We start from the raw sequence: 57,671 nt of genomic DNA on the forward strand, positions 1-57,671 counted from the left end.
AGAAAGAAATCCTTTTGCTCCTTTGGAAGCCGCTAGCAGCTTACATCTTATTCTTGCTTCGTATGGTACATTGCTTTCAAGCGAGCAGGCTGCTGAGCAACCAGCCCCGCCTCCTGGTACAGACGTCGTCCGTCAGGCACTTCGATACTTATCCACCCAGTATGCAGAAGAGATTACCATCGAGACGATGGCAGAAGGGCTTGGTTATAACCGCGCCTATCTCTCCCGCCTATTTAAAGAGCAGACAGGTGTAACCCCCGTCACTTTCCTACTTCACTTGCGACTCGATCATGCACGCCGGTTACTTCGAGAGCGTAAGCAATTAACGGTTGAGCAGATTGCATTTTCCGTTGGTTTTCGTGATGGCCTTTACTTCTCCAAACAATTCAGACGTATGTATAATCAATCACCAACTGAGTATCGTCAATAAAAAAACCTTTTCCCATCTAGCGGAAAAGGTTTGTAACTTCTCTTACATCAAGATTTTCATCAAAAGACTGAGCACAATTCCATACAAAGCAATCGTTAACGTAATAAAAGAAATTCTACGATCTTCTGAAATTTCATACATTTGATTCGCACCCATGACAGTCCACAGTAGAGTGGACAATAACAAGATCAACATTAGAGACATTCCGATACTCACATTGATCAGGGTAAAGAGGCCGACGACTACGAACCCTGCACCCGTTGTCAGCTGCATCCCGCCTAGCCGTACAACAACTTCTGTCACACTTAGCTTCTTACTTCCAATCCAATTTCCGATTATGTAGATCGCACCCAAGAAAGCAATAATAGAAAGCAGACCCATTAAGAACAACTTCCAAGCGATTCCACTACCAAATGATGGTGCCCTACCACCACCCATTAACATCATGAGATTACCAAAAGTTTTTCCGAAAAACTCCTCGATTTTATTTTGCATGATGAATGCCCAGATCAAGAATCCGATTAAGGAAGCTGCTATCCCTAGCAATCCATACATCAAATCTTTGGATGGCTGGAGCTTCAGCCCCTGTTGTGGATTTTTCAAAAGTGTGAGAACCACATTCCCATCAATCTGCTTAACCGCACGTGTCAGATCTTCCATAATCGGATTGGCCTGTGTCGAAGCAGCCGGTCCAGTATGTGATGCCGACGCCGCTACTTCATTACATACGTGAACCTCCCCTTCTGCTAATTTTTGACCACATTTTGCACAAAAAGCCAAATCAAACAACCTCCCATGATTTTATACCACCTGACTTCATAGGCCTTCATGGACTAACATTTTTTCCATGATTCCCCTAAATAGTGAGGTTTTTATTATTATCCATGAGTCTGCTTCATGCGTCAATTCTATTATTTTATTATTTAAAATATTTTTGCACTAAAACAAAAACCTCTGTCCTCGCCGAAGCGAAAAACAGAGGTTCAATTATTTACTGCATAGCTGAATGCCTAACGTTTACCTGGATCATAAGGTTCCCCGAGTGCAGACGGCGCATTCGCGCGTCCTACTGCTCCAGCAAGTACCAAGATCGTAAGAATATACGGCAGCATGTAGATCAATTCAGCCGGAATGCTTTCAGATAATCCGTAGTTCTGCACAAGGTCTTTAATCGCTTGTGAGAAGCCGAAGAAGCAGGCAGCACCGAATGCACCAATTGGATGCCATTTACCAAAGATTAACGCGGCAAGCGCGATAAAACCTTGGCCTGAAATCGTATTGTGCGAGAACGCACTTGTTGTTGTCAGCGTAATTGTCGCGCCACCTAATCCAGCAAGAGCACCTGAGAGCAATACGCCGATATAACGCATGCGAAGTACCTTAACACCTACTGTATCGGCAGCACTCGGATGTTCTCCGACTGCACGAAGACGTAGACCAAATGGCGTTTTGTATAGCACGTAGAACGTAACTGCCACAAGAATGACAGCTAAGTAAGTTGTCGGATAAGCATTAAAGAATACTTGACCGATAAACGGAATATCCGATAGTCCTGGGATGTACAGTTTACTGAAAACATGCTCAATCGTATCTGTTTGACCAGCACCATTAAATAGAAGTTTTACCAAGTAAAGTGTAACACCGACAGCAAGGAAGTTAATAACGACACCGCTGACAACCTGATTGGCTTTAAACCGAATGGACGCAACAGCATGTATCCAAGAGAAAGCCACACCAAGCACAATAGCTGCGATGAGTCCAATATAAGGGGACATCATACCCAGACCACTATGTTCAGCATAAAGTGTAGCAATAGCAGAACCAAATGCCCCTGCCACCATTAAACCTTCAAGTCCAATATTAACGACACCAGAACGCTCTGAAAAAATACCACCTAACGCAGCAAGAATCAAAGCAGTGGAGAACACGAGTGTCGTATTGATCGTCTGACCTAGCAGATCAAGCACTTGCATCTATACCACCCTCTCATCTTTTTTGCGCTTGAAATAAATTGGTGCAACAACCCACTTTACAATACCTTGTGCAGCTACGAAGAAAATAACCGCACCAATAACAACACGAATAATTTCTGGCGGCACATCTGCAGCAAAGTGCATACCTGCCGAACCGTAACTTAAAGCACCGAACAATACCGCGGCTAAAATAACACCAATTGGGTTATTCGCGCCAAGAAGAGAAACGGCAATACCATCTAAGCCATAGCCAGGGAATGCGGCAGAGATCGATTGGGATTGGAATACACCAAGCGTCTCGAACGTTCCTGCAAGACCGGCAAAAATACCTGCGATAAACATGGCTTTGATGACGTTACGGTTTACGTTCATACCCGCATACTCAGCCGCATTGCGGTTTAAACCTACCGCACGAAGTTCATACCCTTGCTTTGTTTTCCATAAAATAATATAGAATACAAGTGCAGCTAGCAGCGCGATAAAGATCCCCCAGTGAATACGAGCGTTACCGAACATCTCCGATAACCAGTCAATGCGAATGCTAGCCGTTGCTTGAATATCGCTGGAACGCTGTTGTCCCGGCTCAAGCAAGAAACGACCTACGATATAGTTAGCTAAATATAGCGCAACCCAGTTTAACATGATGGAGCTAATAACCTCATTCACGCCACGCTTCGCTTTTAACCAACCCACTAGAGCTCCCCACAAACCTCCAAGAAGCGCACCAACAAGAATTGCAAGTGGTGCATGGACGTACCATGGCAAACCAAATTTAATACCAATAAACGTAGCACCAGTCATACCCAAGATGAATTGACCTTCAGCACCAATGTTGAATAGTCCTGTCCGAAATGCGAACGCAACCGATAACCCAGTGAGGATTAAAGGTGCAATTTGACGCAATGTTTCACCAAAGTCATACATATTCCCGAATACACGCGAGAATAGCGCTCCATAAGCAGTAATTGGGTTATATCCGCCAATTAGCATAACAACTGCACCCGTTAAGAGCCCCATTACGATGGCAACTAAAGGAATAACCAGGGAATCTTTCGCAATAAATCTAATCAGTCGATCCAACTGTTTCCCCTCCTTCGCTGCGGCGGCTGCCCGCCATCATTAAGCCTAATTCTTGATCTGTCGTTTCTTGCGGCAGCACTTCACCTACGATTTTACCTTCGTAAATAACAGCAATTCGGTCCGATACATTCAAAATTTCATCCAATTCAAATGAAATTAACAATACGGCTTTACCCTGGTCACGCTGCTCAATAAGTTGTTTATGCACAAATTCAATCGCACCCACATCCAGACCACGTGTAGGCTGGGCTGCTATGACTAGATCAGGGTTACGTTCAATCTCACGTGCAATAATCGCCTTCTGCTGATTTCCCCCAGACAGAGAACGAGCTTCGTTGTATATACTCGGTGTACGTACATCATATTGCTTTACAAGCTTCTCCGCATTCTTATCGATGGCCTTGTAATCCAACATGCCGTTCTTAGTAAACTGCGGGTAGAAGTACGTATCAAGCACCATGTTCTCACTTACGGTGAAGTCAAGAACAAGCCCGTGCTTGTGTCGATCCTCAGGAATATGAGAAATACCCGATTCCGAGATATGACGCGGTGTGCGGTTTGTAATATTTTTACCGTTTAGCGATATTTCACCACTATTTACTTTGCGAAGTCCAGTTAAAGCTTCAATCAATTGACTTTGGCCATTGCCATCTACCCCTGCAATACCCAAAATTTCTCCTGCTTTTACCTCAAACGATAAGCCATTTAGGACATTAACACCTTGATGATTTTTATAGGATAGATCATGGACCTGCAGCACCGTATGCTTCGGTGATGGCGGTTTTTTCTCAGTACGGAACGATACATGACGACCAACCATTTTCTCAGCCAGCTCTTGCGGGTTTGTCTCTAATTTCTTAACGGAATCAATCACCTTACCACGGCGAATAATGGTCACCGTATCTGCGATTGTCATAATTTCTTTCAGTTTGTGTGTAATTAAGATGATGGACTTTCCTTCACTCACCAGCTGCTTCATAATTTCCATCAATTTTATGATCTCTTGAGGAGTCAGTACTGCTGTCGGCTCATCAAAAATTAAGACGTCCGCACCTCGATACAGCGTTTTCACAATTTCAACACGTTGTTGCATTCCAACAGAAATATCTTCAATCTTTGCATGCGGATCGATATCAAGGCCATACTGCTCAGAGAGTTTACGAACTTTCTCAGCTGCCGTACGATAATCGATTTTGATACCTTTCTTCGGTTCCATCCCAAGCACAATATTCTCCGTTACCGTAAACGGTTGAACGAGCTTAAAGTGTTGGTGCACCATTCCGATTCCAAGCTCAATTGCTTTATTCGGAGAGTCAATGAGAACCTTCTTGCCATCCATCTCGATGTGTCCTTCATCTGGCTGATACAGCCCGAACACAACATTCATGAGCGTCGACTTTCCTGCACCATTTTCTCCAAGTAGGGCATGAATTTCCCCTTTACGTAACTTTAGAGAAATCGAATCATTGGCCACAATCCCTGGAAAACGCTTCGTAATGCCTACTAACTCAACTACTGGGTTTTCAACACTCATTTTTTTCACCTGCCATACATTTACTTGAACTCTTAGGTTGATACTTAGAATTTACGAGTAATGCAAATAAATTCTACATCATGAACCGAAGAAAGGGCTAGTTCATGTTAAACTAGCCCTTTCTCCATGTACTCTATTATCTTACCAGATTTCGAGATGAATTACTTCACTTCAGTTGGTACTTTAATTTCGCCGCTAACAATTTTAGCTGCATACTCATCTACTAATTTAACAACATCAGCAGGAAGAGTTTTTCTGGAAGTCTCAGAAATGCCTACGCCTTTGTCTTTCAAGCCTAGAACTGTATTCGTACCGCCTTGGAATTTACCATCCATTGTATCTTTTGTAATTTTGTGTACAGCTTCGTCTACGCGCTTAATCATGGATGTAAGAGTTACATCAGCACCGAATTCGATGGATTGGTCTTTATCTACACCGATAACCCATACTTTTTTACCAGCTTTCAAACGGTCTTTAGCTTCGTTAAATACGCCGTTACCTGTACCACCAGCTGCGTGGAAGATAATATCAGCACCGCTGTTGTACATACTTGCTGCTGCTGCTTTACCTACGTCCGGCTTACCGAAGTCACCCGCATAGTTAACAAGAACTTCAACGCTAGGGTCAACTGCTTTAACACCAGCTACGAAACCAGCGTGGAAACGGGAGATAACTGGAATTTTCATACCGCCAACGAAACCAACTTTTTTAGTTTTAGTTGTTTTAGCAGCAACTACACCAACCAAGAAAGATCCTTCTTGCTCAGCAAAGTTAACAGACTGTACGTTTGGTAAGTTTACAACATTATCAACAATTGCAAGTTTAGCATTAGGATCTTGTTTAGCTGCAGCTTCAACAGCTTTATCAAGCAACATGCCAATACCCCAAGTTAAGTTGTAGCTACCTTTTACGAATTGATTCATGTTTGTCGCAAAATCAGCTTCGGATTTACTTTCCAAATATTTAGCGGAAGCGCCAGTTTCTTTTTGAACTAATTGAAGAGCTTCCCATGCGCTTTGGTTAAAGGACTTATCGTTAACCCCACCAACGTCAGTCACCATACCAACTTTGAAATCTTTTCCTTTGTTGTCGCTTTTCGGCGCTTCAGTTGCTGCCGGTTTCTCTGTGCTTGGAGCAGCAGTCTTTCCGCCACAACCCATAAGTGCTAATGAAAAGACAAGCACTAATAAAACGGATACATTAAAAAACTTTTTCATGAACTTCGACCTCCAAAAATGATATGGATGTTTTGCACGCTACCACTATGATTTCACAATAGTGTTAAAATTATGTAGCTCACAAAACATTTCCTCTATACAAACACATTATAGTATAACCAACGGTCAGTAGGAAGCGCTTTAATCGATAATCTTAAAAAAAACTTATTATTTCTACACAATGAAGGGAGTGCTAACCAGTAATTGGTAACACTCCCTTTATTTAAGATGAATCTATTATTCTAATGCACTAGTACATGATGTTATCTTGGATAATCGGGCGTGTCTGGAGGAATCGATAGAATGCGCTTGCTGCTTGTGCACGAGATACCTCATCATGTGGATTGAATTTATTGTCATTAAGCGTCATTATTCCAAGACCTACAATGATCGCAGCCCCACCAGGTGCCTTGACTTCGGCACGATCTGTAAAGTCTTTGTTAAACATCGATTCATACTGAGACAGCTTCTTAAGTCCAAGACCTCGCGTAATGAGCTGCGCCATTTCTTCACGAGTCATCTTCTGATCGGGGTTGAAATTTTCATCTTTATCGATGAGACGACGGTCCAATGCAGTTTCAACATAAGCAAAGTAGCGGTTACCATTGGAGACGTCTTTGAAGGATGCCTGACGAGTCATCATCTCTGAACCGAAGTACATATTACCACCGTTCATCGCTGTAACTAGCATCTTCACCATCTCGCCCTTCGTAATGGAAGCATCCGGATTTACTTTGCCATCCTTTACGTCGAGTGCTTGATAATCAAGCATGAGCTGGAGCGCATTTTTTGCCCAATGACTCTCAATATCGGTTACTTTTACTTTCTCTAGTGTCACGAGTTCACCTGTAGAGCTATTCTTCCAAGTTCCATTGACGGCATCCAGGTAATAAGATTCACGTTGGTATTTATTCGTAAGCTGGTACACAAGCTTTGCTTCTTTAGCCTCTGATTTCTGATTAACTGGCATCCTCTCACCAGCAGCCAACATCATTTTATACTTTTCATAAGGCATGCCAGGGATATTTTCCCAAGGTTGTACATACACAAGTTCTACATCATATTGGGAGAACAAGATATCCTTTGCTTTGTCTACCGAAATCACCGTCGGCTTCTTATTAGGGAAATTCGTCATGTTCATGTTGTTGTAGTAATTTACGATATCGCCAGTTTCCTTATCAATGGACACATGTACGTTATTGTGACCAACATTCACACCATCGCTCACATGTTTGAAATCTAGCTCATACATACGCTGATCTGTCACAGGTTTAGGGGAACCTTCCGATTGAATCGTTACGATTTCTTCATTTAGCGTGGAAAGGATCAATTCATGGGTGTAATAAGGGACTTGTTTTTTGACCAAATCAATGGCTTTACTCTTCGCTTCCTCAATCGTCACTTTCGTATCATAAGGCAATGGTTTTCCAGTTACTGGGTCATAACTTTGCACATTGAGATTGTAATTGATGATCTCGCCTGTCTTTGCATTGATTTGCGCCCAAATCCCATTACCGCCTGGAAAACGAATTTTATCGGATTTATCGACAGGCACACCCCAACTTAAATTCCAGCTGCCCACCATTTCACCGGTTTGATCATTCAAGTTCTCATTGTAAGACCCATTTTGCAGCACCATACCATCCGGCATTTTGAAAGCAGCCTTTATTTTCGCTGCCGCTTCTTCCTTGCTTAGGCTCAGTTTACCTGCAGGTTTGTCCCCTAGCGGCTTATCTGTAATCGGCTTTTTATTGGGTTCAGGAATGTTAACCGATCCGTTATTCCACACTTCACCCGTATTCGCATCTAGTATAACGGGATTAATGTTGTAACCAATGTAGGGTTTCTTCACTTGTGCTTGAAAAGGAATCTGATAGAACAACTCCGGCGTCATCTTGTCTCTGAACGCTTTTTTAGCTGCTTCAACGGAAATTAATGTGCCTTTATTCTCAAACTTCGCTTTATCGTTCCAGTTGAATGAGTAATTGACGACTTGACCATCACCATTGACCGAAATTTGAACGAAATCCTGTGGGAACTTTACCCCATTAATGGTACGAACAAACGTATAACCGTAATGTGCATCGCCATTAAGCGGTGAACGTTGGTCGTCGTCGGATTGTGCATTGTATTGTAATTGACTCTGCTCTTTTGCATTCATTTTCGCAATCCATTTAGCAGCAATCTCTTTTCCCGCTTTGAAGTCAACCTTAGGAGGGAAAGTTGGCTTACGGTCTGGATCATTCTCATATTGCCCCAAATTCAGTACACGGCCCGTGTTAGCGTCAACGGAATAATTGACACTTCCAAAATACCTCGAGCCTACCCGTTTGCTGTAGTTCACATGCCATACACTGCGCTCATATGAGCCATTCCATCCTTCATTTAGATTGACGGACTCCAGGGTATAACCTTCCGGGATTTCAATGACTTTCTTCGCGATAGCGATTGCCTCTTCTTTAGAAATCTTCGTCTTTATGTTGGAATCGTCATTAGAAGAAACTTTCGCTGACGAAGTATTCGTTATCTGTACGGTGTTAATAGGCGCAGAGGGTGATGCTGCGAGTACCCCTGATACAGAAGTAAACAATAACGTTGATGCAATTGCCGTAGTGCCAACCATTTTTAATAACTTCAACAAAATCGGCCTCCTCATTCAATCATCCAATTTTAACTTCAGATCTATAGACGAAGGGTTCTTGGTAAAAGTTACTATGCTTACGCAAAGATTTCAAAATTATTTTTTAATTCATTACTGCTTATAATTCAGGTCACGAAAAAGCTCGTCCAATTCAGAAGCAGTCAAATCTCGCCACTGACCTGTGCGCAGGTTGCCTAAGTTAATATTCATAATCCGTACACGCCGTAATTTACGAACAGAAAATCCAAATGCACTGCACATGCGGCGAATCTGACGATTTAGTCCTTGTGTCAATACAATTCGAAAGGTGTAATCATCCACAGGAATGACTTTGCAAGGCTTTGTCATTTGCCCCAGTACACGCACCCCTGAAGACATCCCACGTACAAAGCTTGGGGAGTAGGCACGATCTAACGTGACGACGTATTCTTTTTCATGATTATTCTCTGCACGCAATAACTCATTGACGATATCCCCATCATTCGTGAGCAGAATTAAACCGTCTGAATCTTTATCCAGTCGTCCAATTGGGAAGATTCGTTCAGGATGATTCACAAAATCAATGATGTTACCCCGAATATGACGCTCTGTTGTCGATGTAATGCCCGTTGGTTTGTTCAAGGCAATATACACGTAATCGGGACGCTCACCGATTCGCTTGCCTTTTACCTTCACAACATCACCTGGTTCAATAACGGATCCTAACTGTGCCACTTCTCCGTTAATCGTCACGCTGTGGGATTCGATCAAGCGGTCTGCCTCACGGCGCGAGCATATGCCTGTTTCCGCAATATATTTGTTAATTCGCATAGTAAACTCCTTTACGTGTTGCAAAAATAGATGACTTTTTTTCGATTATGCTCGATTTGCTAGATGACTTCAAGTTTAGCCCTTAAGAGGATTTATTTTCATGCTCAAATCGGCCCTTAAGTCAAGTATTGTTTCCTTTCCGTATTATAGTTAATATACATTTATTCTTACATATAAACTTACACACATTTAATGACAATATCGACTTAAACTGTTAGAAAAAGGGGGATATTTTATATAAAATCAGTCACAACACGTCAGCTTACACGAGTTTTTGTCAGAATTTATTAAGGAGAATGTAAAATGAGAATAATGAATCTTTTAAAGAATCTAAAAGTATCAGTCAAAATTTACTTACTGCTCGGATTATCTCTTGTTTTCATGGCGATCATTAGTATTGCTAGTTATATCTCGATACAATCTATCGGAAATAACTCCAAAGCGATGTATTTAGAAAAGTTAGTACCGAATGATCTTATCTCTAAAATTTTATATAACAATGCCAAGATTGATTATTTTGAATTAGAGCTTAGATCGTTAACAGAAACGGCGAAAAAACAAGCAAGCTTACAAAAGATTGATGCTCATATTGCGGACAGCCAAGAAGCGCAGAAGCAATTCGAAGCCCTTCCGATGACAGATCGTGTAAAAGAACAAATGGATATTTACAAAGCCAAGCTGGAAGCCAGTCAAGTTCAAATCAAGAAGTATAATGATATGTCTCTACAAAATAAAGAAGACATTGCTTATGCACTCTTCTCTACAAATGTACAGCCCCTTCGCAATGAGATGATCAAGGCATTAACAACGATCACACAATACAACCAAGAGGATGCAAAAGCTTTCTATGAGAGCAACAAGGATGACTTACAACGCTCATCCATTTGGAGTGTTATCATTTGGTGTCTATGCTTAGCTATCTGTATTGTAACAGGTTACTTTATTATTCAAATCATCAAAAAGCCGATTCATGAAATTGAAGCCTTGATGAAAAAAGCACAACAAGGTGATCTAACCATACGAGGCACTTATGTATCTGACGATGAGCTTGGTAAGCTTACAAATGACTTCAACCTAATGATTGACGCACAAAGGGAGATTATTACTAATATTAGCACGAATGCGGAAACATTATCGGCAAGTACAGAAGAAATGCTTGCAGGTGCTCAGCAATCCGCCGTTGTATATAAGCAGGTCGCGTCCGATGTTCACCAAGTTTCGGAAGGTGCTAACTTACAATTATTGAATGCACAAGAAAGCGTACGCTCCATGGAAGAAGTTGCAATCGGGATTCAACGGATTGCTGAATTTTCCTCGAACGTGCTAGAATCATCAGTCGATGCTGCTCATAAAGCAAACGAAGGCAACACATCCATTCAGCAAGCGATTGAGCAAATGGCTGCCATCCGTGCAGCCGTTTATGAATCATCGACAGTTGTAAAACAATTAGGTAATCGCACTAACGAAATTGGAAAAATCGTGCAGGTGATTTCCAACATTGCGACACAAACCAATTTACTTGCACTCAACGCAGCTATTGAAGCCGCAAGAGCTGGGGAACACGGTAAAGGCTTCGCGGTTGTTGCGAACGAAGTGAGACAGCTCGCAGAGCAATCCAGTCAATCTGCTAAGGAAATTGTCTCCTTGATCCAATCCATACAAAAGGATAGTAATCAAGCTGCCGTCACTATGACAAGAGGCAATCAAGTGGTAGACGCCGGCACATCCATTATGGAAGAAGTTGGACATGCTTTCGAGGACATTCTTCAACGTGTCGAACATGTTGCCAATCAGATGCAAGAAGTGTCTGCCGCTTCGGAAGAGATGTCCGCAAGCAGTGAACAAATCACAGCCTCCCTTCATCAGATGGAGAGCATTTCTGTACAGTCCAATTCGAGTATCAAAAATGTAGCAGAAGCATCCGAATCGCAGCTTGCTATGCTAGATGAAGTCAATTCTGCTTTAACAGAAATGGCACAGATGGCGCAAAATTTGCAAGAAATGACGACTCGATTTAAGACAAATAAATAACAATAAAAGCAACGAACGTTGGCACAAACGCCAATGATCGTTGCTTTTTCCTTGTTTATTCCGATATACGAGAGCTCACTTTATTCAACCGGTACAGCCACATTGGATGAAGCAGGCACTTGAACTCCTTGCCCTTGCTGCAGTTGATACATGTTGAAATAACGTCCACGTTGTGCCATTAATTCCTCATGGTTACCACGTTCTACAATTTCCCCACGGTGCAAGACGAGAATTTGATCTGCACTTCGAATGGTGGAGAGACGATGTGCGATAATAAACGTCGTTCTTCCCTTTTTCAATACTTCTAGCGCATCTTGAATGACGGCTTCTGTCTCTGTATCTATGCTCGCTGTTGCTTCATCCAGGATCAGAATCGCAGGATCGAAAGCAAGTGCGCGAGCGAATGAAATAATCTGACGCTGTCCAGCGGAAAGCGTGCTTCCTTTTTCAATAACAGGTTCATCAAATCCTTTCGGTAAGTTATTCAGCACACGCTGTGCACCAACGGCTGTCAGCGCCGCGTCTACTCTCTCTCGCGTAATCGAAGGATCATTCAAGCTAACATTGTTCGCAATCGTTCCTGTGAACAGGAACGGGTCCTGCAGTACAATTCCCATATGTTGTCGCAGCAATTGTTTTGGAATGTCTTTAACATCCATCCCATCAATCGTTACAGTACCCTTGTTTACATCATAGAAGCGGAACAACAAGTTCATAATCGAGCTTTTCCCTGAACCTGTATGCCCAACAAGTGCAACCGTCTGTCCTTGTCTCGCCTCAAAAGAAATATTCTTCAGCACGTAATCCTCTTCGATGTAAGCAAAGGATACCTGATCGAAGGCAACATTACCTTTATAACGAGGAAGCTTCCCTTCTGCCACATCCGTACCTTCTTGATCCATCAACTCAAATACACGTTCAGCTGAAACCAAGGATGATTCCAGTGTTGCAAGTTGGTTTACCATACCCACAATCGGTTGGAACAAGCGGTTCAAGTAATCGATAAATGCATATAAGACACCCACTGAAATAATAGTGCCTACACCTAATGAGGCGCCGCCAAAATACCAAATTAACAATACAAATGCACCGTTACGCAGTACCCCGACTAAGTTATGTGAAGTCAAGGAATTGAGCTTTTGCATTTTTCTCTGATGCTTGTAGTAGTCCTCGTTCAATTCCTCAAACTCTTGCTTCGTCTCTTTGTTGCGACGGAAAGCACGAATAATCGGCATCCCTTGAATAGATTCGTTAAGCATTCCATTCATATCACTAAGACGCGAACGAATCACACGGTTATACTTACTCGCAAATTTACGATATACCACAATCCACACGAACAAAATTGGAATTAACACCATACTAGCAAGCCCCAGCTTGTAATCTAATACGAATAACGCTCCGATAATCCCAATCATGTAGATCGATCCTGAGAAGAACTGTGCCAATACGGTTACGAACAAGTCTTTGACCGCTTCGGTATCATTCGTCACACGCGATACCACTTTACCTGCCGGCAAGTTATCAAAGTAATTGATCGGCATCCGGTGAATTTGCTTGTAAACATCGCCGCGCATGCGCTGAATCACTCGATTTGCAGACGTTTGCATCACATATTTTTCACCAAATTGAAACACAGAAGCAACGACCAGTAATCCCAGATAGATGAGAATTAATTGTATCATTCCTCGAATCTCAGGTTGATAGAAACGAAACAACTCCGACCCTGTCAGTATTTTTGCCGGGTACTGGGTTTGTTGATCCCCTTTCGTTACTACCAAAGTATCTCCACTAATCGTACGTGCACCATCACTTGCAAGTGCACTTTCAATGAGTACGAACTGACGCCCTACTTGGAGTACGCGTGCTTCTTGACCACGAGGTTCGTTTACCGCAAAGTAATCCTCCTTCTTATACTCCTTGCCATCTCTGAAACTCACATCATAGGAGGCCGAGCTGCTGCTTGGATTCGTCACTTCATACCATTTTTTCTCGATACCTAGAATATGTGTATCAATCATCGTTTTTGCAATAAACGGTCCGGTTAGCTCAGCAGCTACTGTGATCGCTAGCATAACCAAGGACAGAATAAAGCTCTTTTTATACAATAAGGCATATCGCCATAACCTACGTCCTACTCCCATATTCTCGTTCACCTTCTCCCCTAGCCTAAATCGGCTTCCGCCTGTTGGCGTTCATATTGTTCTTTGTACCATCCGCCCAGCTTAATCAGCTCTTCATGCGTACCCTCTTCGATAATCCGTCCTTCATCAATCACCACAATACGGCTAGCATGCTGCACAGCCGACAAACGGTGCGTCACGATCATCGTTGTCTTGCCTGTGCGTTCGCGGCGAATGTTCGTAATAATCTTCGCCTCTGTTCGTGCATCAACCGCAGACATAGCATCATCGAGAAGTAAAATCTCTGGATCGGCAATGAATGCCCGAGCAAGGGATACCCGCTGCTTTTGTCCACCTGAGAGAGCAACACCCTTTTCTCCAACAAGTGTTTCGATGCCCTGCGGCAGTACATGGATATCTTGAGCAAATGAAGCAAGCTCCAGTGCATGCATGACTTCATCTTCTGTCGCATCTTTCTTACCAAAAAGAATATTCTCACGCATCGTCTTCGAGAACAATGTACTGTCTTGCGGGACGTATCCAACCCAGCCTAACAATTGGTCCATGGCAAGCTGGTCAATTGATTTACCCGCTAAAGTAATCTGACCATTGGGCATCGGGTATTCACGTAAGATTTGCTTGATCAAGGTTGTTTTCCCCGATCCTGTCCGTCCGACAATCCCCAATGTTTCTCCGCGTTCCAACTTAAAGTTAATCTGCTGCAAATTATCCACTTCCGAAGTTGGATAACGGAACGTCACATTGTTAAATGCAAGCTGTCCCGGTTCATCCAGTTTCTCTGTATGATCACGATCTGCCACATCTGGTTTGTAAGCAAGCGTCTCATTCACCCGATCTAGTGAAGCTCCACCGCGCTGCATGACGTTCATAAGTTCACCCATTGCGAACATCGGCCAGATAAGCATCCCGAGGTATACGTTGAACGATACAAGCTCTCCCAGTGTAATTTCATTGTGGAAGACCAGATAGGCTCCATAACCTAAACCAATCAAATATGAGCAACCTACGAGAATCTTAATCGTCGGATCAAATAATGAATCGATCTTTGCAACAGCTGTATTTTTCCGGTATACATCTTGTGTCAGTTCTTCAAATCGGGCTTCATCTGCCTTCTCTTGCACATAAGCGCGCACGACGCGAACACCCGCTACGGATTCTAGTACCGCATCATTCATCGTACCGAAGGAATCTTGTGCAACCATAAAACGTGAATGCAGAATCGAACCGAATTTTTGCATCGCAATTGCCATAAGTGGCAGAGGCAGAAGCGCTGCCAACGTTAATTTCCATGAAATCATATAAGCCATCGTCACCAGAATGACGAGCAAAAATGCGGATGAATCAACCAAAGTGAGAATACCAAAACCTGCTGTAATCGACACTGCACGAAGGTCATTCGTCGCTCTTGCCATCAAATCCCCTGTCCGGTTACGTTCATAGAAAGTCGGTGTCATTCGTAACAGGTGTGACATAAAGCGCGAACGGAGCGTCCGTTCCACGAGAAATGCACCACCGAACAGCTTCATAAACCAGACAAACGTTACGACATATATCGAGATAATGAGCAGCGCACCCACTCCCATGTAGACCGCAAGCTTCTCGCCCGTCATCGTGCCGAACTGAATATCATCAATTGCAAGCCCGACTAATTTCGGAGGTATGACCTCAAGCACACCTGCCAAGATCAGAAATGTGATCGCAATCGTGTACCTTTTCCATTCTTGTTTAAAATACCAACTTAACTTCCCTAACACGTCAAACAATATATTCACTCCCCCGTGCTTCATTCTCTCATTACCCGCCATCAGGCAGCCTACGTTTCTAACTTCGCATATGGATTCTTAACTACAAAAAAAGACGTATCGCATGGTTACGATACGTCTTTATCCATATGTATCCTCCAAGTTTTCGAGAAATTACCATAATTTGGAATTTCACTTCACTTCAAGCGATCCATATAAATATAAAAAACGCAGCGTCCCCTATTACAAGCAACACTGCGTCCGATATGTGAGTTCAGTTAGAAGCCGATTGGCTGCTCCGAAGGACGGGTTGCTTTTTCGATGAATTTTTTTTGAAGTTTATCTGCTTTGTTGATGATGATTAACATCGAATACCCACCTTTCGTTTTTGGATTAAACCAGCTATGTTCCGAATTCTAGCATTGGTCGAAATATTTTGTCAATCTAATTTTTGGATAACTTGTCCATTTTTATAAAACTTTATTATCCTTCATCCTGCCTGATGTAACGCTTGTCCTTGAGGAATAGGCGCCAAAATATAACAAAAACAGGAAACAAAATAAGCGAAGATACGATGTAACTGATGAACAAGGCATGCAGCATCGTCGTATTCGTCAACCCCTGCTCAAACGTTAAATACGGGTATATGAGATACGGCATATGTGCCTTGCCATACGCAAGACTCGCAAGCCCGTACTGCAAGATAACAAGCAAAATCGCGATTCTCGGACGACCCAACCGACCTTTTCGATCCTTCCATTGCATCATCGTATAGCCCAGAGCAAAGGCTAGGATCGATAACGAGAACCAAAGCCATTGATCCGCGAATGCTTTCACTACCCAATCAGCAGCTGGTACCATCGTAAATACAGTTAAAACAGCTGTCACTAGATTAATCGGCCCTAGCTTCAGCGCAAGCTTGCGATACACCAAATACGTCTGTTCATCCTCGCCCTCACGCGCATAATCCGCTAGAAACATTGCCGATAAAAACAGCTCTGTCGATAACCCAAATGCTAAATGGGCATACAGCGTCGGATTCGTTAACAGTGCACCGTAATCCAAAACTGGATGCCCGTCCACCATGTGAATAAAACCACCTAAAGTCGCTGGCAATACGCTGACGAGTAGTCCCGGAATCAAGAGACCCGTAATCCCCGATACTTGTCTGAGTAAGCCACTATACTCTTTGACCGAATACGCATAGACCAGCAAAGAACTTCGTATCGTCAGCAGAATTAATACGAGCCCGACTGGCAGTACGAGAACCGAAGCCACTGTATAGATCGCCATTGGGAAAAAGCCAGCTAATGCGACAACGAGCAGCACAAGGAACACATTCGTTATTTTCCAAGCGGGAGACAAGTAGCGATTCGCAATCCCTGCTGCCCGCGTGTCGCCCTTCTTCCCATACACCATCGCCCAGAAACCTGTTCCGAAATCAATCGAGCCTAGAATCGAATAGGCGAACAAGAACACCCATACGATCGTGATTGCAATCTCCGTATCGGTAAACTGAAGTCCCAACATGACATCTCCCTACCCTTACCCTTGAATTTCCTTGCTTACCGGATGCCTGCGGAAGTAAAAGCGCATCACAAAAATCGTCAGCAGTAGTAAAAATACGTACAAACCGACAAACAACGCGAACAACACACCCAGCGAATTCGAATGTACAGCTGCATCTTTCGTACGCTGCACATGATAAATAATCCAAGGCTGGCGACCCGTGCACGCAAAAATCCATCCCGTCTCAATTCCAAGCATCGCCAGTGGCCCCGTAACCACGAATATTTGCAGTACCCACTTTGGAAAATGCTGCTTGCGCAGCCACAGATGCAGGATGCCCGCAGCACCCAAGACAAGCAACAAACTACCGATCCCAACCATCCCATTAAAGAGTGTATGAATCATTAAAGGCGGCCAATTCTCACGCGGAAAATCGTTGAGTCCTTTCACTTCCGTATCAAATCGATTGCCTGCCAAAAAAGATAACATGCCCGGCAGCTCAATGCCCCATTTGACTGACTGCGTCTTCTCATCCGTAAATCCACCAATTGTAAGCGGTGCATGCGTTGTCGTCTCAAACAACCCTTCAGCTGCAGCAAGTTTTTCAGGTAAATAATGATGCAGCATCTGTGCCGTCTCATGGCCATTTACCATCGTAAGTACCGCCATTACAGTACCCATTACAAGCCCCATTCGCAGCGCTTTACGATGATAGACCTGCTCTCGCTCACTGATTCCTTTCCGCAGCAGCTTGAACGCCGCCATCGCCACAATAGCGAACGCCCCGGTCATATAAGCTGTTACCACGACATGCATCGCTGTAATTCGAAAACTTGGGTTAAATACAGCTTCCCATGGATGAATGTCGAACAACTTCCCATTTTCCAAGCGGAATCCGGTCGGCGTGTTCATGAATGCGTGCGCGTCTGTAATCAAGATTGCAGAAGCCGTCGCCCCAATCGCCACAAAAATAACGGACATAATCCGCAGCACCGCTGGCAGACGGTCCGCTGCGTACAAATAAATCGCCATAAATAACGATTCCAAGAAGAACGCCCAAATTTCAATTTGAAAAGGCAGTGCAATGACCTGTCCCACAACTTCCATAAAACCTGGCCATAGCAAAGAGAGCATCGCGCCTACAATCGTACCGGAAGGTATCGCCACCCCCAAAATAATGCCAAACGCCTTCGTCCATCGCTTCGCAAGCAGGGCGTAGTCACTGTCTTTGCGAAAATGATACAAAATCTCCGCCATAATGATCATTAGCGGAATGCCTACCCCAAGTGTTGCAAAAATAATATGAAAAGCAAGCGATGTACCCATCAAAGATCTTGCCATCATGACGGAATCCAACTTGAACAACCTCCTCATCAGTTACATGAATACTTTTTCCACAGAAACCATTCATTGGTAATATGAGCAGGCAGATCAGAATCTATTCAAAAAAAAGACGTACGCAGGATATCATCCATCCATACGCACGTCTTCGAATCCTTATTAAATTGTAAAGTTGCCTACTTAACCGTTAATCTGATTCAAATCTTCATGCTCCGCGCTTAGCGCTTCTTCCAGTCGATCAAGGACCTCAGTATTGGCATTCCCCTGTGCTTGTTCAACCGCATGTTCGGCTTTAGTAAGCGAGTTGCGAGCCTGCTCAATCGTCTGTGGTGTCGGGTGGCTCATCGCCTGCGAAATCGCATTATACGCATGATCTACCGCGTTCTGAGCATCTGAAATCGGATTTTGTGCCTGTAAGCTTGTGTCGTTATCCGGCATATGCTTTTCCCTCCTATCAGCTAGTAGGATGCGGCAAAATAACGAGTGCTATGCACATTTCCATTGCCTTAATGCATGATCCCTGTTGAATACAAGAATATAAGTAAAATTAAGATCGGCGATACATAACGCAGCAGTATCATCCAAATCTTGAACCAAAAACCAGTTAAACCTGCTTCATCGCCAGCCTTTTTCCATACATAACCCACAAAGATCGTGCTCACAAGTCCAGCAATGGGTAAGAGAATATTCGATGCTACATAGTCGATCATATCAAAGATATTTTTACCAAAAATATGGATATCGCTCCATACACCCCCGACAGATAAGGCAGCTGGTACACCAAGCACAAAACAAGCAATTGTCGTATAAATTGCTGCCTTCTGCCTGCTTAGGGACCATCTGCTTTTCACATAGGCAGTTGGCACTTCAAGCAATGACACTGCAGAAGTAAGTGCCCCCATAGCAAGGAGGACGAAGAATAAACCGCCGAACAACGATCCAAACGGCATAGCAGAGAATGCCGCAGGGAGTACGATAAATACGAGCCCAGGTCCCTGTGCAGGTTCAATCCCAAATGCGAATGTTGTCGGGAAAATAATCAGACCGGCAATTAAGGCATAAATCAGATTACCCCCGCCCACAGCAAGGGATGCAGCACCTAATGACTGCCCTTTTTGCACATATGACCCGAATGTTATCATCGCCCCCATCCCAAGTGACATCGAGAAGAATGCAAGCCCCATCGCTTCAAGCATAGATCGCGCCGTTATTTTAGAAAAGTCAGGCTTTAGAAAAAATTCCACTCCTGCCCCTGCACCAGGCAGTCGAAGTGCCTGCACCATGAGGAGAATAAGAACGATCACAAGTCCTGGAATGAGAATTTTGTTGAACTTCTCGATCCCGCTGGAAACCCCTTTTAGAATAACGAACAAGCAGATTGCAAGCGTGACAAACTGCCAAAAGACTGGCGCTGCACTACTTGTAAAAGCATTAAATTGATCATTGTAATCTCCACCGGAAAATAAAGAACCGCTGAAAGATTGCACCGCATAATATAGCGTCCACCCTGCGACTACACTATAGAACGTTAGGATCAAAAATGCGGCAAGAACCCCAATAAAACCAGACCGTTCCCAAAACTTCGATCCTGATAATTTAAAAAAAGATGATGATGCATTTCCTCTGCCCCCACGACCAATTGCAAGCTCCGCGATGAAAACTGGCAAGGCAATTACAATCAAACACAAGATAAACATCACGAAGAAGGCTCCGCCCCCGAATTTACCTGTAATATACGGAAATTTCCACAGGTTCCCAAGTCCTACTGCACTGCCAATCGCAGCAAAAATAAATCCTAATTTACTGAATTGTTCACCCGATTCAGTAAATTCCGATTTCGAATCTTGCCCTTTTTGTTTGTTCATATAAACTCCCCAGTCTCTCAAAGATGTAAGAACTAATATTACAACTTTACAGTTCCAGCATCAAGCGATGGAATGATTAGCTAACTAGGCGAATGACCAGCGCCATTCACCTAGCTCCTTCATATATTGCCTAGAAGTGTAACTCTTTATTTGGAAAGGAGCTTGTGTATGTCAACTTATGTCGTACAATCCGGCGATTCTCTTTACTCGATTGCCTCTGGATTTGGCGTATCCGTCGAGGATATTTTACGGGGTAACCAACTGAATGGAACAACACTCTATGTGGGTCAGACACTAAATATCCCAGAACCCGCCCTATTTCCAATTCATCCATTTCCACCAGGAGGAAGTTTGGACCAGCGGATAATCAGGCTGGAGCGTGAGCAGATTCGCATGGCGCAGGAGATCAATCGGTTGGAGCAACGAGTCAATCGGTTAGATGTAAGGGTGAGGAGGTTGGAGGGACACTAAAAAGGTGAGACGACGAGTTACCCATCCCCTTCCATCGCTGTTGAAAATGAGTTCCTATTATTAGGTTAGTAGGTGGAAACTCATTTTCAAAGGCGAACGCTTCGCTCTCCATGGGATGGGTAACTCTCTGTCTCTTCTTCGAAGTGTTTCTCACAACTGTGCTTCATCCCCCCGCGCGAATTTAGTGTAGGGAATGTAAAAATCCAGAGCGCGATTTGAGGCTCTGGATTTTTGTTTGCCGCTCTACCCGCCTTGCAGTGATTTCACTGGCAAGAGCGAGTAAGCGGCTATTTTTTTATTGCTAATCTTGTGTCCAATTGGTACGGCGCCTACAACATCGGTGACAACAACCGTGCAGCAGATTCCAAGAATCGCTTCGGATAAGATTTTTTCTTCACCCAATCCATCTCGATGATCGTTGACTCCGTTAAATCCTCCTTGAAGTCAGAAACCAGCGTCTGCGTGCTTTCTGTACCATATAAGAATGCGTTCACTTCAAAATTCAGGTGATAGCTCCGCATGTCCATATTCGCTGTTCCAATCGTCGCCATATTACCATCGACAATCAGAATCTTAGAATGCATAAAGCCCTTCTGGTATTCATAAACTTCAACCCCTGCTTCCATCAGCGTCGGAAAATAGGAATGTGACGCGAAGAATGGAATCCATCTATCCGGTTTTGCAGGAAACAAGATCTTCACATCTACACCTGAAAGTGCAGCCACTTTCAGCGCTGTTACAATGTCCTCATCCGGAATGAAATAGGGTGATGTAATCCAGATGGATTTTTTGGCAGAAGTCATCATTGCAAAAATTAGGTTTTTAATCGTCCGAAACTCATTATCGGGACCACTTGCGATAATTTGTACAGCCCCGTCATCTGGCACATCCAGTAACTGCGGTGACCAATAGTCTGGATTAGCCAAGCGCTGCTTGGTCGTATGGAACCAATCCTGCAAAAAAATAAACTGCAGCATCCGTACGGCATCACCTTTAAGCATCATATGTGTGTCTCGCCAGAATCCGAAGGTTTTGCTGCGGCTTAAATACTCGTCCCCAACATTCAATCCTCCTGTGAAACCCACTTTACCGTCGATAACGATAATTTTGCGATGATTTCTATAATTCACGGTACTGGAGAAGAACGGCAGCTTCACATCATTAAAGGCGTACGTCTCAATCCCAACCTGACGCATTTCTTGTAGAAAAGACTCCGCAAGCTGATACGAACCCACTGCATCATAGAGGAATCGTACCTCGACACCAAGCTTTGCTTTCTCAATTAAAATTTGTTGAATTTCTTTACCAATACAATCATTGCGGTAAATGTAATACTCCATATGGATGTGATGCTCCGCTTTATGCAGTTCTTCGATAATGGTATCGAACGTTTCATCCCCATTGGATAGAATGCGCGTGTACGTATGCAGGGAAATCGGACTATGAGCCACATTTTGTGCTAATCGAAAGATAAGCTGTTGATCCTCATTGAACTGCTCCCATGCGTGGTCATTACGATGGGCATGAATGCCTAGGAAAGCTCTCGCATCCTGCTCTCCTTTTCGCCCATAGACACGACGCTTATAGTAATTCTGACCAAATAGGACATAGAAAATAAATCCAGTAACCGGAAATAAGGCCAAGATCATAATCCAAGCCATTGTGCTTGAGGGATGTCGGTTTTCCATGAAAATAACAAGACCCACGAAAATAACCATCAAAGTCGTGACGATGCTGGTGTAGAAGGTGATCTTGTCTGACCAAAACCGATTTAAGAAAAACAACAAGCTCGTCATAATGAGGAACACAATAATCATTTGAATCGAACGTTTCATGCCAAGCTCCTTGATGTTTTTAATTGTATTATATAGCGAATTCTAATCGAATAGCCATTGACTTGTGAAATGGAGTTTGATATATTTCACCTAACGAACGTTAGGTAGGTGAGAAGGATGACTGCAACTCGGTTAAAAGAAGTTGCTTTGAAGCATTTTGCCAGTCATGGTTATGAAGGGGCATCCCTTGCGAATATCGCAGAAGAAGTTGGGATAAAGAAGCCCTCGATATACGCTCATTTTAAAGGTAAAGAAGATCTGTTCCTTTGTCTGATCGAAGAAGTATTTGCTGCAGAATTGCAAGTAATCGATGACTATCTGAAGCGAAATCATGAAGCATCTCTGCATGATACCTTATATGGACTGCTTCTTTGTACTAAAGATCGATACGAGCAGAATGAACAAATGAAATTCATGCTACGCATCTCTTTTTTCCCGCCTCAATCCATGATTGGGCAAGTGAATACGCAGACTTACATCTATCTAGACGGAATAGAAGAACGACTAGTTAACCTCATCTCAGAAGCAGTGAAGCAGGGCGAGATTCCACCTGTTGATGCAGACAAGGCAGCAGCTGCCTTTTTATGCGTAATCGATGGATCTTGGGTAGAACTGATTTATGGAGGGCCTGAACGTTTTGCTAAGCGATTTGACGCGGCTTGGCACATATTCTGGCTCGGAATGACCCATGAGCGCTGCTGAACATAAGTAAGAAAGGAAGATTTACAATGAATAAAAGCTGGACACTTGTTTTTTTAGCCGGAATATTGGAAGTCGTATGGGTGACCGGATTAAAACATTCCACACATTGGTGGCAATGGGGTTTAACCGCTGTTACAATTGCGATTTCATTTGATACGATTATTCGCGCTTCACGTGTATTGCCCCTTGGGACGGTATACGCCGTGTTTGCAGGTCTTGGAACCGCAGGAACTGTTCTTGCCGAGATGCTGCTGTTCAATGAACCCTTTCATTGGCTCAAGATCACATTAATACTCATCTTATTGGCCGGTGTAATCGGGCTTAAGATGATTACAACCGAGAAAGCATCACCAGCAAGTCCCTCACAGAAGGGAGCTGAGCAATAATGGCATGGCTCGCACTCGCTCTTGCAGGTTGCTGTGAAGTACTTGGCGTCATTGCGATTAACCGCGTGAACCAAAAAAGAAACATAACCTCGTATCTCTTATTAATCATCGCATTCGGTATGAGCTTTTCGCTGTTATCTTATGCGATGAACAGCATTTCAATGGGAACCGCTTATGCGGTATGGACTGGAATTGGTACTGTTGGTGGAGCACTCGTCGGCATGTTCTTATGGGGTGAATCCCGTCAATGGCAGCGATTCCTCTTCATCGCAATGATCTTATTCTCTGCTGTTGGTCTTAAACTTATTGCATAAGCACGTCTAATATAGAAGCAGCCGTTATTCCACTTTGGGATAACGGCTGTCTTAAATTCTATGCTTGCTTTCTACACCGGCTTGATTTGTGTGACCATTTCTTCCAGCTGTTGCGAACATTTTGCCAGTAAATCTTGAGCCTCTTGCCCTTTCGTGGTAAGCCCGAATAACATCATCTCTGCTTCACATTTCTTTAGTGCCGCTAATAAGGCTGCCTTTTGCACCGGCCGAGCATGCCAAGGTACTGAAACGGGCTGTGGAGATGGCGATGAAACAAGTGGCTTCGCCACTTCCACTTGAACCTTATCCTCATACACATCAATATAGAGCTGTCCGTCAGATTGAACTTGTCCGACTAGAATCTCTTCTACTTTTAAATCTAAAAGTTGCAATTGTTGATTCAACCACTCTCGGGTAAACCCACTTGCGATTAGCCCCTTATCTTGCAGCTTGCCATCCATAATAATGACCTGCGGCACTTGCTCAGGTGCGACTTGAAGTCCAATATCTTTCGGGGTCAATGGCTGATTTTCCCGCGTCAATAGCACGTTAATATCACCACTTGGTTCAATGATTGCAAACTCAACATCCGCGATCTTGAATGCACGTTTTTTACGTAATGACTCCATCAGTTCGTCAATTGTAAGCTTTTCCTTACGTAAATTACTCTCCATTATTTTTCCAGATCGAATAATTACGGTTCCTGTACTATCAATAAAATCTCGCATTTTTTTACTTTTAAGCTGCACGATTTCAATACCAAATGAAATCATCGTCCAGAGCGCCAAGGCAACAACACCTAAGTACCAATCCGTATCCAAATCTAATGTGATGGAGCCGGCTAAGTTACCAATTGTTATCCCGGTGATATATTCGAACAGCGAGAGCTGTGTCACCTGTCTTTTACCGAGAACTTTCGTTAACAAGAACAACACGACGACCGCTAATAGAGTCCGTATACTAATTTCCAATACATCCGACACGCCCATAACCTCCTTAAAGTACAACATCACTACTTCTAAATGAGATTATTTGCCTAAACCACCACAATTATGTGCTTGAGAGACGCAACCAAAAAAGCCTATCCCATTCTTATTTTCCAGCAGGGATAAAGGAGCTAATATCTACCCCTAGACCTTCGGCTAGGCGCATGCCGTATTCACGATCTGCACGGAAGAAGTTGCAGATGGCTAGCAGCTTCGTTTGTTCTTGCACATCTTGCAAATCGTTCACAAGGTTCGTAATTAGATGGTTGCGCTCTTGGGCGGTGAATGAACGGTAACGCTCACCTGCTTGTGCAAAATCGTTCGTTTTCTCAATTTTACGGCGTGTAATAGGGCCTGTAACTACTACTTCACTATCGCGATATGCAGGATCTTCCTTCAAGCTAGTTAAATGACGACTTGGCTCGTAATTAATCGTGGATGGATTCTGATTCATCTGCATCGCTCCATCACGTTGGTTGTTACGTACTGGCGCATACGGGCAGTTGATCGGCAATTGCATGTAATTCGCACCCAAGCGATGACGCTGTGTATCCGGGTAAGAGAATAAGCGGCCTTGCAGCAGCTTATCTTCAGATGGTTCAATACCTGGTACAACGACGCTCGGTGAGAAAGCCGCTTGGTCGACTTCAGCGAAGAAGTTGATCGGATTGCGGTTAAGCGTCATCGTACCTACAAGCTTGTAAGGGTACTGCTCTTCAGGCCACACCTTTGTCGGATCAAGCGGATCAAAATCTAGCTTTTCAAAGTCTTCCGGTGCCATCAGCTGCACTTCCAAATCCCATTTCGGAAAATCGCCAATCTCAATGTGTGTGAACAAATCATGCGTTGCATGGCTGAAGTCTCGACCCTGAACCTCACGAACCTCATCTGCAGACAAGTTCCGTACTCCTTGATGTGGATTCCAGCGATATTTCACATACGTCACTTTACCTTCTGCATTGATCCATTTGAACGCGTGAACACTGAATCCTTCCATCTCCCGATAGTTCGCAGGCGTACCATAATCGGAAAATACCCAAGTCAACATATGCGTCGATTCTGGCGTTAGTGTCATGAAATCCCAGTAACGATCCGGTGTCTGAATGTTCGTATCCGGTGCCGGTTTCAAAGAGTGAACCATATCAGGGAATTTCATTGCATCACGGATAAAAAATACCGGTAAGTTGTTACCCACGATGTCGTAATTGCCTTCTTCTGTGTACAATTTGACCGCAAAACCACGTGGGTCGCGAGCCGTCTCAGGCGAACCCGCCGAATGGATAACCGTTGAAAAACGAACGAACAATTGCGTTTCTTTCCCTGCTTCTTGTAAAAATGCCGCTTTCGTATGCTCGCTCATACTATTGTGCGTTACGAATACCCCATGTGCGCCCGCTCCACGCGCATGCACAACGCGCTCTGGAATACGCTCACGATCAAAGTGCGCAAGTTTCTCCAGCAAGTGATAATCTTCTAATAAAGTGGGTCCGTTCGGCCCAGCTGTACGAGAATTCTGGTTATCGCCGACAGGTGTTCCTTGATTCGTTGTTAATGTACTGAAATTAATCATCTGTGTTTTCACCCTTCATCTATTAAAATTAGACTTAATCTAAATCTTTATCATGAAGAAATGATACCATCTGACTAGGCTCTAGTTCATGAAGAGTTGATGAAGTCATGATGAAGGTTTTATGAAGAATGATTAATCTGCCAGACGGTAACCCCTACTACGAACCGTCGCAATATATTTCGGTTCTTTCGGATTGTCGCCAAGCTTCTGGCGCAAGCTTTTGACATGAACATCGACGATATTACTGCCGCCAAAATATTGACTCCCCCATACGGCATCCATCATTTCCTGACGAGACAATGCAGCACCTTCTGCTTCAAGCAGCACTTTAAGCAGATCAAATTCAATACGCGTCAATTCCAAGCGCGTCTCTCCTTGGTTCACTGTCATTTTACGAGGATCAAGGTTCAAATCTTTGAAGACCACTTGTCCAGAATTCGCTCCAACTTGCACAACCGGATAGGATGAAGTTGAAAGACCATTCCCCTTGATCAGCCGTTCAATAACGGCATGTATTTCCTTCCTATCGGCAGGCCACTTCACATATTCATGCTGGTCTTGCTTACTGGACAGATTGTGATTCTCCGAGACCAAATGAATGGTAGGAATGTTCCACTCACTTCCATCTATCGGCTCTTGACCTTCATGACTTTGGTCCAACACAAGTACGTCAATCGACAACATGGAAAGCAGATCATCCCTCAAATGATGGAACACCATCACGTCAAAGCAATGCTCCGCAAGTACACCCACAAGCTCCTGTAAACCAGCTGGATACGGACTGATGAGTACGATGCGATTCGTTGTCGTGCATACAGCACCTTCTGAAAATGAACCATTGGCTTGCACTTTATTCGTCATCAATTCTTCATTTGTTGGCACTGTGAGCACACTCCTTTAAACACGATATGCTCCTCCTCAATCTTATAGCCTGTATCTGCTGCAACTGTGTTTACCCAATCTTCAGGTACATGCGCGTACACCTCATCTACCTTTCCGCAAATACGGCAAATAATATGCTGATGCTCATCCATATGTCCATCGTATCTGCTCGCATCCCCTTCAAGCTTCAACTCACGGACCATTCCCGCTTCCGTCAAATAACGCAATGAATTGTAGACCGTCGCATAGGCAAAATTGTGTCCTCCCATACGCAAACGTTCAATGACATCTGCAGCTGTCGGGTGATCCTTGGCACTCGCTACAATTTCATAAATCGCTTTCCGCTGTGGGGTAAGTAATCCTTTTCTAGTCATGATTTTTAGCCTCCGAAAATTGTTTTATTTAGAATTAGTATAAATCTAAGTTATAGATATAGCAACAGCCTCCAAGCAATCCCAGATGGGCAGGCTCAGAGGCTGTTTAATCGACGAATTATCCATGATTAGATGGTCCAGTCATACCATTCATGCTTTCTTTGATCCATATATTGCAGCCATTGACTCGTCTTACTAATTAGCTGCTCATAACTGTCTTTCGATGAAAACGTATGATTGCCTTGTAAAATAACCTCTTTATCGCATTGCCCGTCACTTCGGAGCCAGAACACACGTTGATACAAGAAACAGTAATCCACTGGAATCACATCATCCGCTGTGCCGTGTAACAAGAGAACATCACCTTTAAACTGCCCGATATGCTGCAAAAACGGTTGATACTTACCCAGTGATTCGAAAAAACCTGCATGCAGTTCGTATCCGAGATAATCCGCTTTCCCTCTGCGAACAGCTTCCTCATAAATGGATTTACCTACAATGCCTACAATGTTGTTAAGCGGATGTGCAACCGCAGACCACATAACGACTGTCTTCACTCGCGGGTCTTCCACGGCAGTCAATATGGCAGATGCCCCGCCAAGGCTGTGTCCAATTAAGATCACACGATCAGGATCAACTCCATCAAGGGATAAACCGTAATCAATTACTTTACGAGTCTGCTCGACGAACGCATCTAAGCCCCCTTTTCCATACTCACCGGAGCTCTCACCGCAGCCACCGTAATCAAATCGGATGACTTTGAATCCATTTTTGCTCAGCTCTCGTGCGCTTTTGACAAACAGACGATCTGTCCCAATCTTATTGCCGATAAAACCGTGGCAAATAATAATAAGTGGATGAGGTCCCTCACCTGCTGGTTCATGTAGAACGGCCGCGAGCTCAGCCCGCTCAGATTGGATCGTTAATGTATACTCCACAACCGTTTCCTCCTTTTGGAATGTGCTCAGAAAGTCTGGTTACTGCTCCTCCGTTAGACTTTTTGAGCATACTTTTTTAATAGATAGACAGGCAGTGGATAATTTTACTATTCCGATAAGATTACTATGATTAATGACAGTATATTACCATCTACAGGGAAAAAGTGTCAATTGTTATTTTTGTTATACAAAAAAACAGCAGCCGGAAGCCGGATAATCGGGTTTCAGGCTGCTGTATGGGGTTATCATAAAGTTGATTACATCTCTTTCATCACAGCTCAAGCACTTTGGTCTCACGCTCACGGATTGTTTTCTTATCTCTAAATGCAAACCAATAAACCATAGCTGAAGTTACATACAACACACCGGTAATGCTGAATGTAATCGCATAGCCCCAGTATGTGCCATATGTGGTTACGAGATTCGATTGGATTGCACCTGTAACTGCCCACCCCAACATAAATGCCGTTTGTGTAAGTGAATTCGCAATTCCTCGGCGGGAGTCAGAGACCCGGTCGGCAATAACGGATGAATGAATCGGATTGGCTGCGTTCATTAGCGCCTGTCGAAACAAGAAGCTCATGCAGGCTACCAATAAAAGATTCGAATAACCAGTCAACAACAAGAACGGCAGCGAGAGCAGCTGAAAATAGACGATGGCACGTACCGGACCGAAACGCTTAACAACCGACGGACCGATTAGCATCGAGACAATCGTCATCACTTGCCCTAACGAAATGAGCAGGCTAATAGCCGTGAGCGACACATTAAACCGGTTACTGAAGTAGAGGTTCAAATAGGGAACAACAAGCCCCGAACCGATACCCGTCAACAATTGGGTAAGCACAAAGAAACCAATCGCTACCCATTCCGACTTCACGTTCGACGTGTTAACTACAGGTGATGAAGTGCCAACATCTGAAAGAGTCGTAGCCGGAGTATTGGATTGCTCGCTTCCACCGACTCTTTTACTCACAAATAACATCGGAATAAAGGCTGCAAGTGTAAAAATCCCGCTTATGAACATCACAACCTGCAAGCTGTTCGTTTTACTCCAACCCACGTATTGCAGCAAATCGGCTAGGTAACCACCTGCGATGCTTCCAAGTACTTGTGCAGCGAGTACAAACGCGAAGTGATAACTAAACAGCTTTAGCCGTTGTTCTTTTACCACGAGTTGGGCCAGGTACGGCATTGCAATGACTTGAAATACTGCTACAAATAAACCAGAGAAAAAAGCAAGCCACAGCAAATTCTGCTCCGACTCTGCAAAGGAACGGGCAATCAGACTGGCGCCAGAGAACAGCGCACCTAAGATCAGAATCATTTTGCGGCTTTTACGATCACCAAGGAATCCAATGGGAATGAATACGAGCGCGCTAGCTAAAGATTGCAGACTAATAATCGACCCCGTCACGTGCTCACTATGTCCGAGCGATTCCACATAAAGGTTATACAGCGTAGAAAACATACCGCTACCTAACTGATACAGCAGGTTAGCCGCAAAAAATAATTGGACGCCGCGATCCCATTTTTTAAATTCATTGATCACTTGTTGGAAAAAATGCACCTTGTCACCTTCTTTCGAAAGTCACAGATCATGATACAATTGTCAAAAATATTTGTAAATACAAAAAATTTAATCACTTGATTTAAACTTACCTGCAAGTTTCCGCTTAAAACTATAAATCAGTACCTTGCATTATTCAGTACATGATGATATAGTGATCTTCAACAGGTACCTAACATTAATTAGTACTGAATAAAGCATACTTAATATAGAACAATAACTAGCCTGCATACGCTCGACCAAAGGAGGGTTTGAAATGGAAATTAATGTTCAGTTTAAAAAGGGCGTCTTGGAACTCTGTGTTCTCGTTCTCATTAATAAGAAAGACCAGTACGGGTTTGAACTTGCACAGCAAATGTCTCATCATATCCAGGTGGCCGAAGGCGCACTTTATCCCTTGCTACGCCGGCTCGTTAACGACGGGTTGTGCACGACGTATTTACAGGAATCGACGGAAGGACCTCCGCGTAAATACTATCGACTAACTGAACAAGGCCATGATTACATGAATGCAATGGTCGCTGAATGGAAATTTTTCGCTAACAATGTATCTAATTTATTGAAAGAGGGTGGTTTTCATGAATAAATCGCAGTTCATGACAATCTTACAATATCACTTGTACGCAATGCCCATACATGAACGTAAAGAGCTGCTAGCGGAGTACGATATGCACTTCCAACACGGCCAACAAAATGGTCTATCTGAACCAGAGATTGCTTATGAACTAGGCGACCCGGTTGAATTGGCACGTGAAGCGTTAGGTGCTCAATATATCAATCCCGATACAATAAAACCTGCTGAGGCTCGTGTTAGCCGTACCATTTTCACAATAATAGGACAGTTCTTCCTTAACATCTCTGTAACTCCTTTATTGGGCTCGTTATGGCTCGTCTGTTTATCCCTTGTCCTAGCATGTGTCTCACTAATGACCGCTCCGGTACTTGCGTCACTTGATTTCGTTATCAATCAATACTTCTCAGCTGGTAAGCTATTCATTTCAATTGCTTGTCTCGGTGTTGGCATTATCGCTATCCACTATGCACTCAAGCTCACGCGATTATGGACACAAATCTTACTTCAATATTTCAAGTGGATTGGTAAAACGATTAAAGGAGAACGATCATTATGAACAAAAAAATTCTTGGTCTTGGATTAATCCTCATTGCAATTGGTCTAATTGGCGCATATAATTTCGGCATCACAAATGGTAACAACAATAATCTTACCTTCCAGAAAAAATGGAACCTTGCAGGCGATCCGTTAAAAGAGTTAAAACTTCATGCATCCTCTGGAGACCTTGATGTTGTATTTGTCCAAAGTCAAGATGGCTCTAACTCGATCGAAATGAACGGGACTACCAAGCAAGATAATATTGATCTCATCGAGGCTGCAGTCCCTGTTAACGGCGAATTCAAACTTGATTTTTCAAAGAAAGAAAAGTGGAATCTATTCTCATTCGGACCATTCTCCGATAATAAAATCAAAGTCACAGTCGCTTTAACAGATTTAACCCCAATCCAAGTGGTTGACATTCAAACATCCTCTGGGAATATTACAGGTGCTAATTTACTAGCTAACAAAGTCGACATACACGCCACATCTGGCGATATTGAATTGGCTGGCGTGCATGGTCAAGAAATTAAGCTTAAATCCACATCTGGCAATATTAGCGCATCGAAAGCAGAGGGACCCATTTCAGCGGAAATCCATTCCGGAAATATTGAGCTCAATGATGTGACCGACTCGGCTATCATTACGAGCACGTCAGGTAATGTAAAGTTGACTCAGAAAAAGGCCGCTAATGCTGACATTAAAGTGACTTCAGGCGATGCAAAAGTTACGGTTCCTAAAGATTTCGGCGGCTCCTTCGACCTGAGAGCTACGTCAGGTAACATTAGTGCCCCTGATGAGAAGCATACTTCGCAAGAAGTTATTAAAGTTCGTACAACAGCCGGTAATATTACCGTTAAACAATAATTTCATTTCGAAAAATAAAAGCAGTTGTTCATCTTCGCTTGAAGAGTAACAACTGCTTTTTCTTTTTAATGGGATTAACTTAGCGTCAGTACCTCATATTCACTTGCCAATTGAATAAAATCGCTCATGCTCCCGATCTCCCCTACAGTCAGTACCCCGCCGAGATCATAGAAATCCACACAGGTTTTACATGCGATGATGCGGACTCCACGCTGCTCTAGCTCTTTAAGGTGAACCGAAGCGTAAGATGCATCTGTAAGTGCTTTTACCCCACTATTCATACAAAAGACGGCAGCTGGCAGCGAATCATTCTGCTTCAGCAGCGTGAAGAATGTCTCCAATATCGTCTCCCCTAGTTCCTCAGACCCTTTTCCTAATGTATGTGAAGCGAGCAGAATAACTTTTTGTTTCATCCTGAAGCCCATCCTCTCTTATCCTCATCTTATTGTGGGTTCGACCGTCATTTGCACGTTACCATGCAAGGCTTGTGAAATCATGCAGCTTCGCTCTGCACGTTCGACTAAAGTCCTCACATACGTAAGCTGCTCATCCGTCGACTCGCTTGGCATTTGAATCTGCGGGCGATGGATAATCGCTTTGAACTTAGGTATCCCACGTTCTAAGTCCACAATGCCTTCCGATGCAAGTGTAAATGACTGAATGTCTATTTTCCTGGCTTGAAATAGTGCTGCGAGTGTAATCATATAACAAGTTGCCGCCGCACCAAGCAGCATTTCATCTGGATTCGTGCCAACCCCTGGACCATTCATCTCAGAAGGAATTGACACCTCTTTTACTAAATCTCCAGTTGCAATATGACCCTGTCCCAAACGGTTGCCTTGCCAACTGCCTTGTAAGTGAAAATGGACTCTCTCCATGCATCTCGCCCCCCGCATTTAACTAACTCCAGTATACCAAATTCATTTCTTCAACCCCTATCACATTGCAAAAAATATTCCAGTTCACGCGGATTTTGCCCGTCAAAGAATAAATCTTTTTAAGTGTTGACAAGCGCTTCCTTTTGCGGGATTCTGAGTTCATATGAATGAAGGAGTGAACATTAATGAACAGTCGGATTCAAAATTTGTACAATTTCATGGAACGTCAATCCTTGGATGTATTGTTAGTTACCATGCCAAAGCATGTGTATTATTTAACTGGATTTTTTACAGATCCGCATGAGCGTTTCCTAGGACTTATTCTTGTTAAAGGCCAAGATCCATTCTTGCTCGTTCCAGCACTTGATCTTGAAAAAGCACAGCAAGTTTCCTCAGTAAGCACCATTTACGCACATACCGATACACAAAATCCATATGCCGTGCTAAAAGGTTACTTGCCAAGCAGCATCGCAAACTTTGGTGTGGAGAAATCCCATCTTACTGTCGCAAACTATGAAGCTCTAAATACACATGTAGGCGCTAAAGCATGGGTGGACATTGAGCAGCCACTGCGCGAGATGCGTGTGATTAAGACACCCGAAGAAATCGTAACGATGAAGCATGCCATCCGTGTTGTCGAAGATGTTCTTCGTGCAGGAGTCGCAAAAGTACGTGTTGGCGCAACTGAAATCGAAATCGTGGCTGAGTTGGAATACCAAATGAGAAAACTAGGTGCACAAGGTCCTTCCTTTAGCACAATGGTACTTGCAGGTGAAAAATCTGGCTTACCACACGGCGAACCTGGTACTCGTAAGATCCAAGATGGCGAACTGCTCTTAATGGATCTAGGCGTGTTCGTAGACGGCTACGCTTCCGATATTACACGTACATTCGCAGTGGGTGACCTCAGTGCCAAGAACAAAGAAATGTACGATATTGTGCTTCAAGCGAACTTGCGCGGTATTGAAGCGGTACGCCCTAATGTGACATTTGCAAGCATCGACTATGCTGCACGTAAATCCATTATCGATCGCGGTTATGGCGACTATTTTATCACGCGTCTAGGTCATGGTCTTGGTCTGGAAATTCATGAATACCCATCCATGCACGGAGAGAATCAAGACAAAGCACGTGAAGGCATGGTGTTCACAATCGAACCCGGACTTTATATTCCAAGTGTAGGCGGCGTGCGTATCGAAGATGACGTGCTTGTAACAGCCGACGGCGTAGAAGTGCTGACTTCCTTCCCGAAAGAATTAATGGTTATTGGCGGGTAGCCGATTTCTTCATACATAAAAAGAACTAGTAAGCGAGAAATGGCGAGTAAGCCGATCAAGCGCGTACTAGTTCTTTTTTCATAAATACGATGGAACTAGATGGACAGTCTCTTTTAATGGTAAAATATAGAAAAGGAGGCTTGCAAATGTATTTACGAATGCCGAATAGTAAAACTTTGCATTATATCCTGGAGAAATTAGCAGGAGCAGGTTTGACGCTTATGATCGTCATATTCTTTTTCTTATTTTTTCATGGATTCAACTGGTATGAGACTTTTTCAATGGATAGCCATAATCTACGTTGGTCCCCTATTACTTGGATTGCCATTTACGGGTATGGCCTACTCTGTTCTATTCTTATAGACTGGATTACTTCCCGCATAACGAATAAACGTTCCTTGGTTAGAGCTTTCCTCTACATCGGATTCGGAAGCCTATTTTTTCTCATTCAAGGCATCCATTTCTTCGTAGCCATCATAGCAGCAGGTTGTGCACTCATCTTTTACCTTGGCAATGTGCTTGCCCGAGAATTCCCTAAGTTCAAATACATTCTAGCTCTTGCGCCTCCTCTTCTGATCCTCCTACTCGCGAACCTCGACTACACCAGTAAAAAAGATTGGAAAGTCATCACGACCGACACTTCGTATGAAGCTCATTTTAAATTATTCAATGGCAAACATGTGATCCCGATTCATTTGTTAAAAGGACAGAAAATCACGTATACCCTTACATTCCCCCAAAAAAATGGCGGGGGAGTTGGGCACTCTTTTCAAAGTGAAAATAGCGGAAAAATCAAGATAAGCGAATTGACAACCTATTCTGATGCAAACCAAGGTGACACCTCCATGTTACGGCGAAGTGTCGACATTCCAGCAGACGGAATGTATGACATCGTTGTGATCGGAAGGCGGCTTAAAGGGAGCTTCAAGGTGGAATGGGAGATTACATAGCCCCTGCACAAATAAATGGTAATTTTTGTCTTTATACGTTGGTGAAATATGATTATGATTATCTTCGACTTTATTTACATATGGGAAACGCCATAATGAGGGGGATTTATGGAACTAGGAAAAACAATATTGAACTTTGCGAATTGCAGCTACGAGGACTTTAGCGGAAACGACTCTTTTCATACCATTGTTACCAGACTTCGGACAGCCGGATGTGTGTTTGCTGAAGACGAGGCACGAGTGCTCCTATCTGCCGCACATACTTGGGCCGAACTCGCTGCCATGGTGGATCAGCGAGCTGCTGGCTTGCCCCTTGAGCATGTCATGGGTTGGGCAGAGTTCTGTGGACTGCGAATAGCGGTGGATCCCGGAGTATTCATTCCCCGCTATCGTACTGAGTTCCTTGTCCACCAGGCCGCTGCTCTTACCCAATCAGGAGCCATAGTCGTGGATCTCTGCTGCGGGTCAGGTGCATTGGGCAGCGTGTTAGCCGCTTCCCTCGATCAGATTCAATTGCATGCTGTGGACATCGATCCCCATGCAGTACGATGCGCCCATCGCAACGTCACTGCCGTTGGTGGTCACGTATATGAAGGCGACCTCTACGAACCTCTACCTCCCTCACTGCATGGCCGTGTCGACATCCTGATCGCTAACGCACCCTACGTACCCACGGATACGATCAGATTACTCCCCTCGGAAGCTCGCATCTATGAAGCTCGTGTGGCTCTCGACGGAGGTTCTGACGGGCTAGATATCCAGCGAAGAGTAGCAGCCGAAGCGCCATTTTGGCTGGCACCCGGTGGTCTCTTGTTTGTTGAGACTAGCGAACGTCAAGCGATGCAGACTGTTGAAATCTTCGCTGCCAGTGGACTAACCCCTCAGGTCGTTCGTTGCGATGAACTGGACGCGACTGTCGTCATTGGAACCAAGGTGGTCTAATAGAATCGTTGAAAAAGAATCAAAAAAGCCCGCCGCGATTATCGCTGGCGGGCTTCGTTATTATTTTCAAAGGCAAATCTTACTTGCCCTTCACATCAAATGAACTCTTCAAGGACACGATCAAGTTAAATACCGGTTTCTCCGGTGTCGAAAGCTTGGAATCCACATTGAAGTACCCATGACGGAACATTTGGAACTTATCTTGTGCCACAACATCCTTCATATTCGGCTCAATGAATCCTTGCAACACCTCAAGTGATGTCGCATTGATGCGATCTAGGAAAGTCGCACCTTCCTCACTATCCTCGACATCTAAGATCAACGGCTCATACAAACGGAACTCAGAAGCGACCGCTTGTGTTGCCTCGACCCAGTGAAGCGTACCTTTAACCTTACGTCCCGTAAACCCGCTTCCACTCTTCGTTTCAACATCATACGTACAGCGCAGTTCCACCACATTACCGGCTTCGTCCTTGATCACTTCTTCACACTTAATGAAGTAAGCATGCTTGAGACGCACTTCGTTGCCAGGGAACAAGCGGAAATATTTGCTCGGTGGATTTTCCATAAAGTCGTCTTGCTCAATGTAGATTTCACGTGAAAATGGAATCTGGCGAACGCCCATATCTGGGTTCTCCGCATTCACTTCTGCTTCCAACATCTCCACTTGGCCTTCTGGGTAATTCGTGATCACAACTTTAAGCGGACGCAGTACAGACATGGTGCGTGGTGCTTTTAGCTTCAAATCTTCACGAATGAAGTGATCGAGCTGTCTTGCATCTACCACACTGTTACTGCGAGTAACACCGATTTCACGTGCGAATGTACGAATAGATTCTGCTGTAAAGCCACGACGACGCAGACCTGAAATCGTAGGCATACGAGGGTCGTCCCAACCGTCCACTAAACCTTCATCAACGAGCTGCTTCAGGTTTCTTTTACTCATGACTGTATTCGTCATATTCAAGCGCGCGAACTCATATTGATGCGGTACGTGCTCCATCTCACACTCGGCAACAACCCAATCATACAGTGGGCGTTGATCTTCGAACTCCAGTGTACAGATCGAATGTGAAATATTTTCAATGGCATCCTCAATCGGATGTGCAAATGCGTACATCGGGTAGATGCACCATTTATCACCTGTATTGTGATGCACCGCATGGGAAATTCGATAAAGCGCAGGGTCACGGAAGTTAATGTTTGGTGAGCTCATATCGATCTTCGCACGCAATATCTTTGAGCCATCAGGGAATTCACCCTTGCGCATACGATCAAACAGATCCAGGTTCTCTTCAACCGAACGTTCCCGATAAGGGCTGTCTTTACCCGGCTCTGTCAATGTTCCACGCATCTCACGCATTTCATCTGCATTCAAATCACACACGTAGGCCTTACCTTTTTTGATCAAGAGTACAGCCCGATTGTACATTTCTTCAAAATAATCAGACGCGAAGAACAGCCCGTCCCATTCAAATCCGAGCCACTTCACATCTTCCTTAATCGATTCAACATACTCGACATCCTCTTTTAACGGATTGGTGTCGTCAAAACGAAGGTTTGTCTTTCCTCCAAATTCATCAGCAAGCTCGAAGTTCAAGCAGATTGATTTCGCATGTCCGATATGCAAATAACCATTAGGTTCTGGTGGAAAACGGGTAATCACCGTGTCCACTTTTCCCTCACGAAGGTCCTCAGTTACGATTGTTTTAATAAAATTAGATGTAGTTGGTTTATTGTCCATCATTCTCAACCTTTCTTACTGGATACAACTCCACAGAAACTCATTGTAACCATAATACCGATAACAAAATCAGTTGTCCAATGCAAAAAGTCATGCTTATTTAAGAAAAAAGCCGATAAACCTCACATTCAACGTGAGTCTATCGACTTTTGTACCTGATATCTTTTACTGACTTGCTTGTGAAGCGTCTTGCTGCAAGGCTCCCACTTGTACAGATTCCTTCTCTTCATACCCACGTTTAAGCAGTGGCAGCATAATAAATACCCCAACAACGAACAAGGCAGCAGTTATCTCATACATAATGAGCAGCGACGTCATATTCTTGAGCCAGCCCGAGAAACTCATGGTGATCACCATAGAGCCTATAAATAATGGATTGAGAATACCGTTCACTCTGCCAAGGTACGCTTCATCGGAATTTTTGAGAATCATCGTTGAAATTCCAATCTGAATACATGGAAGCACAAGGCCTGAAATAAATTGTCCAATCAGCGTGAGCCAAAGAACGGTAGAAAAGCTTACCAAAATCATTGTGGATGCACTACCTACTAATCCAATAGCGAGTAAATGCTGTGGCTTTAACTTTTTCGACAATCCCATGACGATAATCGCACCAATAATCATCGCCACACCATTGACGGTCAGCAACCATTGCAAATAATCCATCGTTAATTGCAACCTTTCGGTAATGATGAAGATCCCCAATGGTTGAACGAGTCCAATACCCAAACCTGCTGCAATAAAGCAACCACCAAGCAGGGTTAGACTCTTTTTGCCTAATACATAACGGAACCCTAACATGAGTTCCTGACCGATGTTCGTCTTCACCTTGTTCACATCTTGCATCCGATCTGCAGGAAGCCACGTTAACGCCAGTGCCGACAACACAAATGCCGCACCCGTTACGGCAATTGAAGCATCAATGCCTAGGTTGACATACACATACGTACCAACAATCGGACCTAAAATCATAAATAGTGCCTGCATGGTCTGGTTTATGGACATCCCCATCTGCATCTGCTCCTCAGGCACGTGTGCCTTGAACAGCTTCATGCCAGATGGTTGTGAAAATTGCGATAGTATAGCTGACACTAATGTTGCGAAGAATACAGCTCTCCATGTCCCAAATTCTAACGTCAGCAGCACGGCTAGAATCGAGATCGCACTTAATATTTCACATGTAATCATCGTACGCTTCGGACGCCATCTGTCCGCGAATGCGCCTCCAATGAACGAGAAGATAAAGATCGGTGCATACTCCGCAACTGAGATCATAGACACCGCGAAAGCATCCTTATTCGTCTTCTCCATGACGAACATCAACACACCCAAATTTCTTACCCAAATCCCGATCTGTAAAAACAAGCCGGACAGCAAAATCGATTGCACGAACCGGTTCTTAAAAAAGCTACTCATACTTGAAGCCCCACTCATTGCTTCTGATCCTCCCTATGGCACTGATGTTATTTTCTCTTCTATCAGTCACCTCTTTGATACTATAAGTGTATCTAAATTGACTACTCCAAAGATCGGTCTAGAGGTGGATTCGCCTTGGTCCCTCAGCTGTAAAAATGGTCGTTTGTATTTGTACATAAAAGCAGGCAATGCACGATTACCGTGCTATTGCCTGCTTTTCACCATTTTTAGCTTCAGCCGAACTTGTACGTAATCCCGTGCCCGCCTTTCGGATACACCCAATCGATGTTGTCCGATGGACATGCAATCCGGCATGTTCCACATTCAATGCAATTCTCGTACGCTACGGTTGTAATTTTTAGCTTTTTCTCCCATTCATACACATCCGATGGGCAAAAAAAGTTGCAGTCCTTTGTCGCACATTTGAGGCACGTATCGGTTTCCTTGATCACCAAGTGGGACTTGTCATCACATTTGTAACGGATTGTAAATAATTTCTCGGAAACATCGCAGTTGCTCATCCGTTCATCGCCCTCCATCCCTTGTAGCCTAATTTCATCAAGTTGACTGTACCGCCCGCTGCGTTTTTGATCAGCTTCATCGCCATCTTCTGTTTCTCTGCCTTACTTACACCATCGATCAGGAACATGTTGTAGGCAGCTTCATTTACAGCGCGCGGCAGCTTATCAAATAGCAGCTCAGGATCTTGCTCTTTGAGGAATTGGTGCATCCCTCTGTATTTCTTTAAGTCTTTATGCACAAAAGATTGCTTGATCTTCTCATCATATGCTTTAAGCGTTGCAGCTGAGAAACTGCCTTGATCTTTCGCCTCAATAATAGCCTCTGCCGCTAGTCGACCTGAAGTCATTGCCAAATTGGTTCCTTCCCGATGAACGAAATTGACGAGCTGGGCTGCATCTCCGCATACAACCCAGCCATGACCTGAAAGCGGCGGAATCGAGGTGAAACCACCTTCAGGAATGAGGTGGCCCGAGTATTCTTTCGTCTCACCGCCTTGGATGAGCTTGCGAATCATCGGATGCTGCTTGACGGATTCGAGGATCGCGTAAGGTTTGACCTTTTTATCGCGAAGATGATTAACCATCACCCCGACACCCAGCGAAATTGTATCTTTATTCGTATACAGGAAGCCCATACCCGCCATGCCAAGAGATGTCTCGCCCATGAATTCAATTGTAACCCCTTCGTCCCCTTCCACCCCAAAGCGATCTTCAATCTTCTCTCGTGGCAGGGAGATGACTTCTTTCACAGCCAGAGATACCTCATCTGGTTTCCATTCCTTATGAATACCCATCGCTTTACCGAGCAAGGAGTTAACCCCATCCGCGATGACGACAACATCGGCATACAAGTCGCCATTTTCCCGATCCGTCTTCACGCCAACGACTCGGTCACCCTCACGGATCACATCAAGCGCTACGGTTTCATAAATCGGCAGCGCGCCTGCGCTAACTGCCTTTTCCGCAAACCATTGATCGAATTTCACCCGCAAACCTGTAAAACAGTTATAAGGTTCTTTGTATGCTTCATTCCGATGCCCGAAAGTCACCATTGATTCCTTGCCCATCATCCAGATACGCTGCTCCACAATGTAGCGCTCCATCGGAAAGTTCTTCTCCGTCCAGAACTCCGGTACTAACTCTTCAATTTGCTTGCGGTACAATACACCGCCGAATATATTTTTTGCGCCAGGAAATTCACCACGTTCCAACAGCACTACGGACATCCCTGCTCGGGCCATCGTTAAAGCAGCCGCAGCGCCAGCAGGTCCTCCACCTACGACAATTGCATCGAATTTTTCATTCACTGAGGTTCGCTCCTTATCGGTTTGGATTTATTGAGCCGTTCCTGCCGCTGTCTCCTGCTGCACTTGATCACCATCATCAAGGATCGAACGTGGAGAGGATGGCTCCGATTTGGCAGGAATCCCAAATAACCCTCTGCGCTTTTTGACCTCTGCCGTAATCGCAGGCACGATGCGGAACAAATCCCCGACGATGCCATAATGTGCGAACTGGAAGATCGGCGCTTTCTCATCCTTATTGATTGCAACTACGATGTCCGAGTTGCTCATACCGACCGTATGCTGCACAGCCCCAGAGATTCCGATTGCAAAATATAATTTCGGACGCACCGTAAATCCGGTCTGACCGACCTGGTGCTCATGCTTAATCCAACCTGCATCAACCGCTGCACGGGATGCGCCTACAACCCCACCGAGCGCATCCGCAAGCTCTTTTAGCATCGCAAACGGCTCAGCTCCACCTAGACCGCGACCACCTGCGACGATGACCTCGGCTTCTTCCAAATGAATACTACCTGTCTCCTGCACAAAATCTAACACCTGCGCGGCAATTTCATCCTCGGGCATTTGATTGGCAATACGGATAATCTCCGCTGTCCGCGTCACATCACGCGGCAGCGCTTGGAATACCCCCGCCCTTGCTGTCGCCATTTGTGGACGATACTGCTTACACAAGATCGTCGCCATCATTTTCTCAGAAAATGCCGGACGGCTTGCAAGCAGTAATCTCGATGGCGGCAGCTCCACATCCAATTCCGTCGTATCTGCTGTTAATCCCGTAGGCAAATGCGTGGCAATCGCTCCTGCAAGATCACGTCCTGTTGCTGTAGCACCAAAGAGCACAATTTCCGGTTTCGCCTCATCAATTAACTTCAAGCACACGCGGCTGTATGGACGAGTCCGATAATCACGTAGTTCCTCCGCCTCGCACAAGTAAACTTTATCTGCCCCATAGCAGACCGCTTCTTGCGCTAAGTGTTCGACCTTATCCCCCATTACGAGCGCCATCAATGGTACTTCTAACTTGTTTGCCAGCTTCTTCCCTTCACCAAGCAATTGCCAAGATACTTTCTTCGCTTCTCCAGCCCGCTGCTCCACAACGATTAGAACCCCACGGTACGCGGACCAATCTGGCATATCATCGAGTTGTTCCTGTCTTGCCATAAGTTTCGCCCTCCCTTGACTCTCTCATGACTAACTATTGTTTTACGATGTCCATCCCAATCGCTGCGGCAGCTGAGCATCCCACAGCTTACTTCCAAGCGCTTCGGCAATTAACTCTGGGGTATCGCCTTCCACTCGCTCTGATTTCACAGATTTAATCTCCGGCACCCAAGTCTTGGAGACGATCGTCGGTGAGCCTTTCAGACCAATCTTCGCTTTCTCTAAGCTTGGAAAATCTGCTGTCGTCCACACCGTCGGCTTATAACGTGCAGCACGAATCATCCCCGGCATCGAAGCTCGGCGCACCTTATTGAGCTCCTTAAGTGCTGTAATAAGCAGCGGCATTTGCGTCTCCACCACTTCAATCCCATCTTCAAGAAGGCGATGCACAGTTACCTTGCGATTCTCCTCGTCCACCTTCACTACTTTACTTACATATGTAAGCTGCTCCAGATCCAATCGACAAGCAACGCCAGGCCCAACTTGTCCTGTGTCACCATCGAGCGTCTGCTTGCCGCAGAACACCATATCGACTGGTCCCCAAGTCTCTGCGACTTTCGCGATCGTACTTGCCACTACATAGGATGTTGCCAGCGTGTCTGCACCTGCAAAACCACGATCTGTTACAAGCACTGCTTCATCTGCGCCAAGTGAGATGCACTCCTTCAAGCTCTTCTCAGCAGGCGGTGGTCCCATCGTGACGACCGTCACCTTGGCCCCTTGTTCATCCTTAATCCGCAGCGCTTCTTCTAAACCATGCAAATCATAAAAATTTACGATACTCGGAACCCCTTGGCGAATGAGCGTGTTGTTCTTTGGATCAATGCGAATCTCCCTGCTGTCGGGTACCTGCTTGATACATACAACAATGTGCAGCATTGTGAACATCTCCTCAAAGTTTTGTGACTTGCAAAAAGCGTTAGCTTTTGTAGAACAAAACTACTTCGAAAGCATACGTGTTTTGTGACCTGAAAAAAGCGTTAGCTTTTGTAGAGCAAAACTACCTCGGAAGCATACGTGTTTTGTGAAAAAAGTAACATGATTGGTTAACAGAAATACGAACATTCCTACACAGACAAGCTATCCCTAAAGTTGTAGCAGCATATATCACTACTATATGCAGGAAAATCTCTAGAATGACACAGCCTTTCGCCAACTGCCTCCTTTTCCATATGAGAGTAAAATAATTAATAATTTTATTATTCTGTTTATTTATGTAAAATCCTTTGAAAAATTCATAACATTCTCACATTTTTACCCAATTATTTATTTTTGCATCTTCCTTATAAAATAAATTGAAAATTGCGTCTAATTGTGCAAGATGTTCTTTTTAAAGGAGATTCCATGCGACATGATGAATATTATTTGTGACAAAAAGCACCACAAACTAAACTGAAAGGATTTGGAACATGCAGCAGTTATGGCACAAATTGTTGAATATTAATATTCGTTTCAAAATGCTTGGTCTTTTCATGGGTCTTCTTATTATCCCCGCTCTGATTACGAGCTTCTTTGGTTATAATGAAGCGCGCAGCGAAGCAAACTTTTTGATTCAAGTGAACCTCAAGAACAATGTCAAAATGGCTTTGGATTCGATTACCCTACTGAACAACTCCGTGAAGCAAGGGACACTCAAACTGGAGGATGCACAAAATCAGGCGAAAACTCTTTTACTTGGTGAAAAACAGGCGGATGGCATACGCTTGAATAAATCGGGCTTAAATATGGGTGAAAATGGCTACTTTTTCATGATGGACGAAAAAGCCAACGTCCTGGCTCATCCAATTTCAGAAGGCAAAAACCTATGGGATGAACAAACCCAAAACGGTATGTATTACGGACGTGATATGGTGGAGAAAGCCAACAGTGGAGGTGGGTATACGAAGTATTCCTCGCCACTTCCAGGCACCGATCGGATAGAACCGAAAGTGACATACTCCGAGAAAGACCCAATCTGGGGATGGATCATCTGTGCAGGTTCATTTGAAAGTGACTTTAACCATGACAAACAAGCATTCCTATTTACAATGCTCATCTCTTCAATCATCTGTATCGCAATTGGCGGTATCGCAGCCTTCTTCTTCTCTAGGCATTTGGTTCAGCCTTTAAAACGGGTTAATGAGAGCTTCAAAATCGTGGCAAACGGCGACCTTACAGCCCCTATTGATCTACAAACATGGCGTAAAGATGAGATTGGTCAAGTAATGACTGGCTTTACTGAAATGAATGATCAAATCAAGAAACTCGTTATACATATTCAATCCAGCATTTCACAAGTGTCTCATGCATCTGACCATCTTGCATCATCTGTAAACGAAACATCAACTGCTTCACAAAATATTGCTACAGCGATTCAAGAAATTGCAGTCAGTGGGGAAGCACAAGCGGTTCAATCTCTAGAGAGCGCCACTGCAACGGATGAAATGTCCGAAGGGATTAAACGGATTGCAGAGTCGGCTACCATTGCCTTTGATACATCTGCGCATTCGGCAGAGCAAGTCGAAGTCGGTAACACATCTTTACAACGTTCGATGAATCAAATGCATACGATTCGTGACAACGTAAATAGCATTTCACAACGGGTTGAAGACCTTAACGAACGATCCGGGCAAATCGGAGAGATGGTAAGTACCATCACCCGTATATCTACACAGACCAACTTGCTTGCGCTCAATGCATCGATTGAAGCTGCACATGCCGGTGAACATGGAAAGGGCTTCGCAGTCGTCGCTCTTGAGGTTCGTAAGCTCGCAGAACAATCTAACTCAACGTCCAAGCAGGTTAGCGAAATTGTATCAGCGATTCAAAGCGACATCATCTCCATCGTCACAGCTATGACGAACACACAAAAAGAAACAGAGAGCGGCATCATTTTTATTCAAGATACACAAACGTCCTTTACTCATATCTTAGAAGCAACCAAGCGAGTCGTTATGCAAATTGAAGAAGCCTCAGCTGCAACTGAACAAATGTCAGCAAGCACGTCCCAAATCGCATCTTCAGTCGATCATATCGCGAATCTCTCAGGCGAGACACTGGCTTCGACTCAGAATATTTTGGCGGCAGCCCAAGAGCAGCTCTCAAATCTAGAAACCATGTCCTCTGACAGTCAATCCATGAAACAGTTATCGCATGAACTTCAAGAAGTGATACAACGTTTCAAAGTATAAACATATAAATTTGAAGCATTTGGCATGAAAATTGCCAGGTGCTTTTTTTATTGAAAACCCTTATTCTGCTTCATTTGCAACCGTTTTCAGAACATTTCGATAAATTTTGTTTATGTTTATGAAAGCAATAATTAATTTCCCTAATTGATAATCACTAACATATAATAAGAAAAATTCGAATCCGTTAAAGCGCTAAAGAATATTTTTATCCAAAATAACAACATACTTAGGAGAAGAAAGGTTGGTTATCCCTATGCAAACAACTGTTACGAACACTGAGACACTAAACCCTTTTGAAATCGCACAGAAACAAATTGACTCCGCCGCGGCACTTCTCAATTTACCGAAAGCGGCTGTCGATATTTTGAAAAGACCTAAGCGCGTACTTACTGTTAATTTTCCAGTCAAAATGGACGATGGCAGTGTAAAAGTATTTGAAGGTTATCGTTCCCAACACAACAATGCAATCGGTCCTACAAAAGGCGGCATCCGCTTCCACCCCGATGTTACGTTGGATGAAGTAAAAGCACTATCGATGTGGATGTCCTTTAAGTGCGGCGTTGTGGGTCTGCCTTATGGTGGTGGTAAAGGTGGCGTAATCTGCGATCCACACGATTTCAGCAAAGGTGAATTAGAACGTGTAAGCCGCGGCTTCATGGAAGCAATCGCTGACATTGTAGGACCTGAAACAGATATTCCTGCACCAGACGTGTATACAACAGCTCAAATCATGGGTTGGATGATGGACACATACAGCCGTCTAAAAGGTGTTAACTCTCCTGGCGTGATTACAGGTAAGCCACTTATTCTTGGTGGTTCCAAAGGACGTAACGAAGCAACCGCTCGCGGTTGTGTATATACCATTATTGAAGCACTTAAAGAAATGGGCCGCGAACCAGCTGGCGCAACAGTTGCCATTCAAGGCTTTGGAAACGCAGGTCGTATCGCAGCAAACTTGCTTGCTGATCTAGGGTGTAAAGTTGTTGCTGTCAGCGATTCCAAAGGTGGCATCTACAATCCTGCCGGTCTTGATGTACAGGCGGTGGGTCAGTTAAAAGACACAGCTTCCATTCTAGATTACGGCAAGCAGTATCACATTTCGAATCATGATCTACTTGAGCTTGAAGTCGATATTCTGATACCTGCTGCACTTGAGAACGTGATTACTCTTGCTAATGCGGACCATATCAAAGCGAAGATCGTTGCTGAAGCTGCTAACGGTCCAACTACGCCAGACGCAGATAAAATCTTATCCGGTAAAGGCATTGTTGTCATTCCTGATATTCTTGCAAATGCTGGTGGTGTGACGGTTTCCTACTTTGAGTGGGTTCAAAACTTGATGAATTTCTATTGGTCGGAAGAAGAAGTAAACGATAAGTTGAATGTAAAAATGGTTTCTTCTTACCAAGCGGTAAGCAAGCTGGCTAAAGCATACAACACAGACCTTCGCACAGGCGCTTATATGATTTCGCTGAAGCGGATTACAGAAGCGATGGAAGCAAGAGGATGGGTGTGAGTTCTTCTTTGAAGGTATAAGGTGGGTGTGGGCTGTGGGCGTAATCCGGACTGCGGACTGCGGAGTGCCTATATCCTTACAGCCGCTGTTGAATCGGTATTCCTTGGATTAGGTTGGAAGGTTGGAATACCGATTCAAAGGCGGCACACTCCGTTTTTCAGGACATAGGCTCTCCTCCGTCCTCCGACGCCCTATCTAACTCCACCCTCCACCTTCCTTTGGGAAGAGTGGAGGGTAGGCAAAAAAGCAGTTTCCCGAAAACTTGGGAAACTGCTTTTTTTACTGCAACCCACAATACGTTGCTGGAAGCAACCGCAGGAAGGCTTCATTGAGTGGCGAAGGGCATCCTATGTCTCGGAAAACGAAGTGGGCCGCCTTTGAAGGAGGATTCCCTCCTGCTAACCTAATCAAGGAATCCCCCTTCAACAGCGGCTGGAGAGATATAGGAAGTCCGCAGCCCCACACAAAGTACCTCGGAGCCTCTAGCCAACTCTTTTTCCAACAATGATTAGATCGCGCTCCACCCCATCAAGTACGGCCACTTTCGGCAGATGACCCCAACGCTCGAATCCATATTTTTCGAACAATTTCAAACTGGGTTCATTATGACCGAAAATAAAACCTAGAATCGTATGTACTTGCAAGGTTGAACAATCATCCATCGCCTTCTCAAGCAGACGTTGTCCTAGACCTTGCCCACGAAACCGTTCGGATACATATACACTAATCTCAACGGTGCCAAGATAAGCCGGTCTACCGTAAAAAGATTGAAAACTAACCCATCCACAGATTTCACCATTGATCTCTCCCACCCATAATGGACGAGTACCCGGTGTATGGGCATGGAACCATGGCATGCGACTTTCTACTGTGACCGGTTCGGTATCTGCGGTCACCATTCTACTTGGGATGGTCGAATTATAAATCTCAATAATGGCTGGTAGATCTTCGATTCTGGCATCTCTCATCGTTAATTCACTCATGATGCACTTAGCTCCTTTTCATAGACCTTCCACCTTATACTTCACCTCGGAGAAGTTCGCCATCAGCATCTCTTCTTTGATGATATTTCCCGTTTTTTTATCAATGGTATCTCGCCAAATCTCATTCTCGCGATAAGTCTTATTGTCCTCTCTTAGAAAACGATGCTTCTTCTCCTTAATATGATAAGAATAAGACCACGGTTGATCACTAAAGATAACACCCCGGAGATGCTCATCTGTCAGCCAGACACGAAATTGGAAGGTTTGTTCCGTCGGATTGTACAACCGCAAATCAATATAGTTATAGAATACACTAGCTCCACTGCCGAACGGAAGCACCCGATGATCATCGGGAAACGGGTCAAAATGATGATGATGCCGCTCTACGATTTCAAGTGGTGTGTGCAGCCCCATCCAATAGAGCAAGTTCGCAAGCTGGCAGATACCACCACCTACCCCTGTGATCACTTTCCCCTGCGAGAGTAACAGCCCTTCGATAAAGCCGCGCTCCGCTGTCGTCTTTCCTACTAATTTCCAGAAAGAGAACGTTTCTCCCGGGCGAATACAGATTCCATCCAACCGATTGGCAGCTAACTGCAAATTCACAATCTTATTTTCCTGTAATCTGGGGTCTGATTCCCCCAACTTCCTACGAAGCAGCGATTGATGCTTTTTACACGAATATGGCAAGTTATCATGACTCATTCGGCGAGCGAAAGTTTTTTTTGAAAAGAAATCTTGTACATAACGAGTCCATTGAAATTGTTTAATTCGCATGTGATAAAAAAATGGATGCACTTCTGAAAGCCTCACGCAGGCCTCACCTCCTGCTTATCAAAAATTGCGCTAGCTTTATTCTTAAATAAAATACTGATGCAATGAACTACCACCGTCCATTGTCATACAAGTGCCATTCATATAATCCGCTTCCTTCGAGAATAAGAATGCAGCCAAACCTGCAATTTCTTCTGGGGTACCCAAGCGTCCTAACGGTACACTTTTAAGCATACGCTCGCCTGCTTCCGCAGATGCCACAAGTTTCGCAGCACCACCTGTACGCTCGATCATGCCAGGAGCGATCGCATTCACACGTATGCCATACTTATGTCCCCATTCCACAGCAAGTGTTCGTGTCATGGCAAGCACCCCTGCTTTAGCACTGGCAGAATGAATGACTCCAGGTCCTGCATCCCAAGCATAAGTCGCGACCATATTCACAATGCTGCCGCGTATCCCTTCAGCAATCCAGTACTTGCCCACAGCCGAACTGCAATAGAACGTGCCATTGAGCACGATATTAATAACAGAATTCCACCCGTTTATGGATAAATCTTCTGCTGCACATAGGAAATTACCAGCAGCATTATTCACTAGATAATCGATACGACCAAAAGCCGCTACCGTCTCTTGCACCATGCGCTGAACATCGTCAGGCTGCCTCACATCCATTGGAATACCCAGTACCTGCCCAGGGAACGTCTCTATTTCTTCCTTTGCAGCCTCTAGTTTCTCGAGCGTTCGTCCTGTAATGACCACCTTGGCCCCATCTGCTGCAAAACGCGCTGCCATCGCCTTTCCCATCCCACTTGACCCACCTGTTACAATCACAACTTTATCTTTCATTCACGTTCCCTCCCTTGGATAAAATGGAATACAACCCTATTTTAGTACATAAAGATATTTTTTTACATATAATGTTTATCTTTTGTTTACATTTGTCTGAATGGCATCTGGCTTCTTTTCTTTTATCCATAAAGTAAGTATGAAGCTAAACAGCACAAGTACTAGCATGAGGTACACCGCATTAATCCAAGTCGCATTATCCCCGGTGACCATCTGCATGCCAGGAATAACCAGAACTCCGCCAAGATTACCAGCAAGCATCATCAGTCCCGTTGCTTCACCCGCCTGCTTTTCTCCAGCAATACGCTCTGTCATGGACAACAACAAAGCATATCCGGGTAAAAAGAAAAATCCGAGCAGACTACCTAGCACAAGTAGCATCGTGACATCCCCCTGTGTACACAGCGGATAAATAATCACGAGGGCTGTTATACAGCACAATTGCAGAAAAGGTCGCTGTTTGCCCATTTTGTCCGAAATCGACGGGATCACACCTGCTCCGAGTATACCACCGATGATAAACGCGCCACCGATCCATCCCGCTTCCTCTGAAGAAACACGAAAAGGCGCTAGTATCGGCTCCAGCCAAGACGTTAACCCATTAAAAAAACCAAGTGCAGCAAAAGCAATGACACAAATAAGTAGTAGCTGTCTATCCCTTAGAAGCGGAAGCATACCACGCCAGCCCCCAACCGAAGCAGCCGCATGCAATTGATCTTCTGAACCCTTCGGATTCGGATGAACGAACACCCAGAATAAAGCTGTAAAGAACACTGTAATCGCTGCAAAAATAAGAAGCGTCAACTGCAAATTCGTCGCTCCCACTAAAAGCGGCGTACCTGCAAGAGCAAGTGCCATCCCAATGAACATGCCCATCGTCCCTACGCCTGTAGCCATCGCCTGCTTATTACGAGGAAACCAATCCGTCACAAGCTTTGTGATGCCATTGACGACATAAGGCTGCCCAATAGCAATTCCAATCTGTCCCACTAAGAGCCAATAAAAGTTAAAGTCCATCACTCGTACGCAGGCGAATACCGCCATCAAGATGCCACCGACCCCAACTGCAAATCGGTATCCTCGCCTGTCAATCACGATGCCCGCATGCACAGACAGCAGTACATAAATAAGAGGAAACACACTTAATAGCCAATTGATGTCCGCTGCCGATACTTGATAGCGTGTTTCCAATTGACTAATAATAGGTGCAAAGTTCAGCCATAACATCTGGCTCATCCCTGCTAAAGCGGTATAACACAGTAAGACGATCCATCGGTTCGATCTCATAGCGTCCCCCCTATTAAAATTATACTAATACAACCCTATTTTATATTCCTATGCAACATATTGGACAACATTGCCGTTAGTAAGGATGAACAAAATCAAAACGACCTAACAGGGGGAATCATCATGAAGAAGAAATCCAAAGTATTACTTGCAGCATCTCTTGTAGCAGCTGTCAGCATCGTACCTGTAGCCAGTGCATCTTCCTTAACACAAAAGGTTGAAGCCTATTTGAACTCCAAGTTAGAAATCTCCATTAACGGGACGAAGCAAGATCAATCCCTTGCACCTGTTACATATGATGACAAAACATACTTACCACTTCGCGAACTTGCAAATAAAATGGGCTTTGAAGTGGAATGGAATGGCGAGAAACAATCCATTAACTTAACGAAAAAGCAAGCTGATCTTTCCCTAGCAACAAGCGGTATCATGACTTCACTTACAAAACAGGAAGCAGGATATATTGCTGAAATCAGCGGCCAAAAACTTGGTGGAAAAGGTTTCAATCAAGTGAAATTGACAATCGATGCATCCACTGAAATTATTGATCTTGTGAACGGTAAAGCGCTTAAACTTGAAGACCTTCGTGAAGGCTACAAAGTAACAGCTTTCTACGGCGAGCGTTTAACAAAGAGCTTGCCACCAATCGGTAATGCAAGCAAGCTATACGTAACCAAGCAGACGATTCCGGTTCACGGCATAATTGACAAAACGGCACACCCGATGGATACATTCATTTTCCAAGTATATGTCAACGGTGAAGGCGATAAAGAAGTTGGCAACGACATCATGCTAACCGTAGATAACAATACTCGCATTATCAAACGTGATGGCACGCCTGTTGAAGCAGATGCTTTAAAAGACGGCGTGAAAATCAGTGGCTACTACGGCCCAGTTGTAGCGTTAAGCTACCCTGGCAAGAGCACAGCTGATACTCTAATTATTGAGTAATTAAATCTCGCTAGCCAAAAGAAGGGCTATCCCACAAGGTTTCAAACACCTTCGGGATAGCCCTTTTAAGTTTAAAAATATCTAGGTTTTATGTGATTTGAAGCGGCATTACATAATTGAACATCATGAAGAAATGAGCAATCGCTCCTGCCAAAACGAATAAATGCCACACCGCATGGTGATAAGGAAAACCTCGCCATACATAGAACACGGTACCCAGTGTATACAAGGCACCGCCCACGATTAGGAGAATAATGCCGCCTTGTGGGAGCTTAGCTACAAGCGGATTCCATGCCGTAATCATAAGCCAGCCCATTGCGATATAGAACAACGTAGACATGAACAGGAATTTTTTCGTAAAAAAGATCTTAAATACGATTCCGCCAATGGCGATTCCCCAGATCACACCGAACAACGTCCATCCTAATGTACCTTTTAACACCACGAACAAGAAAGGCGTGTACGTGCCTGCAATAAACAAATAAATCGAAGAGTGATCGCAGAACTCGAACCAATCTTTAATTTTGCCTTCTGGAAAGCTGTGAACAAGTGTGGAGGAAACGAAGAGGAGAATCATCGTCGTGCCATAAATGGCGAAGCTCACAACGTGCCACGGTGTACCATTAATACTTGAAAATACAACAAGCAAGACAAGTGCTGCTATGCTTAATAACGCACCGATGCCGTGTGTGATTGCATTTGCAATCTCTTCTTTTGGACTGTACGTATGGGTGTTAGCCATGTGTAACCCCCCTTTCCTAACATGCGTTTTATTATATCATGATTAGGCTACAATAGGCTGTTAATAAAGCCGCACCCCCTATACGGTAAGCACGGCTTATGCATATGGGAATATTAATTTACATCGACATGATCAATATTACGAATGGACATGTAGGCAATTCCTACTCCAATCAAAGCTAACGTGATTGGAATGAAAATAATATCATAGAGGGAGTAACCCATACTATTCGAGTTGACAAACAAAGCAATAATAAATGAAGAGACGATCGTCGTAACGGTCGATTTTTTCCTCATACCGAAATAAAGAGAGATCAGAGAAATTCCCGCTGCAGAGAAAGCACTGAAGAGCATCTTAATGGCATCATCCTTAAGGAGTTCAAATGTCACATTTCCTGGTATAAGCTGTATAAAGTGATCAATAGTCAGAAATACAAAAGTCGAAATAACGGTCGATATGATCATCGCAGTGAATGTAAAGATCACAACGATAAGCAGCTTAGCAGCAAAAAGCTTTTTCCTTGAAATCGGGTACATAAACAAGAGGGAAATCGACTTATCTTTGTACTCACTCACAATGAGGTTCGCAATTAAGACGGCTGCAAAAATAATAAACGCGACTCGCAGAAACGTATTGAGTAGCGAAAATGCCATCTCATAACTTTCGAGTGCAACCTCACCATCAAGCTGCAAACTCATCAGAGTCAGAAGCGCAATCAAGAATAGATTAATGCCGGCAACCCCGATCAGGTATCCTCTCAACTTCGTTCTTCTAAGCTCAAGTTTCATCAATTTAAGCATGAATACCACCTCCATTTAGTAAACCGAGGAAGTAGTCTTCTAATGAGCTAGTCTTCATATGGATAGACTCTACCACCACATCATTCATGACAAGAGCCTTCATCACTGCATTCTGCGGGACTCCCCCATCATAAATGCGGATCACATGATTACCCATCACACGAATGTTGGATAAATTCAGATCATTGGTTAGTACATAAGCAGCTTTCGCCTCATCCTGTGTCACAATTTCAATGTATTCTGTATTCGATTCACGGATAGCGTCCATCGACACTTCCTCTATTAATCTTCCATGATTAATAACACCGATCGTATCGGCAATCTGTTCAATTTCAGCAAGAATATGACTCGAGATCAAGATCGTAATACCATACTCACGACTTAGCATGCGGAACAGATCACGGATTTCTTTGATACCGACTGGATCAAGCCCATTAATTGGTTCGTCTAAGATAAGAAGCTCCGGTTTGGTCACAATCGCTCTTGCAATCCCAAGGCGCTGTTTCATCCCCAATGAGAAATCTTTAGCCGGTTTATCATCAATATTCGTTAAATTCACGAGTTTCAGAGCGTCATCAATCGCAGAATGGTTATAAAAGCCCATATATTCGCAGTGAAGCTCTAAGTTTTCTCTAGCTGTCATCTTATCGTAAAATATCGGATATTCAATAATCATGCCCATTTTGCTAAGCAAATGATAGGAGGATGGTGTCAATTTCTCACCGAACACTTCCACCTCACCTGATGTTGGCTTGACTAAGTTGGTAATCATTCGCATGATGGTTGTCTTACCAGCTCCGTTTGGTCCGAGAAATCCGTATATCTCACCTTTTTTAATATGCATGTCAACGTTCATGACGACTTCCTTATCTTGATAGACCTTCGTCAGTTGATTTGTTCTTAGGATAAAAGTCATTTGTGTTCAATAAGCCCCTCTCACTATTTATCATGGTCTTATCATATCGAATGAACGTTTCTTTTTTCTTACCCTATTCTTACGTATTTCTTAAGCTAATTAATAGCGCATTTGGACAAGCTGTATGGTGAACATCGTCTTCTCATAAGGTTTGCTATGCAAGTGTATCTTTCCACCCATCTGTTCAATGAGTCGCTTCGTAATGGTCAATCCAAGTCCACTGCCTTGATAGGAGCGATTCCGTGAATCCTCCAATGTATACATCCGCTCGAATACGGCATCCTTATGCATCTCCGAGATCCCTTTACCTCGATCCCACACTTCAATGTAGGCAGACCCTACATCTTCTCTTAAAGTAAGGCCTAATATATTCCCATCACCGCCATATTGAATGGCATTCGAGATCAAGTTATTCAGCACACGCTTCAGGGCTTCCTCATTACCCTTGGCTTGAATCGACTGATCGGGAATCTTAATGACAACTTCCATTCCTCTTGCCGTTAACACCTCATAATGCTGCAAAATACTCATACGGCACAGTTCATTTAGCTGCACTTTTCCAATCGGTAAATCCGTATCCCCAGCTTCCAGCTTTGCCAGGTCAAAAAAGGAATGGATCAACCCCAGCACCTCAATGGCTTTCGTATGTACTTTTGCCGTCAATTCATTACGCTCATCAACATGCATTTCGGGGTTCAGCTGCAAGATTTCTAAATAACCACAGACTACCGTCAGTGGTGTCTTCAAATCATGGGAGATGTTCGACAACATGCGTCGCATGGAATCCTCTGTTCGGGTGAAAGCCAGTGCTGCACGCTGACTTGCATCAAGCATTCGATTAAGTTCAATCAAGAGCGCTTGCAGTGCTGGATCATTCGTAAAAAATAATACTTTTTCATTCGTAGCACCCGCCACGATTGTCTGCAACTTCCTCTGAATATCGTAGAGCTCATGCGTCCTCTTTTTACCCTGCCGATATTGAATAATAATAACGACCAACAAGATCAGAACAACCAATAGAAATACGATGTTCATCTTATTGCCCGTCCCATTTGTATCCAATACCCCATAATGTCTTAATCCACTCGGGATTGGAGGGATCATGCTCGATTTTCTCACGCAATCTGCGCATATGTACGTTAATGACATTCTCGTCGCCGTAGTAATCATCTTTCCATACAAATCCGTAAATTTGCGCTTTCGTGAACACACGATTCGGATTTGTGACAAAAAGCCTCAGAAGATCAAATTCTTTGGATGTTAATTTCAGGGGCTCGCCTGATTTTGTTACGATCATGCTCTCTATATCAACGGTTAAATCACCAAAAGTTAGTACTTGGTCCTGTTTCGGCTCTGGACTTGAATATTGGGTTGCTCGGCGAATCATCGCTTTCACACGGGCTGCAAGCTCAATCATCGAGAAGGGCTTAGCTATATAATCATCCGCTCCAAATCCGAGACCCAGCGCCTTATCCACATCACTGTCTTTGGCAGACATAATGAGAATCGGCACAGCGCTTTGTTGGCGAATAATCTTAATGACCTCCATCCCATCGAGCTTCGGCATCATCAGATCAGAAATGACTAGATCAAATGATTGCTGCATAAACGCTTTGACGCCATCCTCGCCTGTAAACGCATGGGTTACTGCGAATCCTTCTCTGACTAAATAATTTTCTACCATTTCAACAATAGATTCATCATCTTCTATTAATAAGATCGAATGCTGCATAGGTGTATTGTCTTTCCTCACTTTCTACTCAAGCTCTCTATTCCATTTCTTAACTATACCATCCCTCAGCTTTCCTTGTCTGCGATACACAAACAAAAGGGTTGTCCCTTCGTCTCTTAAGACAAAAGGACAACCCTGACCGCACGAAGATTTAGGTTCAACAAGCTAGACACCGTCGCGTCTAACCCCCTGCCATTTCGGTAGTTTCCACCGTAGAACAGCTGCTAGCAACGCAACAACGAGCAATATCGAAGTACTTACAAGGAGTACAGCTGTTGGCACAGCCACGAAATCTGTTAATACTCCACCAAGAAGCGGACCTATGATAATTCCTACTGCGTGGAACATATTAAATAGCGCATAAGCAGCACCGTAGCCTCCTTGTTCATCCTGATCGACCAAGATACCCAGTGTCGCGAGTGTTGGTGACAATGTAAATCCAATCAAGGCACCTACAACTGCCGCACTGCATAGTTCTTGCCACAATGTCTTTGAAAAGACAAGCAGTGGCAAGGCCAGCGCTAGACAGGCAACTCCCACTAACATAATGATAAAAGGGTTATACTTTCCTGCGAGTGCGCCTGCAATCGGTGCACTTAGTCCATATGTGAGCGTCATCGCACCGAACACAAAACCAATAACCGCTGGGGAAAATGCCATTTGATCTGTTAAGAATACAGGTAAGACAGGTTCTAACAACGTCATTGAACTTTCAGCAAGTAAGATCACACAAGCAATGAAAACAACTGACTTATTACGGAGTAAATGGAACGTACCCATACTTTCTTCCTTCGCGCGTTCAGGCTCACGCATCAAGAATATGACGAGCAATGCAGCGACAATCGTTAATCCACAGGTGAAGAAAAACGGCAGCATCGTTCCTCCGAACTCAAATAACCATCCACCAAGAGGCGCACCCATAAGAGATCCGGTGGATATACCTGTAAGCGCAATACCCATGGCCGTGCCCCGCATTTGCGCAGGAAAAATATCTGCTAAAAAAGCAAGAGCTGCAGTCCATGTTGCAGCGGCAGCAAGGCCCTGAACAAAACGTGCCACAATCAGCACAAACATCGTATCCGCATAAGCGAACATGATTGTTGATATGGCCATACCGACTAAACCTACGATAATCGGAGTACGTCTACCGATCTTGTCACTTAATGGACCAAAAAATGGTGTTGCAAGAAACAAGGCAACAGCATAACTTGCGAATAATACACCCATCATTGTCGCAGAAGGCTGCAGCTTCTCTTGGAAATAAGGAATAATGGGAATGACAATACTATAAAGCAGCATGTCAATGAAAAGAATAGCGATGACTAGAGATAAACCGACCCACTGGACGCGACTCATCTTCATTTTTGCTTTTGTTTCGTTCTGACTGACTGACATGGTTTCACCTCAACCTAATTTCCTTGTAAACTATGTA

At 44.1% G+C, this 57,671-nt stretch carries 53 protein-coding genes (1 of these 53 cut by a window edge); 15 read left to right on the top strand and 38 right to left on the bottom strand.

Translation table 11 applies throughout. The features are described from left to right. Window positions 1-430: the 3' portion of an AraC family ligand binding domain-containing protein gene (locus ACSBOP_RS19660; RefSeq protein ID WP_442602172.1), read on the top strand. The gene continues 425 nt to the left of window position 1, outside the view; only the last 430 of its 855 coding nucleotides appear in the window; its start codon lies beyond the left edge, outside the window; its stop codon occupies window positions 428-430. A 42-nt stretch (window positions 431-472) separates the two neighbouring features. Here ACSBOP_RS19660 and ACSBOP_RS19665 read toward each other — a convergent pair whose 3' ends face one another. The 7 genes from ACSBOP_RS19665 to rluF form a co-directional block, all read right to left on the bottom strand. Next, window positions 473-1,210, bottom strand: coding sequence for a hypothetical protein (locus ACSBOP_RS19665; RefSeq protein ID WP_442602173.1), 738 nt, complete (start codon window positions 1,208-1,210; stop codon window positions 473-475). A 230-nt stretch (window positions 1,211-1,440) separates the two neighbouring features. Further along, complete coding sequence (locus ACSBOP_RS19670; protein ID WP_442602174.1) at window positions 1,441-2,403, bottom strand: ABC transporter permease; 963 nt, start codon at window positions 2,401-2,403, stop codon at window positions 1,441-1,443. Beyond that, window positions 2,404-3,420 carry an ABC transporter permease gene (locus ACSBOP_RS19675; RefSeq protein ID WP_442604537.1) on the bottom strand — a complete coding sequence of 339 codons (1,017 nt, stop codon included), beginning with the start codon at window positions 3,418-3,420 and terminating at the stop codon, window positions 2,404-2,406. 46 nt (window positions 3,421-3,466) lie between these two features. After that, entirely contained in the window at window positions 3,467-5,017 is a 1,551-nt protein-coding gene (locus ACSBOP_RS19680) for an ABC transporter ATP-binding protein (protein WP_442602175.1), read from the bottom strand. Between the two features lie 161 nt (window positions 5,018-5,178). Continuing rightward, window positions 5,179-6,234, bottom strand: a complete 1,056-nt coding sequence (locus ACSBOP_RS19685; protein WP_442602176.1) for a BMP family lipoprotein — start codon at window positions 6,232-6,234, stop codon at window positions 5,179-5,181. A gap of 250 nt (window positions 6,235-6,484) precedes the next feature. After that, window positions 6,485-8,872 carry a YcdB/YcdC domain-containing protein gene (locus ACSBOP_RS19690; protein WP_442602177.1) on the bottom strand — a complete coding sequence of 796 codons (2,388 nt, stop codon included), beginning with the start codon at window positions 8,870-8,872 and terminating at the stop codon, window positions 6,485-6,487. Window positions 8,873-8,986: 114 nt separating this feature from the next. Next, complete coding sequence (gene rluF / locus ACSBOP_RS19695; protein ID WP_442602178.1) at window positions 8,987-9,685, bottom strand: 23S rRNA pseudouridine(2604) synthase RluF; 699 nt, start codon at window positions 9,683-9,685, stop codon at window positions 8,987-8,989. Between the two features lie 303 nt (window positions 9,686-9,988). On the opposite strand from rluF, the gene ACSBOP_RS19700 reads away from it, so the two are divergent. After that, window positions 9,989-11,716: a methyl-accepting chemotaxis protein gene (locus ACSBOP_RS19700; protein WP_442602179.1), complete on the top strand. Its 1,728-nt coding sequence runs from the start codon at window positions 9,989-9,991 to the stop codon at window positions 11,714-11,716. A gap of 80 nt (window positions 11,717-11,796) precedes the next feature. On the opposite strand, the gene ACSBOP_RS19705 is transcribed toward ACSBOP_RS19700, so the two are convergent. The 6 genes from ACSBOP_RS19705 to ACSBOP_RS19730 all read right to left on the bottom strand — a co-directional run bounded on the left by ACSBOP_RS19705 (window position 11,797) and on the right by ACSBOP_RS19730 (window position 20,317). Then, window positions 11,797-13,860 (bottom strand): ABC transporter ATP-binding protein, encoded by a 2,064-nt coding sequence (locus ACSBOP_RS19705; protein WP_442604538.1) that lies wholly within the window; start codon window positions 13,858-13,860, stop codon window positions 11,797-11,799. 20 nt (window positions 13,861-13,880) lie between these two features. Beyond that, window positions 13,881-15,623 carry an ABC transporter ATP-binding protein gene (locus ACSBOP_RS19710; protein WP_442602180.1) on the bottom strand — a complete coding sequence of 581 codons (1,743 nt, stop codon included), beginning with the start codon at window positions 15,621-15,623 and terminating at the stop codon, window positions 13,881-13,883. A 462-nt stretch (window positions 15,624-16,085) separates the two neighbouring features. Further along, entirely contained in the window at window positions 16,086-17,132 is a 1,047-nt protein-coding gene (locus ACSBOP_RS19715; protein ID WP_442602181.1) for a cytochrome d ubiquinol oxidase subunit II, read from the bottom strand. A gap of 15 nt (window positions 17,133-17,147) precedes the next feature. Next, window positions 17,148-18,467: a cytochrome ubiquinol oxidase subunit I gene (locus ACSBOP_RS19720; RefSeq protein WP_442602182.1), complete on the bottom strand. Its 1,320-nt coding sequence runs from the start codon at window positions 18,465-18,467 to the stop codon at window positions 17,148-17,150. A 165-nt stretch (window positions 18,468-18,632) separates the two neighbouring features. Further along, window positions 18,633-18,890, bottom strand: coding sequence for a hypothetical protein (locus tag ACSBOP_RS19725; protein WP_442602183.1), 258 nt, complete (start codon window positions 18,888-18,890; stop codon window positions 18,633-18,635). Between the two features lie 68 nt (window positions 18,891-18,958). Then, the gene (locus ACSBOP_RS19730) at window positions 18,959-20,317 is read right to left on the bottom strand and encodes a sodium-dependent transporter (RefSeq protein ID WP_442602184.1); all 1,359 of its coding nucleotides are present in this window, start codon (window positions 20,315-20,317) and stop codon (window positions 18,959-18,961) included. 168 nt (window positions 20,318-20,485) lie between these two features. Between ACSBOP_RS19730 and ACSBOP_RS19735 the strand changes: the two genes are divergently transcribed. After that, a complete protein-coding gene (locus tag ACSBOP_RS19735) occupies window positions 20,486-20,788 on the top strand; it encodes a LysM peptidoglycan-binding domain-containing protein (RefSeq protein ID WP_442602185.1) in 303 nt (100 codons plus the stop codon). 329 nt (window positions 20,789-21,117) lie between these two features. Here ACSBOP_RS19735 and cls read toward each other — a convergent pair whose 3' ends face one another. Further along, window positions 21,118-22,623, bottom strand: coding sequence for a cardiolipin synthase (gene cls, locus ACSBOP_RS19740; RefSeq protein ID WP_442602186.1), 1,506 nt, complete (start codon window positions 22,621-22,623; stop codon window positions 21,118-21,120). Window positions 22,624-22,740: 117 nt separating this feature from the next. On the opposite strand from cls, the gene ACSBOP_RS19745 reads away from it, so the two are divergent. The 3 genes from ACSBOP_RS19745 to ACSBOP_RS19755 are packed head-to-tail and all read left to right on the top strand — an operon-like array spanning window position 22,741 to window position 24,025. Beyond that, entirely contained in the window at window positions 22,741-23,325 is a 585-nt protein-coding gene (locus ACSBOP_RS19745; RefSeq protein WP_442602187.1) for a TetR/AcrR family transcriptional regulator, read from the top strand. A 26-nt stretch (window positions 23,326-23,351) separates the two neighbouring features. After that, the gene (locus ACSBOP_RS19750; protein ID WP_442602188.1) at window positions 23,352-23,711 is read left to right on the top strand and encodes a DMT family transporter; all 360 of its coding nucleotides are present in this window, start codon (window positions 23,352-23,354) and stop codon (window positions 23,709-23,711) included. Continuing rightward, the gene (locus tag ACSBOP_RS19755; protein ID WP_442602189.1) at window positions 23,711-24,025 is read left to right on the top strand and encodes a DMT family transporter; all 315 of its coding nucleotides are present in this window, start codon (window positions 23,711-23,713) and stop codon (window positions 24,023-24,025) included. The genes ACSBOP_RS19750 and ACSBOP_RS19755 overlap by 1 nt, the downstream gene beginning before the upstream one ends. A 71-nt stretch (window positions 24,026-24,096) precedes the next feature. Here the strand turns inward: ACSBOP_RS19755 and ACSBOP_RS19760 are convergent, their stop codons facing one another. The 6 genes from ACSBOP_RS19760 to ACSBOP_RS19785 all read right to left on the bottom strand — a co-directional run bounded on the left by ACSBOP_RS19760 (window position 24,097) and on the right by ACSBOP_RS19785 (window position 30,345). Further along, window positions 24,097-25,014, bottom strand: coding sequence for a DUF421 domain-containing protein (locus ACSBOP_RS19760; protein ID WP_442602190.1), 918 nt, complete (start codon window positions 25,012-25,014; stop codon window positions 24,097-24,099). 103 nt (window positions 25,015-25,117) lie between these two features. Next, the gene (locus ACSBOP_RS19765) at window positions 25,118-26,581 is read right to left on the bottom strand and encodes a catalase (RefSeq protein WP_442602191.1); all 1,464 of its coding nucleotides are present in this window, start codon (window positions 26,579-26,581) and stop codon (window positions 25,118-25,120) included. A gap of 132 nt (window positions 26,582-26,713) precedes the next feature. Next, entirely contained in the window at window positions 26,714-27,463 is a 750-nt protein-coding gene (locus ACSBOP_RS19770; protein WP_442602192.1) for a winged helix-turn-helix transcriptional regulator, read from the bottom strand. Further along, window positions 27,442-27,837 carry a Fur family transcriptional regulator gene (locus tag ACSBOP_RS19775; RefSeq protein WP_442602193.1) on the bottom strand — a complete coding sequence of 132 codons (396 nt, stop codon included), beginning with the start codon at window positions 27,835-27,837 and terminating at the stop codon, window positions 27,442-27,444. Before ACSBOP_RS19775 ends, ACSBOP_RS19770 begins: the two co-directional genes overlap by 22 nt. Before the next feature lie 128 nt (window positions 27,838-27,965). Continuing rightward, on the bottom strand, window positions 27,966-28,775 hold the full coding sequence (locus tag ACSBOP_RS19780) for an alpha/beta hydrolase (RefSeq protein WP_442602194.1): 810 nt from the start codon (window positions 28,773-28,775) through the stop codon (window positions 27,966-27,968). A 271-nt stretch (window positions 28,776-29,046) separates the two neighbouring features. Then, a complete protein-coding gene (locus ACSBOP_RS19785) occupies window positions 29,047-30,345 on the bottom strand; it encodes an MFS transporter (protein WP_442602195.1) in 1,299 nt (432 codons plus the stop codon). 256 nt (window positions 30,346-30,601) lie between these two features. Here ACSBOP_RS19785 and ACSBOP_RS19790 point away from each other — a divergent pair, with 256 nt between their 5' ends. From ACSBOP_RS19790 to ACSBOP_RS19800, 3 genes are read left to right on the top strand one after another with little or no spacing between them, the layout of a single operon-like run. After that, a complete protein-coding gene (locus tag ACSBOP_RS19790) occupies window positions 30,602-30,931 on the top strand; it encodes a PadR family transcriptional regulator (protein ID WP_442602196.1) in 330 nt (109 codons plus the stop codon). Then, window positions 30,924-31,475, top strand: a complete 552-nt coding sequence (locus ACSBOP_RS19795; RefSeq protein WP_442602197.1) for an HAAS signaling domain-containing protein — start codon at window positions 30,924-30,926, stop codon at window positions 31,473-31,475. Before ACSBOP_RS19790 ends, ACSBOP_RS19795 begins: the two co-directional genes overlap by 8 nt. Continuing rightward, on the top strand, window positions 31,472-32,323 hold the full coding sequence (locus ACSBOP_RS19800) for a DUF4097 family beta strand repeat-containing protein (RefSeq protein ID WP_442602198.1): 852 nt from the start codon (window positions 31,472-31,474) through the stop codon (window positions 32,321-32,323). Before ACSBOP_RS19795 ends, ACSBOP_RS19800 begins: the two co-directional genes overlap by 4 nt. A gap of 74 nt (window positions 32,324-32,397) precedes the next feature. Here ACSBOP_RS19800 and ACSBOP_RS19805 read toward each other — a convergent pair whose 3' ends face one another. Next, entirely contained in the window at window positions 32,398-32,736 is a 339-nt protein-coding gene (locus ACSBOP_RS19805) for a DsrE family protein (RefSeq protein ID WP_442602199.1), read from the bottom strand. A gap of 24 nt (window positions 32,737-32,760) precedes the next feature. Next, window positions 32,761-33,201, bottom strand: coding sequence for an SACOL1771 family peroxiredoxin (locus ACSBOP_RS19810; RefSeq protein WP_442602200.1), 441 nt, complete (start codon window positions 33,199-33,201; stop codon window positions 32,761-32,763). A 185-nt stretch (window positions 33,202-33,386) separates the two neighbouring features. On the opposite strand from ACSBOP_RS19810, the gene ACSBOP_RS19815 reads away from it, so the two are divergent. The 3 genes from ACSBOP_RS19815 (at window position 33,387) to ACSBOP_RS19825 (ending at window position 36,370) form a co-directional block, all read left to right on the top strand. Then, window positions 33,387-34,478 (top strand): M24 family metallopeptidase, encoded by a 1,092-nt coding sequence (locus ACSBOP_RS19815; RefSeq protein WP_442602201.1) that lies wholly within the window; start codon window positions 33,387-33,389, stop codon window positions 34,476-34,478. Between the two features lie 146 nt (window positions 34,479-34,624). Then, window positions 34,625-35,428, top strand: coding sequence for a hypothetical protein (locus ACSBOP_RS19820; RefSeq protein ID WP_442602202.1), 804 nt, complete (start codon window positions 34,625-34,627; stop codon window positions 35,426-35,428). A gap of 108 nt (window positions 35,429-35,536) precedes the next feature. After that, window positions 35,537-36,370, top strand: a complete 834-nt coding sequence (locus ACSBOP_RS19825; protein WP_442602203.1) for a putative protein N(5)-glutamine methyltransferase — start codon at window positions 35,537-35,539, stop codon at window positions 36,368-36,370. Between the two features lie 79 nt (window positions 36,371-36,449). On the opposite strand, the gene ACSBOP_RS19830 is transcribed toward ACSBOP_RS19825, so the two are convergent. The 6 genes from ACSBOP_RS19830 to ACSBOP_RS19855 form a co-directional block, all read right to left on the bottom strand. Next, on the bottom strand, window positions 36,450-38,114 hold the full coding sequence (locus tag ACSBOP_RS19830; protein ID WP_442604539.1) for a glutamine--tRNA ligase/YqeY domain fusion protein: 1,665 nt from the start codon (window positions 38,112-38,114) through the stop codon (window positions 36,450-36,452). A 165-nt stretch (window positions 38,115-38,279) separates the two neighbouring features. Beyond that, window positions 38,280-39,548 (bottom strand): MFS transporter, encoded by a 1,269-nt coding sequence (locus ACSBOP_RS19835; RefSeq protein ID WP_442602204.1) that lies wholly within the window; start codon window positions 39,546-39,548, stop codon window positions 38,280-38,282. Window positions 39,549-39,763: 215 nt separating this feature from the next. Further along, the gene (locus ACSBOP_RS19840; protein ID WP_442602205.1) at window positions 39,764-40,051 is read right to left on the bottom strand and encodes a ferredoxin family protein; all 288 of its coding nucleotides are present in this window, start codon (window positions 40,049-40,051) and stop codon (window positions 39,764-39,766) included. After that, complete coding sequence (locus tag ACSBOP_RS19845; protein ID WP_442602206.1) at window positions 40,048-41,358, bottom strand: FAD-dependent oxidoreductase; 1,311 nt, start codon at window positions 41,356-41,358, stop codon at window positions 40,048-40,050. The genes ACSBOP_RS19840 and ACSBOP_RS19845 overlap by 4 nt, the downstream gene beginning before the upstream one ends. Before the next feature lie 27 nt (window positions 41,359-41,385). Further along, complete coding sequence (locus ACSBOP_RS19850; protein WP_442602207.1) at window positions 41,386-42,519, bottom strand: electron transfer flavoprotein subunit alpha/FixB family protein; 1,134 nt, start codon at window positions 42,517-42,519, stop codon at window positions 41,386-41,388. A 42-nt stretch (window positions 42,520-42,561) separates the two neighbouring features. After that, window positions 42,562-43,398, bottom strand: coding sequence for an electron transfer flavoprotein subunit beta/FixA family protein (locus ACSBOP_RS19855; protein ID WP_442602208.1), 837 nt, complete (start codon window positions 43,396-43,398; stop codon window positions 42,562-42,564). A gap of 530 nt (window positions 43,399-43,928) precedes the next feature. On the opposite strand from ACSBOP_RS19855, the gene ACSBOP_RS19860 reads away from it, so the two are divergent. Beyond that, on the top strand, window positions 43,929-45,689 hold the full coding sequence (locus ACSBOP_RS19860) for a methyl-accepting chemotaxis protein (RefSeq protein WP_442602209.1): 1,761 nt from the start codon (window positions 43,929-43,931) through the stop codon (window positions 45,687-45,689). 253 nt (window positions 45,690-45,942) lie between these two features. After that, window positions 45,943-47,205 (top strand): Glu/Leu/Phe/Val family dehydrogenase, encoded by a 1,263-nt coding sequence (locus ACSBOP_RS19865; protein ID WP_442604540.1) that lies wholly within the window; start codon window positions 45,943-45,945, stop codon window positions 47,203-47,205. 482 nt (window positions 47,206-47,687) lie between these two features. On the opposite strand, the gene ACSBOP_RS19870 is transcribed toward ACSBOP_RS19865, so the two are convergent. From ACSBOP_RS19870 to ACSBOP_RS19885, 4 genes are all read right to left on the bottom strand, one after another. After that, on the bottom strand, window positions 47,688-48,188 hold the full coding sequence (locus tag ACSBOP_RS19870) for a GNAT family N-acetyltransferase (protein WP_442602210.1): 501 nt from the start codon (window positions 48,186-48,188) through the stop codon (window positions 47,688-47,690). Window positions 48,189-48,206: 18 nt separating this feature from the next. Beyond that, window positions 48,207-49,001: a VanW family protein gene (locus ACSBOP_RS19875; RefSeq protein ID WP_442602211.1), complete on the bottom strand. Its 795-nt coding sequence runs from the start codon at window positions 48,999-49,001 to the stop codon at window positions 48,207-48,209. 45 nt (window positions 49,002-49,046) lie between these two features. Next, complete coding sequence (fadH, locus tag ACSBOP_RS19880; RefSeq protein ID WP_442602212.1) at window positions 49,047-49,811, bottom strand: 2,4-dienoyl-CoA reductase; 765 nt, start codon at window positions 49,809-49,811, stop codon at window positions 49,047-49,049. 75 nt (window positions 49,812-49,886) lie between these two features. Next, a complete protein-coding gene (locus ACSBOP_RS19885) occupies window positions 49,887-51,098 on the bottom strand; it encodes an MFS transporter (RefSeq protein ID WP_442602213.1) in 1,212 nt (403 codons plus the stop codon). A 123-nt stretch (window positions 51,099-51,221) separates the two neighbouring features. On the opposite strand from ACSBOP_RS19885, the gene ACSBOP_RS19890 reads away from it, so the two are divergent. After that, a complete protein-coding gene (locus tag ACSBOP_RS19890; RefSeq protein ID WP_442602214.1) occupies window positions 51,222-52,049 on the top strand; it encodes a stalk domain-containing protein in 828 nt (275 codons plus the stop codon). Between the two features lie 88 nt (window positions 52,050-52,137). On the opposite strand, the gene trhA is transcribed toward ACSBOP_RS19890, so the two are convergent. The 6 genes from trhA to ACSBOP_RS19920 form a co-directional block, all read right to left on the bottom strand. Beyond that, window positions 52,138-52,791, bottom strand: coding sequence for a PAQR family membrane homeostasis protein TrhA (gene trhA / locus ACSBOP_RS19895; RefSeq protein ID WP_442602215.1), 654 nt, complete (start codon window positions 52,789-52,791; stop codon window positions 52,138-52,140). 113 nt (window positions 52,792-52,904) lie between these two features. Continuing rightward, window positions 52,905-53,591, bottom strand: a complete 687-nt coding sequence (locus ACSBOP_RS19900; RefSeq protein WP_442602216.1) for an ABC transporter permease — start codon at window positions 53,589-53,591, stop codon at window positions 52,905-52,907. After that, window positions 53,584-54,507, bottom strand: coding sequence for an ABC transporter ATP-binding protein (locus ACSBOP_RS19905; protein ID WP_442602217.1), 924 nt, complete (start codon window positions 54,505-54,507; stop codon window positions 53,584-53,586). Before ACSBOP_RS19905 ends, ACSBOP_RS19900 begins: the two co-directional genes overlap by 8 nt. Before the next feature lie 99 nt (window positions 54,508-54,606). Further along, on the bottom strand, window positions 54,607-55,542 hold the full coding sequence (locus ACSBOP_RS19910; RefSeq protein WP_442602218.1) for a sensor histidine kinase: 936 nt from the start codon (window positions 55,540-55,542) through the stop codon (window positions 54,607-54,609). Between the two features lies 1 nt (window position 55,543). Beyond that, a complete protein-coding gene (locus ACSBOP_RS19915) occupies window positions 55,544-56,239 on the bottom strand; it encodes a response regulator transcription factor (RefSeq protein ID WP_442604541.1) in 696 nt (231 codons plus the stop codon). A gap of 165 nt (window positions 56,240-56,404) precedes the next feature. Beyond that, on the bottom strand, window positions 56,405-57,634 hold the full coding sequence (locus tag ACSBOP_RS19920) for an MFS transporter (protein WP_442602219.1): 1,230 nt from the start codon (window positions 57,632-57,634) through the stop codon (window positions 56,405-56,407). Between the last annotated feature and the right edge of the window lie 37 nt (window positions 57,635-57,671).

The sequence above is a fragment of the Paenibacillus sp. KN14-4R genome (assembly GCF_052180255.1).
Taxonomy (GTDB): domain Bacteria; phylum Bacillota; class Bacilli; order Paenibacillales; family NBRC-103111; genus Paenibacillus_AM.

Bases quoted from the DNA above. Each gene is read 5' to 3' on its own strand.
- ACSBOP_RS19670 (WP_442602174.1), bottom strand. From the start codon at position 2,403: ATGCAAGTGCTTGATCTGCTAGGTCAGACGATCAATACGACACTCGTG.
- ACSBOP_RS19675 (WP_442604537.1), bottom strand. From the start codon at position 3,420: ATGGGGCTCTTAACGGGTGCAGTTGTTATGCTAATTGGCGGATATAAC.
- ACSBOP_RS19680 (WP_442602175.1), bottom strand. From the start codon at position 5,017: ATGAGTGTTGAAAACCCAGTAGTTGAGTTAGTAGGCATTACGAAGCGT.
- ACSBOP_RS19685 (WP_442602176.1), bottom strand. From the start codon at position 6,234: ATGAAAAAGTTTTTTAATGTATCCGTTTTATTAGTGCTTGTCTTTTCA.
- rluF (WP_442602178.1), bottom strand. From the start codon at position 9,685: ATGCGAATTAACAAATATATTGCGGAAACAGGCATATGCTCGCGCCGT.
- ACSBOP_RS19700 (WP_442602179.1), top strand. From the start codon at position 9,989: ATGAGAATAATGAATCTTTTAAAGAATCTAAAAGTATCAGTCAAAATT.
- ACSBOP_RS19705 (WP_442604538.1), bottom strand. From the start codon at position 13,860: ATGGGAGTAGGACGTAGGTTATGGCGATATGCCTTATTGTATAAAAAG.
- ACSBOP_RS19715 (WP_442602181.1), bottom strand. From the start codon at position 17,132: ATGTTGGGACTTCAGTTTACCGATACGGAGATTGCAATCACGATCGTA.
- ACSBOP_RS19725 (WP_442602183.1), bottom strand. From the start codon at position 18,890: ATGCCGGATAACGACACAAGCTTACAGGCACAAAATCCGATTTCAGAT.
- ACSBOP_RS19730 (WP_442602184.1), bottom strand. From the start codon at position 20,317: ATGAACAAACAAAAAGGGCAAGATTCGAAATCGGAATTTACTGAATCG.
- ACSBOP_RS19735 (WP_442602185.1), top strand. From the start codon at position 20,486: ATGTCAACTTATGTCGTACAATCCGGCGATTCTCTTTACTCGATTGCC.
- cls (WP_442602186.1), bottom strand. From the start codon at position 22,623: ATGAAACGTTCGATTCAAATGATTATTGTGTTCCTCATTATGACGAGC.
- ACSBOP_RS19745 (WP_442602187.1), top strand. From the start codon at position 22,741: ATGACTGCAACTCGGTTAAAAGAAGTTGCTTTGAAGCATTTTGCCAGT.
- ACSBOP_RS19750 (WP_442602188.1), top strand. From the start codon at position 23,352: ATGAATAAAAGCTGGACACTTGTTTTTTTAGCCGGAATATTGGAAGTC.
- ACSBOP_RS19755 (WP_442602189.1), top strand. From the start codon at position 23,711: ATGGCATGGCTCGCACTCGCTCTTGCAGGTTGCTGTGAAGTACTTGGC.
- ACSBOP_RS19760 (WP_442602190.1), bottom strand. From the start codon at position 25,014: ATGGGCGTGTCGGATGTATTGGAAATTAGTATACGGACTCTATTAGCG.
- ACSBOP_RS19765 (WP_442602191.1), bottom strand. From the start codon at position 26,581: ATGATTAATTTCAGTACATTAACAACGAATCAAGGAACACCTGTCGGC.
- ACSBOP_RS19775 (WP_442602193.1), bottom strand. From the start codon at position 27,837: ATGACTAGAAAAGGATTACTTACCCCACAGCGGAAAGCGATTTATGAA.
- ACSBOP_RS19790 (WP_442602196.1), top strand. From the start codon at position 30,602: ATGGAAATTAATGTTCAGTTTAAAAAGGGCGTCTTGGAACTCTGTGTT.
- ACSBOP_RS19795 (WP_442602197.1), top strand. From the start codon at position 30,924: ATGAATAAATCGCAGTTCATGACAATCTTACAATATCACTTGTACGCA.
- ACSBOP_RS19800 (WP_442602198.1), top strand. From the start codon at position 31,472: ATGAACAAAAAAATTCTTGGTCTTGGATTAATCCTCATTGCAATTGGT.
- ACSBOP_RS19805 (WP_442602199.1), bottom strand. From the start codon at position 32,736: ATGAAACAAAAAGTTATTCTGCTCGCTTCACATACATTAGGAAAAGGG.
- ACSBOP_RS19810 (WP_442602200.1), bottom strand. From the start codon at position 33,201: ATGGAGAGAGTCCATTTTCACTTACAAGGCAGTTGGCAAGGCAACCGT.
- ACSBOP_RS19815 (WP_442602201.1), top strand. From the start codon at position 33,387: ATGAACAGTCGGATTCAAAATTTGTACAATTTCATGGAACGTCAATCC.
- ACSBOP_RS19820 (WP_442602202.1), top strand. From the start codon at position 34,625: ATGTATTTACGAATGCCGAATAGTAAAACTTTGCATTATATCCTGGAG.
- ACSBOP_RS19825 (WP_442602203.1), top strand. From the start codon at position 35,537: ATGGAACTAGGAAAAACAATATTGAACTTTGCGAATTGCAGCTACGAG.
- ACSBOP_RS19830 (WP_442604539.1), bottom strand. From the start codon at position 38,114: ATGGACAATAAACCAACTACATCTAATTTTATTAAAACAATCGTAACT.
- ACSBOP_RS19835 (WP_442602204.1), bottom strand. From the start codon at position 39,548: ATGAGTGGGGCTTCAAGTATGAGTAGCTTTTTTAAGAACCGGTTCGTG.
- ACSBOP_RS19840 (WP_442602205.1), bottom strand. From the start codon at position 40,051: ATGAGCAACTGCGATGTTTCCGAGAAATTATTTACAATCCGTTACAAA.
- ACSBOP_RS19850 (WP_442602207.1), bottom strand. From the start codon at position 42,519: ATGGCAAGACAGGAACAACTCGATGATATGCCAGATTGGTCCGCGTAC.
- ACSBOP_RS19855 (WP_442602208.1), bottom strand. From the start codon at position 43,398: ATGCTGCACATTGTTGTATGTATCAAGCAGGTACCCGACAGCAGGGAG.
- ACSBOP_RS19860 (WP_442602209.1), top strand. From the start codon at position 43,929: ATGCAGCAGTTATGGCACAAATTGTTGAATATTAATATTCGTTTCAAA.
- ACSBOP_RS19865 (WP_442604540.1), top strand. From the start codon at position 45,943: ATGCAAACAACTGTTACGAACACTGAGACACTAAACCCTTTTGAAATC.
- ACSBOP_RS19870 (WP_442602210.1), bottom strand. From the start codon at position 48,188: ATGAGTGAATTAACGATGAGAGATGCCAGAATCGAAGATCTACCAGCC.
- fadH (WP_442602212.1), bottom strand. From the start codon at position 49,811: ATGAAAGATAAAGTTGTGATTGTAACAGGTGGGTCAAGTGGGATGGGA.
- ACSBOP_RS19885 (WP_442602213.1), bottom strand. From the start codon at position 51,098: ATGAGATCGAACCGATGGATCGTCTTACTGTGTTATACCGCTTTAGCA.
- ACSBOP_RS19890 (WP_442602214.1), top strand. From the start codon at position 51,222: ATGAAGAAGAAATCCAAAGTATTACTTGCAGCATCTCTTGTAGCAGCT.
- trhA (WP_442602215.1), bottom strand. From the start codon at position 52,791: ATGGCTAACACCCATACGTACAGTCCAAAAGAAGAGATTGCAAATGCA.
- ACSBOP_RS19900 (WP_442602216.1), bottom strand. From the start codon at position 53,591: ATGCTTAAATTGATGAAACTTGAGCTTAGAAGAACGAAGTTGAGAGGA.
- ACSBOP_RS19905 (WP_442602217.1), bottom strand. From the start codon at position 54,507: ATGACTTTTATCCTAAGAACAAATCAACTGACGAAGGTCTATCAAGAT.
- ACSBOP_RS19910 (WP_442602218.1), bottom strand. From the start codon at position 55,542: ATGAACATCGTATTTCTATTGGTTGTTCTGATCTTGTTGGTCGTTATT.
- ACSBOP_RS19915 (WP_442604541.1), bottom strand. From the start codon at position 56,239: ATGCAGCATTCGATCTTATTAATAGAAGATGATGAATCTATTGTTGAA.
- ACSBOP_RS19920 (WP_442602219.1), bottom strand. From the start codon at position 57,634: ATGTCAGTCAGTCAGAACGAAACAAAAGCAAAAATGAAGATGAGTCGC.